Annotated in this window: 50 protein-coding genes and 2 pseudogenes (1 of these 52 running past the window's edge); 37 read left to right on the forward strand and 15 right to left on the reverse strand. The window is 67.7% G+C overall.

What is annotated here, in order from left to right:
• Positions 1-562 precede the first annotated feature (562 nt).
• The 9 genes from BM388_RS11645 to BM388_RS11685 all read left to right on the forward strand — a co-directional run bounded on the left by BM388_RS11645 (position 563) and on the right by BM388_RS11685 (position 10,150).
• Positions 563-1,327 carry a tellurite resistance TerB family protein gene (locus BM388_RS11645; RefSeq protein ID WP_089850335.1) on the forward strand — a complete coding sequence of 255 codons (765 nt, stop codon included), beginning with the start codon at positions 563-565 and terminating at the stop codon, positions 1,325-1,327.
• 96 nt (positions 1,328-1,423) lie between these two features.
• Positions 1,424-2,500, forward strand: a complete 1,077-nt coding sequence (locus BM388_RS11650; RefSeq protein ID WP_089850337.1) for a histone deacetylase family protein — start codon at positions 1,424-1,426, stop codon at positions 2,498-2,500.
• Between the two features lie 141 nt (positions 2,501-2,641).
• Entirely contained in the window at positions 2,642-4,912 is a 2,271-nt protein-coding gene (locus tag BM388_RS11655) for a putative bifunctional diguanylate cyclase/phosphodiesterase (RefSeq protein WP_089850339.1), read from the forward strand.
• 144 nt (positions 4,913-5,056) lie between these two features.
• Positions 5,057-7,084, forward strand: coding sequence for a DNA polymerase III subunit gamma/tau (gene dnaX, locus BM388_RS11660; protein ID WP_089850341.1), 2,028 nt, complete (start codon positions 5,057-5,059; stop codon positions 7,082-7,084).
• Between the two features lie 45 nt (positions 7,085-7,129).
• Complete coding sequence (locus BM388_RS11665) at positions 7,130-7,456, forward strand: YbaB/EbfC family nucleoid-associated protein (RefSeq protein ID WP_089850343.1); 327 nt, start codon at positions 7,130-7,132, stop codon at positions 7,454-7,456.
• Between the two features lie 22 nt (positions 7,457-7,478).
• Positions 7,479-8,084, forward strand: a complete 606-nt coding sequence (recR, locus tag BM388_RS11670; protein WP_089850345.1) for a recombination mediator RecR — start codon at positions 7,479-7,481, stop codon at positions 8,082-8,084.
• 28 nt (positions 8,085-8,112) lie between these two features.
• On the forward strand, positions 8,113-9,240 hold the full coding sequence (rnd, locus tag BM388_RS11675) for a ribonuclease D (protein WP_089850347.1): 1,128 nt from the start codon (positions 8,113-8,115) through the stop codon (positions 9,238-9,240).
• Complete coding sequence (locus BM388_RS11680; protein ID WP_089850349.1) at positions 9,237-9,548, forward strand: YcgL domain-containing protein; 312 nt, start codon at positions 9,237-9,239, stop codon at positions 9,546-9,548. Before rnd ends, BM388_RS11680 begins: the two co-directional genes overlap by 4 nt.
• Positions 9,549-9,700: 152 nt before the next feature.
• On the forward strand, positions 9,701-10,150 hold the full coding sequence (locus tag BM388_RS11685) for a YcgN family cysteine cluster protein (protein ID WP_089850351.1): 450 nt from the start codon (positions 9,701-9,703) through the stop codon (positions 10,148-10,150).
• Positions 10,151-10,565: 415 nt separating this feature from the next.
• Here BM388_RS11685 and BM388_RS18260 read toward each other — a convergent pair whose 3' ends face one another.
• Both BM388_RS18260 and BM388_RS11695 read right to left on the reverse strand, forming a co-directional pair.
• Complete coding sequence (locus BM388_RS18260; RefSeq protein ID WP_139233932.1) at positions 10,566-11,150, reverse strand: glycine zipper 2TM domain-containing protein; 585 nt, start codon at positions 11,148-11,150, stop codon at positions 10,566-10,568.
• Positions 11,151-11,252: 102 nt separating this feature from the next.
• On the reverse strand, positions 11,253-13,358 hold the full coding sequence (locus BM388_RS11695; RefSeq protein ID WP_089850352.1) for a S9 family peptidase: 2,106 nt from the start codon (positions 13,356-13,358) through the stop codon (positions 11,253-11,255).
• An 89-nt stretch (positions 13,359-13,447) separates the two neighbouring features.
• Here BM388_RS11695 and BM388_RS11700 point away from each other — a divergent pair, with 89 nt between their 5' ends.
• From BM388_RS11700 to BM388_RS11740, 9 genes are all read left to right on the forward strand, one after another.
• Positions 13,448-13,873 (forward strand): hypothetical protein, encoded by a 426-nt coding sequence (locus tag BM388_RS11700; RefSeq protein ID WP_245781534.1) that lies wholly within the window; start codon positions 13,448-13,450, stop codon positions 13,871-13,873.
• Between the two features lie 56 nt (positions 13,874-13,929).
• Entirely contained in the window at positions 13,930-15,774 is a 1,845-nt protein-coding gene (locus tag BM388_RS11705) for a vWA domain-containing protein (protein WP_089850357.1), read from the forward strand.
• Positions 15,767-16,555 (forward strand): class II glutamine amidotransferase, encoded by a 789-nt coding sequence (locus tag BM388_RS11710; RefSeq protein WP_089850359.1) that lies wholly within the window; start codon positions 15,767-15,769, stop codon positions 16,553-16,555. The genes BM388_RS11705 and BM388_RS11710 overlap by 8 nt, the downstream gene beginning before the upstream one ends.
• Before the next feature lie 133 nt (positions 16,556-16,688).
• On the forward strand, positions 16,689-18,365 hold the full coding sequence (locus tag BM388_RS11715; protein WP_089850361.1) for an AMP-binding protein: 1,677 nt from the start codon (positions 16,689-16,691) through the stop codon (positions 18,363-18,365).
• 139 nt (positions 18,366-18,504) lie between these two features.
• On the forward strand, positions 18,505-22,542 hold the full coding sequence (gene hrpA, locus BM388_RS11720; protein ID WP_089850363.1) for an ATP-dependent RNA helicase HrpA: 4,038 nt from the start codon (positions 18,505-18,507) through the stop codon (positions 22,540-22,542).
• Positions 22,539-23,651 (forward strand): beta-ketoacyl-ACP synthase III, encoded by a 1,113-nt coding sequence (locus BM388_RS11725; RefSeq protein ID WP_089850365.1) that lies wholly within the window; start codon positions 22,539-22,541, stop codon positions 23,649-23,651. The genes hrpA and BM388_RS11725 overlap by 4 nt, the downstream gene beginning before the upstream one ends.
• 77 nt (positions 23,652-23,728) lie before the next feature.
• Complete coding sequence (locus BM388_RS11730) at positions 23,729-24,496, forward strand: MlaA family lipoprotein (RefSeq protein WP_425431927.1); 768 nt, start codon at positions 23,729-23,731, stop codon at positions 24,494-24,496.
• A 12-nt stretch (positions 24,497-24,508) separates the two neighbouring features.
• The gene (locus BM388_RS11735; RefSeq protein WP_089850368.1) at positions 24,509-25,723 is read left to right on the forward strand and encodes a PP2C family protein-serine/threonine phosphatase; all 1,215 of its coding nucleotides are present in this window, start codon (positions 24,509-24,511) and stop codon (positions 25,721-25,723) included.
• Entirely contained in the window at positions 25,710-26,219 is a 510-nt protein-coding gene (locus BM388_RS11740) for an STAS domain-containing protein (RefSeq protein ID WP_089850370.1), read from the forward strand. The genes BM388_RS11735 and BM388_RS11740 overlap by 14 nt, the downstream gene beginning before the upstream one ends.
• 30 nt (positions 26,220-26,249) lie before the next feature.
• On the opposite strand, the gene tal is transcribed toward BM388_RS11740, so the two are convergent.
• Positions 26,250-27,188 carry a transaldolase gene (gene tal, locus BM388_RS11745; RefSeq protein ID WP_089850372.1) on the reverse strand — a complete coding sequence of 313 codons (939 nt, stop codon included), beginning with the start codon at positions 27,186-27,188 and terminating at the stop codon, positions 26,250-26,252.
• 149 nt (positions 27,189-27,337) lie between these two features.
• On the opposite strand from tal, the gene BM388_RS11750 reads away from it, so the two are divergent.
• From BM388_RS11750 to BM388_RS11795, 10 genes are all read left to right on the forward strand, one after another.
• Positions 27,338-28,540 (forward strand): Bcr/CflA family multidrug efflux MFS transporter, encoded by a 1,203-nt coding sequence (locus BM388_RS11750; RefSeq protein ID WP_089850374.1) that lies wholly within the window; start codon positions 27,338-27,340, stop codon positions 28,538-28,540.
• Positions 28,541-28,665: 125 nt separating this feature from the next.
• Positions 28,666-29,679 carry a substrate-binding domain-containing protein gene (locus tag BM388_RS11755; RefSeq protein ID WP_089850376.1) on the forward strand — a complete coding sequence of 338 codons (1,014 nt, stop codon included), beginning with the start codon at positions 28,666-28,668 and terminating at the stop codon, positions 29,677-29,679.
• A 104-nt stretch (positions 29,680-29,783) separates the two neighbouring features.
• On the forward strand, positions 29,784-31,040 hold the full coding sequence (gene pstC / locus BM388_RS11760) for a phosphate ABC transporter permease subunit PstC (protein ID WP_089850378.1): 1,257 nt from the start codon (positions 29,784-29,786) through the stop codon (positions 31,038-31,040).
• An 18-nt stretch (positions 31,041-31,058) separates the two neighbouring features.
• Positions 31,059-32,225, forward strand: a complete 1,167-nt coding sequence (pstA, locus tag BM388_RS11765; protein WP_089850380.1) for a phosphate ABC transporter permease PstA — start codon at positions 31,059-31,061, stop codon at positions 32,223-32,225.
• Between the two features lie 64 nt (positions 32,226-32,289).
• Positions 32,290-33,114: a phosphate ABC transporter ATP-binding protein PstB gene (gene pstB, locus BM388_RS11770; protein ID WP_089850382.1), complete on the forward strand. Its 825-nt coding sequence runs from the start codon at positions 32,290-32,292 to the stop codon at positions 33,112-33,114.
• A gap of 20 nt (positions 33,115-33,134) precedes the next feature.
• Positions 33,135-34,352, forward strand: a complete 1,218-nt coding sequence (chrA, locus tag BM388_RS11775) for a chromate efflux transporter (RefSeq protein WP_089850434.1) — start codon at positions 33,135-33,137, stop codon at positions 34,350-34,352.
• Between the two features lie 66 nt (positions 34,353-34,418).
• Complete coding sequence (locus BM388_RS11780; protein ID WP_089850384.1) at positions 34,419-34,841, forward strand: arsenate reductase ArsC; 423 nt, start codon at positions 34,419-34,421, stop codon at positions 34,839-34,841.
• A gap of 39 nt (positions 34,842-34,880) precedes the next feature.
• Complete coding sequence (locus BM388_RS11785; protein WP_089850385.1) at positions 34,881-35,897, forward strand: ArsJ-associated glyceraldehyde-3-phosphate dehydrogenase; 1,017 nt, start codon at positions 34,881-34,883, stop codon at positions 35,895-35,897.
• Positions 35,890-37,119, forward strand: a complete 1,230-nt coding sequence (arsJ, locus tag BM388_RS11790) for an organoarsenical effux MFS transporter ArsJ (RefSeq protein ID WP_089850387.1) — start codon at positions 35,890-35,892, stop codon at positions 37,117-37,119. Before BM388_RS11785 ends, arsJ begins: the two co-directional genes overlap by 8 nt.
• 167 nt (positions 37,120-37,286) lie before the next feature.
• Positions 37,287-37,631 carry a metalloregulator ArsR/SmtB family transcription factor gene (locus tag BM388_RS11795; RefSeq protein WP_245781535.1) on the forward strand — a complete coding sequence of 115 codons (345 nt, stop codon included), beginning with the start codon at positions 37,287-37,289 and terminating at the stop codon, positions 37,629-37,631.
• Between the two features lie 68 nt (positions 37,632-37,699).
• Here the strand turns inward: BM388_RS11795 and BM388_RS11800 are convergent, their stop codons facing one another.
• The 11 genes and pseudogenes from BM388_RS11800 to phnD all read right to left on the reverse strand — a co-directional run bounded on the left by BM388_RS11800 (position 37,700) and on the right by phnD (position 46,394).
• Positions 37,700-37,936 carry a thioredoxin family protein gene (locus BM388_RS11800; RefSeq protein ID WP_089850389.1) on the reverse strand — a complete coding sequence of 79 codons (237 nt, stop codon included), beginning with the start codon at positions 37,934-37,936 and terminating at the stop codon, positions 37,700-37,702.
• Between the two features lie 12 nt (positions 37,937-37,948).
• Positions 37,949-38,962 carry a permease gene (locus tag BM388_RS11805; RefSeq protein ID WP_089850438.1) on the reverse strand — a complete coding sequence of 338 codons (1,014 nt, stop codon included), beginning with the start codon at positions 38,960-38,962 and terminating at the stop codon, positions 37,949-37,951.
• A 90-nt stretch (positions 38,963-39,052) separates the two neighbouring features.
• Positions 39,053-39,595 (reverse strand): sigma-70 family RNA polymerase sigma factor, encoded by a 543-nt coding sequence (locus BM388_RS11810; protein WP_175535088.1) that lies wholly within the window; start codon positions 39,593-39,595, stop codon positions 39,053-39,055.
• Between the two features lie 2 nt (positions 39,596-39,597).
• Positions 39,598-40,797: an MFS transporter gene (locus tag BM388_RS11815; protein ID WP_089850393.1), complete on the reverse strand. Its 1,200-nt coding sequence runs from the start codon at positions 40,795-40,797 to the stop codon at positions 39,598-39,600.
• A gap of 49 nt (positions 40,798-40,846) precedes the next feature.
• The gene (locus tag BM388_RS11820; protein ID WP_089850395.1) at positions 40,847-41,131 is read right to left on the reverse strand and encodes a CC/Se motif family (seleno)protein; all 285 of its coding nucleotides are present in this window, start codon (positions 41,129-41,131) and stop codon (positions 40,847-40,849) included.
• Between the two features lie 3 nt (positions 41,132-41,134).
• Positions 41,135-42,235 (reverse strand): ACR3 family arsenite efflux transporter, encoded by a 1,101-nt coding sequence (gene arsB, locus BM388_RS11825; protein WP_089850397.1) that lies wholly within the window; start codon positions 42,233-42,235, stop codon positions 41,135-41,137.
• Positions 42,236-42,248: 13 nt separating this feature from the next.
• A pseudogene (locus tag BM388_RS18265) lies at positions 42,249-42,341 on the reverse strand (arsenical resistance protein ArsH); the annotation flags it as partial.
• Positions 42,342-42,887: 546 nt separating this feature from the next.
• Positions 42,888-43,721 (reverse strand): phosphonate ABC transporter, permease protein PhnE, encoded by an 834-nt coding sequence (phnE, locus tag BM388_RS11835; RefSeq protein ID WP_089850401.1) that lies wholly within the window; start codon positions 43,719-43,721, stop codon positions 42,888-42,890.
• The gene (gene phnE / locus BM388_RS11840) at positions 43,718-44,527 is read right to left on the reverse strand and encodes a phosphonate ABC transporter, permease protein PhnE (RefSeq protein ID WP_089850403.1); all 810 of its coding nucleotides are present in this window, start codon (positions 44,525-44,527) and stop codon (positions 43,718-43,720) included. Before phnE (BM388_RS11840) ends, phnE (BM388_RS11835) begins: the two co-directional genes overlap by 4 nt.
• Positions 44,524-45,348: a phosphonate ABC transporter ATP-binding protein gene (gene phnC, locus BM388_RS11845; RefSeq protein ID WP_089850405.1), complete on the reverse strand. Its 825-nt coding sequence runs from the start codon at positions 45,346-45,348 to the stop codon at positions 44,524-44,526. The genes phnE (BM388_RS11840) and phnC overlap by 4 nt, the downstream gene beginning before the upstream one ends.
• Before the next feature lie 77 nt (positions 45,349-45,425).
• The gene (gene phnD, locus BM388_RS11850; protein WP_089850407.1) at positions 45,426-46,394 is read right to left on the reverse strand and encodes a phosphate/phosphite/phosphonate ABC transporter substrate-binding protein; all 969 of its coding nucleotides are present in this window, start codon (positions 46,392-46,394) and stop codon (positions 45,426-45,428) included.
• 331 nt (positions 46,395-46,725) lie between these two features.
• Here phnD and BM388_RS18270 point away from each other — a divergent pair, with 331 nt between their 5' ends.
• Entirely contained in the window at positions 46,726-47,112 is a 387-nt protein-coding gene (locus tag BM388_RS18270; protein ID WP_139233933.1) for an ABC transporter ATP-binding protein, read from the forward strand.
• On the forward strand, positions 47,103-47,906 hold the full coding sequence (locus tag BM388_RS11860; protein WP_089850409.1) for an ABC transporter permease: 804 nt from the start codon (positions 47,103-47,105) through the stop codon (positions 47,904-47,906). Before BM388_RS18270 ends, BM388_RS11860 begins: the two co-directional genes overlap by 10 nt.
• 193 nt (positions 47,907-48,099) lie before the next feature.
• Here BM388_RS11860 and BM388_RS11865 read toward each other — a convergent pair whose 3' ends face one another.
• Complete coding sequence (locus BM388_RS11865; protein WP_089850411.1) at positions 48,100-49,287, reverse strand: acetyl-CoA C-acyltransferase; 1,188 nt, start codon at positions 49,285-49,287, stop codon at positions 48,100-48,102.
• 255 nt (positions 49,288-49,542) lie between these two features.
• On the opposite strand from BM388_RS11865, the gene BM388_RS11870 reads away from it, so the two are divergent.
• The 7 genes and pseudogenes from BM388_RS11870 to BM388_RS11900 all read left to right on the forward strand — a co-directional run.
• Positions 49,543-50,112, forward strand: a complete 570-nt coding sequence (locus tag BM388_RS11870) for a TetR/AcrR family transcriptional regulator (protein WP_089850414.1) — start codon at positions 49,543-49,545, stop codon at positions 50,110-50,112.
• 242 nt (positions 50,113-50,354) lie between these two features.
• Positions 50,355-52,033: pseudogene (locus tag BM388_RS11875) on the forward strand (AMP-binding protein).
• A gap of 16 nt (positions 52,034-52,049) precedes the next feature.
• On the forward strand, positions 52,050-52,817 hold the full coding sequence (locus BM388_RS11880) for an SDR family NAD(P)-dependent oxidoreductase (protein WP_089850416.1): 768 nt from the start codon (positions 52,050-52,052) through the stop codon (positions 52,815-52,817).
• Between the two features lie 263 nt (positions 52,818-53,080).
• Entirely contained in the window at positions 53,081-54,892 is a 1,812-nt protein-coding gene (locus BM388_RS11885) for an acyl-CoA dehydrogenase C-terminal domain-containing protein (protein ID WP_089850418.1), read from the forward strand.
• 213 nt (positions 54,893-55,105) lie between these two features.
• Positions 55,106-56,071 (forward strand): zinc-binding metallopeptidase family protein, encoded by a 966-nt coding sequence (locus BM388_RS11890; protein ID WP_089850419.1) that lies wholly within the window; start codon positions 55,106-55,108, stop codon positions 56,069-56,071.
• 197 nt (positions 56,072-56,268) lie between these two features.
• The gene (locus tag BM388_RS11895; protein WP_089850421.1) at positions 56,269-57,123 is read left to right on the forward strand and encodes an HTH domain-containing protein; all 855 of its coding nucleotides are present in this window, start codon (positions 56,269-56,271) and stop codon (positions 57,121-57,123) included.
• 11 nt (positions 57,124-57,134) lie between these two features.
• Positions 57,135-57,671, forward strand: partial view of a hypothetical protein gene (locus BM388_RS11900; RefSeq protein ID WP_139233935.1) — the 5' portion only. It continues 300 nt past the right edge of the window; 537 of the gene's 837 nt are visible here — the first part of the coding sequence; its start codon is at positions 57,135-57,137; its stop codon lies beyond the right edge, outside the window.

Raw genomic sequence — 57,671 nt, forward strand, 5'->3', positions numbered from 1 at the left:
GCCCGGCGCATCACCGTGCACCTCGGCGATGCCGCCGACAAATGGTGGCCCACCTTGCTGAAGGGGCTGCCTCGGCTGACGGCCTTGGCCTGACACCCAGCGTCACCAAGATTGACTCGCCAAGTAAGGCGGCCACAACGGAGGTCGACGGCCACGGCTGCGCCGGCGCCAGACATCAATTCCTGATCGTTATGAAAAGATCGGCCAAAAGCCGAATCGGGTATATGCCAACCGTCTACCAAGCGACCGCATGAGGTTGAAGCAGGTCGGTACCGGCAATCGATGGACTCAACACGCTCGTTCTGTGCCCTGATGAATGAGGCGGGCTGATGCCTTCCCCCGGCGGTCGCCCTCTGCTTTATCTTCTCCCGCTGCTCGCTCGCTTCCTTGGCGTTCACTACCACCCGCCGGTGGGTCTGCGCGTGTCCGCTATTCCGGGGTTGCAGCGCGTCTTGCCGGCGTGATGTCGCGCATGATGCCGCCGGTAAAAGAGCCGGCCGGACGCGAAACCTAATGCGAGTCTGTTTATCGAAGCAACTGATGTCTTCATAAGGAGCGCGACATGAACGCCAAGAGCATTCTCGAGCAGGTCATGAAACAGGCCGGCAGCGGCCAGAGCGGTACAGGTGGCCTGGACGTTCAGGGCCTGGTGAACCGAGTGTCTTCCTCCCTCGGCGGGAGCAGCGCTCGTGGCTGTTCACAGAGCGCCGGTGGCGGTGCACAGAGCGCCGGTGGCGGGTCTCAGGGCAGCGGCGTCGACATCAAGAGCCTGCTCGGCGGCGGAGCCCTGGGACTGTTGGTGGGCTCCAAGCGCGGGCGCAAGATGGGCGGCAAGGCGCTGAAGTATGGCGCCATCGCCGGCGTCGGCGCGCTGGCCTGGAAGGCGTGGCAGAACTCGCGTGGCGATCGTGGTGGAGAGGGTGGCGGCGACGAGGCCAGGGAGGGTCGCCCCATGGAGCGCCTCGAGGGCGCTTCTCAGGAGCAACGCAGCCTGGAGCTGCTGCAGGCCGTGATCATGGCGGCGCGTGCCGATGGCCACATCGACGACCGCGAGCGCGCCCTGCTGACCGAACAGATCGATGCCATGGGCGCCGACGCCGAACTGCACGACTGGGTGGAGCAACAGCTCGCCGCGCCGCTGGATGCCGAGGCCCTGGCCCGCCAGGCGGATTCGCCTCAGGCGGCGCGGGAGATGTACCTGGTCAGCGTGGCGGTAATCGATGAGCAGAACCCCATGGAGCGCGCCTGGCTCGATCAGCTGAGTGGCGCCCTGGGGCTGGACGACGGCATGAGGCAGGAGCTCGAGCGCCAGGCGCTGGGGGCCTGAGCCAGGCACCGCCACATTGTCCGTCGCCCCCCGGCCTGTCATCTTACCGTTCATCACCTTGATGTTAACCCTGGCCGACGAGGATGCCCGATCGCGATGCTGACCTTTCACAGTGAACGCACCAAATGGCGTCGCGCCCGCACCGAGCTTGACGGCGGACAGCTCGTGACGCCCTACGAATGCCCCGAGCGGGTCGATCTGGTGCTCAAGTACGTGCTCGAAAGCGGCCTTGGCGAGGTGCGCGCGCCGGCCGAGCACGGCCTCGATCCGGTACTGGCAATTCACGATGCCGGCTATGTCGACTTCCTTGAACGCTGTTGGGCGGACTGGGTTGCCGCCGGTCGACGGGGCGAGGCGATCGCCTGGGTCTGGCCGACTCGCACCATGCCGGGACGCGTCATCCCCGATCACATCGACGGCCGGCTCGGCCACTACGCCCTGGGGGCGGACACTTCGATCTGCGAGGGCACCTTCGAGGCGGCCATGGCCAGCAAGGACGTGGCGCTCTCGGCGGTGGATCACGTGCTGGCCAGCGGCGAGCCGGCCTTCGGGCTGTGCCGCCCGCCCGGACACCATGCCGCCACCGATCAGTTCGGCGGCTACTGCTTCTTCAACAACGCCGCCATTGCCGCCCAGCGGGCCCTGGACGCCGGCCGCTCGCGGGTCGCGGTGCTGGACATCGACTTCCACCACGGCAACGGCACCCAGCAAATCTTCTACGCCCGCGACGACGTGCTCTTCCTCTCCCTGCACGGCGATCCCCGCCACTGCTTCCCGCACTTCCTCGGCCACGCCGACGAGACCGGCGAGGGCCCCGGCGAAGGCTTCACCGTCAACCATCCCCTGGCGCCGGGCACCGGCTATGCCGCCTGGGCCGAGGCGCTGGAGGAGGCCAAGGCGCGCATCGTCGATGCGGGCTGTGAGCTGCTGGTGGTTTCGCTGGGCGTCGATGCCTTCGAGCACGATCCCATCAGCGCCTTCACGCTCTCAAGCGACGACTTCACCGACGTGGGTCGGCGATTGGGGAGGCTTGGGCTGCCCACGGTCTTCCTGCTCGAGGGCGGCTATGCCGTGGAGGAGATCGGCATCAATGTGGTCAACGTGCTGAGCGGCTTCGAGCAGCTGCGAGTCGATCCTTGCGCCGAGGCGTCTCCAGCGACTTGGCGTTTATGAGGCCTGGGGCCACACTGAAGGGCGAGAGCGCCGCCACCGAGGACGAACCATGAAGGATGCTCCGGCAGGGCCCGACGGCGTCGGGGTCTGGCGCGCTGCGCTGATCGGGTTCGCCGCAGCATCCGCGGGGAGTCATCTAGGATGATGAAGCGCGCCCGGCGACGCATCGTCGCGCTGGCGACGCTCGGCATCCTCGTCACCGGGGCGCTGGTCGGGCTTTCCACGGCCTGGCCGCTCTACCAGGCCCATCGCCAGGGGCTCGAGACGATTACCCTGGTGAGCGCCTCGGCCCAGGCGGAGACCCTCGACCACCTGCTGGCGCGCTATCGGGACGTGGCCCGCCAGATCGCCAGTCGCACCGAGCTGCGTCGCCGCCTGGAGGACCTCGTGGAGGGGGCTGCCGCAAGCCGCGATGAGCGGGGCGCCCTGTCGGCCTTCATGGCGCCGCGCCTCGTGGACGCCATGCTGCCGTCCCCGGATCTCGTGGGCCTGGTCCGGCTGGGCCCGGCGGGCGAGCCGCTGGTGACCATCGGCCGGGTGCCCGAATCGCTTCCGGCGACCGACGCGACCGCCGTGGATGGTCAGGCACGCCTGGTGCCCGCCGAGGAGGGTGTGCTCGTCGAGGTGACGACGCCGGTGCTCTCCCTGGAAGGCCGTCCCCTCGGCACCGACCTGCTCTATTTCGGCCCGCAGGGCATCGCCGGGATGCTCGACGATGCCGGTCGCTTCGGTAAGGGCGCCCGACAGTGGCTGCTGGCGCCACCCGGCCAGGCCCTGCTGGCCGCGGATCCCCAGGGCGCGCTGGTCATGGCCGAGCCCGATGGGCGGCTCGCCGGACGCCTTCGCGAGGCGCTGGCGAGCGATCGGGCGGGGCTTTTTCGCGACGATGATGGGGCGGAGGCGGCGGTGCTGGTGCAGGTGCCGCTGGTCACGCCTGGCTGGACGCTGTTGGTGCAGATTCCCGCCCGCGGCTTCTATGGCGTGGTCTACAAAGAGCTGCTTTGGCCGGCCACCATGGTGCTGGTGCTGATGGGGCTTGGGGCCCTGGCCACGGCACGAGTGATCAGCCCGCTGCTGTCGCGCATCACCGATCAGGCCGGCCGGCTCAAGCGGTCGGCCAACTTCGATTCGCTGACCGGCCTGCCCAATCGCGCCTATCTCAACCATCGACTCGCCATGGCGCTGGAACGCGCCGAGGAAGACCAGGGCGCCCTGGCGGTGTTGTTCCTCGATCTGGACCACTTCAAGGACATCAACGACAGCCTCGGGCACCCGCTGGGTGACCGGTTGCTGCAGGCAGTCGGTCGGCGCCTTGGGCGGGCCGTGCGCGACGATGACTCCCTGGGGCGCCTGGGCGGAGACGAATTCGTGCTGGTGCTGGAGCGCCTGCACGAGCACGCCGATGCCGGACGGGTGGCGCAGAAGCTGATCGATGCCCTGCTGCAGCCATTCACCGTCGACCAGCATGAGATCTTCATCGGCGCCTCCATCGGCATCAGCGTCTATCCCCGCGATGGTCGCAGCGCCGGCGAGCTGATCCAGCGCGCCGATACCGCCATGTACGGTGCCAAGGCGCTCAAGCGCAATACCTGGATGTTCTTCGCGCCGGAGCTGGCCGCGGCCAGCCGCGAACGCTTCACCATGGATACCGGCCTGCGTCGGGCCCTGGATCGCCAGGAACTGGTGCTGCACTACCAGCCCCAGGCGCGGGTCGACGGCAGCCGGGTGTTCGGGGCCGAGGCGCTGGTGCGCTGGACGACCCCGGAGGGCGAGGTGATCGGGCCGGGACGCTTCATCGCCCTGGCGGAGGAGGCCGGGTTGATCCATACCATCGGTCGCTGGGTGTTGGGCGAGGCCTGTCGCCAGGCGCGTGAATGGGAGCTTGCCGGGCTGCCCCTGCGCGTCGCGGTCAACCTGTCGGGGCTGCAGGTGGTGCAGGGGGACATCGTCGGCGACGTGCGTGAGGCGCTCGAGCAGAGCGGGCTCTCGCCCTCGCGGCTGGAACTGGAGATCACCGAGGGGTTTGTTATCGGCCATGCCGACGAAGGGCTGGAGCGGCTGAACGGGCTGCGTCGCCTGGGCATCGAGCTGGCCGTGGACGATTTCGGTACCGGCTACTCCTCGCTCTCCTATCTCAAGCGCCTTCCGGTGCAGTGCCTGAAGATCGACCGCTCCTTCATCACCGACGTGCCCGGCGACCCCGACGACGAGACGATCGTCGCTGCCATCCTTTCGATCGCCGACCGTCTGGGGCTCGACGTGATCGCCGAAGGCGTGGAGAACGCGACTCAGCTCGATTTCCTTCGCTCGCTGGGCTGTCCCGCCTATCAGGGCGATTACCTGAGCCCGCCGCTGACGGCCGCGGAGTTCACCGAGCGCTGGGGCACAGGAGGACTGGCGCGGGAGGCCTGAACCGGGCGCCGCTTTCCGCCAGGCGCCCCGGTCGATAGAATGAACGTTTTCCGCCGAGCATCGGGCTCGATCCATCGAGGCACCCAACCGCTCGGCGCCCATCACCCAGCTGCTGTTCGCTTTACCGCAAGGATCCCGCGCTGCATGAGCTATCAGGTTCTGGCCCGCAAGTGGCGACCGCGTACCTTCCATGAACTGGTCGGCCAGGAGCATGTCCAGCGCGCGCTGGTCAATGCCCTGGACCAGGGCCGGCTGCACCACGCCTATCTGTTCACCGGCACCCGTGGCGTGGGCAAGACCACCCTGGCGCGCATTCTGGCCAAGTGCCTGAACTGCACGGCGAACGGCCGCGGTGACGACGGCGTGACCTCCACCCCCTGTGGCGAGTGCGACAGCTGCCGGTCCATCGACGAGGGACGCTTCGTCGACCTGATCGAGGTCGATGCCGCCTCGCGCACCAAGGTCGAGGACACTCGCGAGCTGCTCGATAACGTGCAGTACGCGCCGACCCAGGGACGCTACAAGGTGTACCTCATCGATGAGGTGCACATGCTCTCCACCAGCAGCTTCAACGCGCTGCTCAAGACCCTGGAAGAGCCGCCCCCCCACGTGAAGTTCCTGCTGGCGACCACCGACCCGCAGAAGCTGCCGCCCACGGTGCTGTCGCGCTGCCTGCAGTTCACCCTCAAGCACATGGCGCCGGAGCGCATCGTCGGGCACCTGGCCTCGGTGCTCGAGGCCGAGCAGGTGAGCTTCGAGGAGAGCGCCCTGTGGCTGCTCGGCAAGGCCGCCGAGGGCTCCATGCGCGATGCCATGAGCCTCACCGACCAGGCCATCGCCTTCGGCCAGGGCGAGGTGCGCCACGCCGACGTGGCGGCCATGCTCGGCACCCTCGATCATCGCCACGTGCTGGCGCTGGTCGAGGCGCTGGCCGAGGTGGATGCCGCCCGGCTGCTCGGCGAGGTGGCCGCCCTGGCCGAGCAGGGCCCCGACTTCGCCGCGGTGCTCGATGACATCACCGGCGTGCTGCACCGGCTGGCCATCGCCCAGATGGTGCCCGACGCCGTGGACAACGGCCACGGTGACCGCGACGCCCTGCTTCAGCTGGCCGCGCGCTTCACCGCCGAGGATATCCAGCTCTTCTATCAGATCGGCATCCAGGGCCGCGGCGACATGGAGCATGCCCCGGACCTGCGCACCGCCCTGGAGATGACCCTGTTGCGCATGCTGGCGTTCCGGCCCCAGGGCGTGCCGCGGCCGGCGCAGACGCCGCTGCCGCTGCGCGGGCAGTCGAGTGGCGGTGAGGCGGGACCTGCGGGTGATCCGACGAGCGCCGCGGCGCCTGGGCCCGAGGCGTCGCGCGCCTCCTCACCCCAGGCAACCCCATCCCAAGCGACCACCCCCCAGGCGGCCGAGCCGACCCAGGCGCCGTCGTCCGAGGCGGCTCATCCTGCGCCCGCCGCTCAAGCGCCCGAGCCGCCCCCCGCGCCGGCAGCGGTTGAAAAGGCCGCGCCGCCGGTCGAGGCAGCGCCTTCCAAGGGTGCGAAAGCGAGCCATCCGGCAGTCGACGCGCCACACGCCAGCGCGTCCGTTGCGTCGCCAGCGGAGAGTGCGTCTCAGGACGCGGCCGCGACGCTGCCGCCGGAGATCGCGTCGCCCGAGAATGAGTCGCCCGATAGGCCTGAACCGGTCCCGTCGAACGAGGCGACCGGTGAGCTCGAGCCGGCCGATCCTGCCGATGCGGCGGCCCCGGCCGCCCCGACCGGCCGCTTCGACCATGCCGACTGGCTGGCCCGCTTCGAGTCGCTGGGGCTCGGCGGGCTGACCCGCAACCTGGCGGCCCACTGCGTGGTCGAGGCCGACGACGGCGCCCAGCTCACGATGCGCCTCGACCCCTCCCAGGAGGCGATGAACGCCGAGATCCACGTGACCCGCATCCGCCAGGCGCTGGCGGCCATCGGCGTCGAGCGTCGTCTGGTGCTCGAGCCCGGAGAATTGCCCCCCGAGGTCGAGACGCCCAGGCAGCAGGCCGAGCGCCTCGCCGCCCAGCGACACGCCGAGGCGATTGAAGCCTTGAACCGTGACCCCCATGTACAGAAATTGCAGCAGGCCTTCGGCGCGCGCCTGATCGAATCCACGGTCAAGCCCGCCGGCGCCGAGGCGCGCGGCTGAGCCGCGGCCCCAGAACGATCACATCAACCACGAGAGGATTTCGCCATGATGAAGGGTGGAATGGGCAACATCATGAAGCAGGCCCAGGAGATGCAGGAGAAGATGCAGAAGGCCCAGGAGGAGGTCGCCAAGGCCGAGGTCCAGGGCGAGGCGGGCGCCGGCATGGTCAAGGTGACCATGAACGGCCGCCACGACGTGAGCAAGGTCGACCTCGACCCGAGCCTGATGGAAGAGGACAAGGAGCTCCTCGAGGATCTGCTGGCGGCCGCCGTGAACGACGCGGTGCGCAAGGTCGAGGCGGACTCCAAGACGCGTATGGAGGAGGCCACCGCCGGTCTCAACCTGCCGCCCGGCTTCAAGATGCCCTTCTGATCCAGGCCGAGACGGACCGACCATGAGCTTTTCCCCGCTGATCGAGAGACTGATGGAGTCGCTGCGGGTGCTGCCCGGTGTCGGCCCCAAGACCGCCCAGCGCATGGCCATGCATCTGCTGGAGCGCGACCGCGACGGCGGCCGGCGCCTGGTGGCGGCGCTGGACGTGGCGCTCGAGCGGGTCGGCTACTGCCGGCGCTGCCGCACCCTGACCGAGGAAGAGGTCTGCGGCATCTGCCAGAGCGCGCGGCGCGACGACGCCGTGCTCTGCGTGGTGGAGTCTCCCGCCGACCAGCTGGCCATCGAGGAGGCCGGCGGCTTTCGCGGTCGCTACTTCGTGCTGCACGGCCACCTCTCGCCGCTGGACGGCATCGGGCCCGAGGACATCGGACTCGACCAGCTCGAGGCGCGAATCGCCGAGGGGGGCGTGGAGGAGATCGTGCTGGCCACCAATCCCACGGTGGAAGGGGAGGCCACCGCCCACTACATCGCCGCCCAGCTCGCGCCACAGGGCGTCTCGCTCTCGCGGCTGGCCTACGGTGTGCCCATGGGCGGCGAGCTCGAGTACGTCGACGGTGGTACCCTGAGCCGCGCCTTTAACGGTCGCCTGCCCTTCCGGGGCGAGTGAGCCTTTTCCCCTGTTGTCGGAACCCTGCATGACCCTGAACCCCGAGATTCGATGGATCGATACCCCCGCCGCCCTGGACGCCGCCTGTGCCGAGGTGGCCGCGGCCGACGTCATCGCCCTGGACACCGAGTTCTTTCGCGAGAACACCTTTCACCCGGTGCCGGCGCTGATCCAGTTCGCCGCCGGCGGCCCGGCCTTCCTGGTCGATCCTCAGGAGGTGGCGTGCACCGAGGCCTTCCGTCGTCTGCTGGCCGAGGGGCCGTTGAAGCTGCTGCATGCCTCGAGCGAGGACCTCGAGGTCTTCGCCCACTGGGCCGAGGTGCCCGTGGCGCCGTTGGTGGACACCCAGGTCGCCCAGTCGCTGCTCGGTGAGGTGCCCTCGATGGGCTACCAGAAGCTGGTGGCGCACTGGACCGGCGAGACCCTGCCCAAGGACGAGACCCGCTCCAACTGGCTGCTGCGCCCGCTCTCCGAGTCCCAGCTGCGCTATGCGGCCCTGGACGTGGTCTTCCTGCTCGGGGTGTGGGAACAGCAGCGCGCCTCCCTCGAGCGCCTGGGCCGCATGGCCTGGGTCGAGGCCGACTGCGCCGCGCTGGTCGCCCAGACGACGCGCAGCGAGACCGCCGACGGCCAGTGGTACCTGCGTCATCGCCAGCTCTGGCGTCTCACGCCGCGTCAGGTGGAGGCCTATCGTCGCCTGACCATCTGGCGCGAGGGCGAGGCCCGGCGTCGTGACGTGCCGCGGGGCTGGCTGGTTCCTGACCGGCTGCTCTACGCCATCGCCGAGCAGCTGCCGGAAAATCGCTTCGAGCTGGCCCGCGTCGAGGACCTCAAGCCCGCGCTGATCAAGCGCGAGGGCGACGACCTGCTGAGGCTGGTGCGTGAGGCGCTGCAGGTCGACGAGGAGGCGCTGCCGCCGGCACCGCTCTCGCCGATGACGCCCGCGTTCAAGAAGCGTCTCAAGGCCCTGAAGGCGGTGGTCAATGCCGAGGCCGAGGCGTTGGGCGTGGCGCCTGAGGTGCTGCTCAAGCGACGCGAACTCGAAGCCCTGGTGAGCGCCGACCTTCTCGGAGAGTCGCTGCCCCTGCCCGGCGGCTGGCGCGGGGATCGTTTGGCGACGGGCCTGGCCGCGGCCCTCGAGGAGGCATCGCGATGAGCGACGACCGGATGCGCGGCGACAAGCTGCTGTGCGAGATCTTCAAGAGCGCGCGCAAGGAGGGAATGTACCTCTACGTGGACAAGCGCCAGGGGCTTGATGAGGTGCCCGAGGCGCTGCTGGAGCACTTCGGCAAGCCGATCTCCGCCATGACCCTGATCCTCACCCCGGAGAAGTCGCTGGGGCGGGCGCAGGCCGGTGATGTCATGGCCGCCATCCGCGAGAAGGGCTACTACCTGCAGATGCCGCCCGCCAAGGAGGACTATCTGCTCGACCTCTATCGCACCCCGACGGCGGCACTTTACTAGCCTCGCGCGGCATCGGGCGCGATAAACGAGTATCGCGCCCGATGCCGCGCGAAACCCGCAGGAGCGCGCCCTGGGCCGCGCGGCCCCGCTGGATCGTGCAAGACGTCGCACGAACCTCGCTGGATATCGCCCCAGGTGACGCAGGAGAGATCATGAGAGAACGATTCTGGGAGCGCTTCGATCTGGAGGAGCTCACCGACGAGGAGTGGGAGGCGCTCTGCGACGGCTGCGGCCAGTGCTGCTTACTCAAGTTCCAGGATGAGGAGAGCGGCGATCTGGCGGTGCTCAACGTCGCCTGCGAACTGCTGGATATACAAAGCTGTCGTTGCAGCGACTATGACCATCGGTTCGAGAAGGTACCGGACTGCACGCAGTTGACGCCCGAGCGCATCGACGACTTCCGCTGGCTGCCCAAGTCCTGTGCCTACCGCCGGGTGGCCGAGGGTCGCAAGCTGGCCGCCTGGCATCCGCTGATCGCCGGTGGATCCGAGCGGATGCACCGCAAGGGCGTCAGCGTGCGCAGCTTCGCCGTCTCCCAGCGTGAGGTTCCCGAGGAGGAGCTCGAAGAGCACATCATCGCTATCCTGCCCATCGACGGTTGACTCGTTCCCTCTCGTCGGGGCGCCCTCCGCTCCATGCCTGATACGCCCCATACTCAGTGGGCGTTCAGGGTCATCCCCTTGCAGCCGTTGTTTCATGGCATCGTCCTATGGCGCCGATCACCGGCGGGGACGATGCTTTGCTATGTGTAACAGTTTGTTGTATGGCACGGGCATACGCTTGGCGCCTCGACGGCGGCTAAGGCTTGGGATCAAGGGGGGATCGATCATGAATGGCTTCAGTAAGCTTGCGCTCGCGGCGCTCGTGGGGGCCCTGGCCTCATCCGGCGTGGCGGCGCAGTCGTCCTCATGGGGCGGAGAGTCGCTCAGCGACGACGAGATGGCGGCGATGTTCAACGACCTCATGTATGAGGGGAGGGTGCTCGACGATCAGGAGATGGGGCGACTGCAGTCGTGGCTATCGACGCGACAAAGTCCCGAGGGGCTCCTGCTGCTCTTTCCGCCGGGCGCCGGTGACCAGGAAACGGGGCTGTCCAGTGCGCGCGACGGCAGTGATGTCGCCCTGGCCGCCAGCGATGGTGGCGGCGTTGCCGGTGATGGTACCGATGACGGCACCGACGACGGTACCGATGACGGCACCGACGACGGTACCGATGACGGCACCGATGACGGTACCGATGACGGCACCGATGACGGCACCGACGACGGCACCGACGACGGCACCGATGACGGTACCGATGACGGTACCGATGACGGCACCGATGACGGTACCGGTGGCGGTAGTCCTGGCGGTGGCTCGGGTGGCGGTTCCGACGGCGGCTCGGGTGGCGGTCCTGGCGGTGGTTCCGGCGGTGGCTCGGGTGGTGGTTCCGGCAGTGGCTCGGGTGGTGGTTCCGGCGGCGGCTCCGGCGGTGGTTCCGGCGGCGGCTCTGGCGGTGGTTCCGGCGGCGGCTCGGGAGGTGGTTCCGGTGGTGGAGCCGGCGGCGGTGCGGGCGGTGGAGCCGGCGGCGCCAGCTGAGCCGGTCCGCTCCGACTCATCCAAGCGTCACAGGGACCCGGCCTCGGCCGGGTCCCTGCCGTCAGGGCGTTCTATTATCAGGGCTGTGTCGGCAGGGCTCTAACGACAGGGCTCTGTCGCCAGGCATCAGGCCTCCCGACCTTCCAGCCCCAGCGCCCAGAGGATGAAGGCATCCTGTCGGGCGTTGTCGTGCCAGGCCTTGAAGCGGCCCGAGGCGCCGCCATGGCCGGCGCCCATGTCCGTCCTCAGCAGGATGGGGTGATCGCCAGGGCGTTGTCCTTGGCCCAGCTCCTTAAGGCGCGCGTAGAGCTTGGCCGGTTCCCAGTAGGGCACCCGGGTATCGTGCCAGCTGCCCTGCAGGAAGACCGCCGGCCAGGGCTGGGCCGACAGGTTGTCCAGTGGAGAGTAGTCGCCGATGCGGCGTCGTGCCTCGGGTTCGCGAGGGTCGCCCCATTCGCTGTACTCCGCGGTGGTCAGGGGCAGGTCGGGGTTCTCCATGGTGCGCAGCACGTCGACGAAGGGCACGTCGAGCACCGCGGCGCAGAAGGCCTCGGGGGCCAGGTTGAGGCTGGCGCCGACCAGCAGGCCGCCGGCACTGGCGCCGTAGGCGGCAATGCGCTCACCGTCGCTGAGCCCCTTCTCGACCAGGGCATCGCGGGCGGCGAGGAAGTCGTGAAAGCTGTTGGCCTTGTGCTCGAGCTTGCCGGCTAGGTACCAGGGCTCGCCGCGGTCGCCGCCGCCGCGCACGTGGGCCACGGCGAAGGCCGCCCCGCGCGCCAGCAGCTCCAGCCGGGCGACCGAGAACCAGGGATCGAGCACCTCGCCGTAGGCGCCGTAGCCGTAGAGCAGGGTAGGCAGGGGATGGCCGGAGAGATCGGCCCGCCTGACCACCGAGACCGGCACGCGCTCGCCGTCGTGGGAGGTCGCCCAGATCCGCTCGCAGGCCAGTTCTTCGGGCTTCAGGTCGCCATGGATAGGCTGCTGCTTGAGGAGGTGGCGCTCGCCGCTATCGAGGTCGAGCTCGTGCCAGGTCACCGGCAGGGTGAAGGACTCCTCGCGCAGCCGCAGGCGCCGGTCCGCGAAGTGCGGCGTGTCACCCAGTGCCAGGCTGCAGGGCAGTTCCGGCAGTGGCAGGCGCTCGTCGCGGGTCTGGGCGTGGTCAGCATCCAGCTCGAGTACTCGCACATGTACCTGAGCCTCGTGGTGGTCGCGCTCGGTGATGACCAGCCCCCAGTCGAAGGCGTCGACCCCCTCCAGGGTCGCCTCGTCGCGATGGTCGATGAGTGGCTGCCAGTGGTGCATCGGATCGGGCTCGCCGAGGTCTTGTTCGATCATCCGATCCAGGCGGAAGTGGGTCGCCTGGCGGTTATGCAGGATGTAGAAGTGGCCGGGCCGATGGTCTATCGCATACTCCACGCCGCGCTCCCGGACGCGGAAGCAGCGGGGTGGTGTGGCCGGGGCGTGGGCGGGAATCAGATGGCTCTCGCTGGTGTCCTTGGAGGCGCTCTCAAGGATCAGCCACTCCCGCGAGCGGGTCTTGCCCAGCCCCAGCCAGAACTCCGGATCCTGCTCGCGCAGGATCAAGATTGGCTCACCGGCCCGGCCGTCGGCGACCGGAAGGCGCCAGATGCTCTCCGGGCGCTGGGTGGCATCGAAGCGGGTGAACAGCAGGGTGGCGTTGTCCTCGGCCCAGCCGATCTCGGGGCCGATCTCATCGAGCAGCACGGCGGGGCCGCCGTCCGGTAGCCGCTTGAGGTAGAGCGTGTAGGTCTCGTCGCCGCGAGTGTCCTCGGTCCAGGCCAGCCAGGCCTCGTCCGGGGAGAGGGCCATGTCGCCAAGCTCGAGGAAGTCGTGCTCGCCGGCTCTGGCCTCCAGGTCGAGGAAGGCCTCCGCGGCCTCGGGGCGTCCATTGGGATGGCGCCACCAGACCGGATAGTCGGCGTTCGCCGCTGTCTCGCTCCACACCGTGAAGTGATCGAGCGGCGTCTTGAGTCCGCTGACGGCGAGCTCCCGGCGCGCCAGGTGGCCGTGGTAGAGACGTTCCACGAGATCGTCCAGCGGCGCGAACCAGTGATCGGACTCCTGGTTGGCGGCCTCCAGGAAGGCGGTGACCTGCGGGGCGTCGCGATGTTCCAGCCAGTGCCAGGCCGGATCGTCGGCGTGGCGAAAGCGGGAGACGGGGTCATCGGCGGCGAGGGGCGTGGCCTTGTCACGTGGCGGCTGTGCTTTCATGGCGCGGGATGTACCATACTCAGTGTGTTTTCAAGAACGTGCGTCGTCGACGCACAACTCGCGAGGTCGTGATGCTGATGTCGGATTCGATGCCCCTACTATGGCTGGTCTATGTCGTGTTGTCGCTGGTGGTGCTGCTGACCGGTTACCTGGGGCTGGGGTTCCTGCCGCGGTTGCCGCGGCTGGTGATTACCTGGGCGGTAGCCGGCGTGATGTGGACCCCGTCCCATTTCCGGCTGCCGCTGCTGGAAGAAGGGGAGTTCTACAGCGGGTTCGCCCCGGCGGTGATGGTCGCGGCCGTGGCCTTCCTCGAGAATAACCGCGAGACCTTCCTGCCGGTCGCCCTGCTGGTCGTCGTGGGGGCCGGCGTTGGCGCCCTGTTGGGGCTGCTGCTGTGGTGGCGCGGTCGCCACCGCCGCACCCATGAGCACGACGACGTCGTGGACAACGACGAAACGCCCGCTGCCGCCGATCGCCGCGGCAGTGGCGAACGCCATGAGCCGGTGATCGGCTAACACGCGCCGCGAACGACTGCCTGGATCGGCTGACGTGATCGGCTTAAGGAGTTCCGATGAGTGGGTATGGCAAGGAACGCATCGGCTGGCTGCCCCGGGTGCTGGCCGCGGGCATGGCCCTGTGGCTGTGGGCCGGTCCGCTCTGGGCCCAGCCACATGCGGAGCGCCCCGACGTCCGGGTGGTGGTCGATGTCTCCGGTAGCATGCGGGACAACGACCCCGAGCGGCTCGCCGTCAGCGCACTAGACCTGCTGGTGGCCCTGCTGCCAAGCGGTGCCCGGGCGGGCGTATGGACCTTCGGCGAGACGGTCGACAATCCCCTGCCGCTGGGCGAGGTAGATGCGGCCTGGCGCGAACAGGCCCTGGCCCTGCCCCCGGCGCTGCAGGCCTATCAGCAGCACACCGATATAGAAGCCGCACTAAACGCGGCGGCAAGCACCGAGGCCAACGGCTGGCGCCACCTGGTACTGCTCACCGACGGCATGATCGACCTGGCGCCCGGCCGGGGTCCCAAGCCTGAGATCGATCGTGCCTCGCGGCGCCGGCTGGTCGAGGAACGGGCTGCGGAACTCGCCGCTCAGGGCGTGGCGGTCCACGCCATCGCCTTCTCCGGCGAGGCCGACCTGGCCCTGGTGGAGCGCCTGGCGCAGTCCACCGGCGGGCTGGCGGCGCTGGCAGAGAGCCCCGAGGGCCTGCTGGGTGCTTTTTTGGACATCATCGAGCGTATCTTCCCCGCCGACCAGGTCCCCCTGGACGAGGGGCGCTTCGTCATCGACGATGGCGTGGAGACCTTCTCGGCGCTGATCTTCCATGAGCCCGACGACGGCCCCCTGGCCCTGGTCGCCCCGGATGGCACGCGCTACCGGGCCGAGGACGCGCCCGATGACATCCGCTGGCAGGTAGAGCCGCGCTTCGACCTGATCCGGGTGCCGGACCCCCAGGTCGGCGAGTGGGGCCTGGACGGCGCCGTGGGTGAGGAGAGTCGCGTCAACGTCGCTTCCCCGCTGCACCTGCGCACCGCTGAGCTGCCGACCACCCTCTATCGCGGCTTCGATGTCCCCGTGGAGGCGTGGATCACCCACGACGTCGGTCCCTTCGAGGGCGGCGAGGACCTGACGCTCTCCGTGTCGCTGCAGGATGCCCAGGGCAAGGTGCAGTCCCGGGTCATGCTCGAGCCCGAGGCGGGTCGCTATCGCGGGCGCCTGCCCGCGCCGGCGCTGACCGGCAACGCCCGCCTAGTGATCCGTGCCGAGAGCGAGACGTTTAAGCGACAACGCTCGCAGGCAGTGAACGTGCTGCCGGCCATCGGGGCTGTCCATCGTCTTCGGGCCGGTCGGGTGGTGCTGGCCGCGGAGCATCCGGCCCTCAATCGCGACAATACCGAGATCCACGGCGAGCTGCAGGGCGTGCGCCTCGAGGCCGAGGCGGTGGAGGAGACGCGCTGGCACCTCTCGCTGCCCGAGCTTGACCCATCGCTTTCCCTGCCGCTGCTGCTGGAGGCCACCGTCGAACTCGAGGGCGAGCGCCAGACGCTGTCCCTGCCACGTCTGGTGCTTTATCCCGATGGCCGCCTCGGCATTGGGCTTGCCGACGTGGCCGGTCCGACGCTTGCCACCGAGACCTTCGACGACCCGCGCGGGGACGACACTACGCCGCCGCCCGAGGCCGACACCCCGCCCGTCGCCGACCGCTTCGTCGAGTGGGTCAATCGTCTTCCGGAGACGGCCCGGTCGCTGTGGCAGGCGGGGTGGCCGGGCCTCGAACGCCTCTGGCACGAGCACCATCGCGATCCGCGCCTTTGGGGCGCGCTGGTGGCGCTCGTCCTGCTGCTGGTGGTTATACCCCTGATTCGGCGCCGCCAGACGCGGCGTCCCCCACGCCGGGAGGAACCCCATGTGTGAGCTTCTGGGCATGAGTGCCAATGTGCCCACGGATATCTGCTTCAGCTTCACCGGCTTCCTGCACCGGGGCGGCGGGACCGGACCACATCGCGACGGCTGGGGCATCGCCTTCTACGAAGAGGGCGGCTACCGCGATTTTCGCGACCCGCATCCCTCGGTGCACTCGCCCATCGCGCGGCTGATCTGCGACTACCCGATCAAGTCGAACATCGTCATCAGCCATATCCGCCAGGCCAACGTCGGCCAGGTGCGCCTGGCCAACACGCACCCCTTCGTGCGCGAGATGTGGGGGCGTCCCTGGTGCTACGCCCACAACGGCCAGCTGGCCGACTGGCAGGCCCTGCCGCACACCTTCTACCGTCCGGTAGGCGGTACCGATAGCGAGCACGCCTTCTGCTGGCTGCTCGGCGAGCTGCGCGGCGCCTTCCCCGAGCCGCCCGCCGACGATCGGCAGCGCGAGGCCTTCTGGAGAGCGCTGCACGGACTCTGCGAGCGGCTGCGTGGCTTGGGGGTGTTCAATCTGCTGCTGGCCGATGGCGACTATCTCTACACCTTCTGCTCCACCAAGCTGGCGCATATCACCCGCCGGGCGCCCTTCGGGCGGGCGAGCCTCTCGGATGCCGAGTTGACGGTCAACTTCGCCGAGCACACCACCGCCAACGACGTGGTCTCGGTGATCGCCACAGAACCGCTAACCGACAACGAGGAGTGGGTGCGCATGATGCCGGGCGAGTTGCTGGTGTGGCAGGGTGGGGTGATTCAAGCACGCTATAAAACGTAAGTTTCAATCGCTCGTTTTACAGCCGTCGAGCCGCTGTTATAAAGTGCCTGCTAACATCACCGCGTGTGGATAACCCCTCGCGTGGATAACAATAAGGCCGATACCGACATTGGCCGCAGTATGGAGACAGCCCATGAGCGAGAACGCCACGCCCGCTATCCTGACCGGCCAGCCCCTCGAGAAACTCGACGACTACGCCTCGGTGATGGAGGTCTTCCACGCCTCGGTGGCGCGCTTCGGCGACAAGCCGGCCTTCAGCTGCATGGGCCGGGTGCTGAGCTATGCCGAGCTCGACCGTCTCTCCGGCCACTTCGCAGCCTGGTTGCAGCAGGAGACGCCCCTTGAGCCCGGGGATCGCATCGCCATCCAGTTGCCCAACGTGCTGCAGTTTCCGGTGGCGGTGTTTGGCGCCCTGCGGGCCGGCCTGGTGGTGGTCAACACCAATCCGCTCTACACCGAGCGCGAGATGGCCCATCAGTTCAAGGATTCCGGGGTCCGCGCCATCGTCATCCTGGCTAACATGGCCGCCAAGCTCGAGAGCATCCTCGAGCGCACCGACATCGAGCAGGTGGTGGTGACCGAGCTTGGCGACCTGCACCCCTTCCCCAAGCGCCCGCTGATCAACAGCGTGGTCAAGTACGTCAAGAAGCTGGTGCCGGCCTTCTCGCTGCCCGGTGCCACGCCGTTTCGCCGGGCTCTCGCGACCGGGTCCCGGCATCCGCACCGTGAGGTGAGCCGCGAGCCCGACGATATCGCCGCCCTGCAGTACACCGGCGGCACCACGGGACTCGCCAAGGGCGCCATGCTGACCCATCGCAACCTGGTGGCCAACATGCTGCAGGCGCGCCAGGCGATCGGGCCGGCCCTTGGCGAGGGCGTCGAGACCATCATCGCGCCGCTGCCCGTCTACCACATCTACACCTTCACGGTGAATTGCTTGTTCATGATGGAGACCGGCAACCACTCGGTGCTGATCCCCAACCCCCGCGATCTGGACGGCTTCGTCAAGACCCTCAAGAAGGTGAGCTTCACCGGTTTCATCGGGCTCAACACCCTGTTCAATGCCCTGTGCAACCGCGAGGACTTTCGCCAGCTCGACTTCTCGCGGCTGCACCTGACCATCTCCGGCGGCATGGCCCTCACGCGCGCCTCGGCGAATCGCTGGGAGGAGGTGACCGGCTGTCAGGTGGCCGAGGGCTACGGCCTGACCGAGACCTCACCCATCGTCAGCTTCAATCCCGTGGATGCCATCCAGCTAGGCACCATCGGCAAGCCGGTGGCGGGCACCGAGGTGAAGGTGCTGGACGCCGATGGCCGAGACGCGCCCCATGACACCGCGGGGGAGCTCTGCGTGAGGGGCCCACAGGTGATGAAGGGCTACTGGCGCCGCGACGACGAGACCGCGCAGTCGATCGACGATCAGGGATGGTTTCACACCGGCGACATCGCCGTGCTCCAGTCGGATGGCTATATCCGCATCGTCGATCGCAAGAAGGACATGATCCTGGTGTCGGGCTTCAACGTGTATCCCAACGAGATCGAGGACGTCGTGGCGGCCCATCCGGGGGTGGTGGAGTCGGCGGCCGTGGGCGTGCCGGACGAGGCCAGCGGCGAGGCCATCAAGCTGTTCGTGGTGTCCCGCGACGAGGGGCTGGATGCCGAGACCCTGCGGGCCTGGTGCAAGAAGGAGCTCGCCGGCTACAAGGTGCCGAGATTCGTGGAGTTTCGTGACGAGCTGCCCAAGACGAACGTGGGAAAAGTGCTGCGCCGCCAGCTGCGCGACGAGGAGCAGGAGGGCGCCGGGGCGTGAGGCTGCTGGCGTTGCGACCTGAGGTCGAGGGTCCCGATTAGGCGCGGTCGAGGCCGCGACGTTATAATGCAGGCCCGCACCGGGAGTCCCGGGCGGGCCACTTTTCGCTGACCGTGACCCGGAGCCGACCGTCGATACCGTGACCACCGAGACCCGCCAGCCCCCCGCCGCGAAGGCCGAGGATGCCGCCGAGCTTGACGCCCTGACCCGTGACCTCGACGACGTCATGCGCCGTGACGTCGTCGGCTTCGAGAAACGCCTGCGCGGCCTGCGCCGCCGCCTGAAGGAAGGCAAGCCCGTGGACCGCGGGCTCGCCGAGGTCCGCCGCGGCGTGGAGCGCTCGCGCGGCCTCGTCGAGCGGCGTCGGGCGCGCCCGGTCACCCTCGACTATCCGGCGTCGCTGCCGGTGGCGGAGCGCCGCGAGGACATCCTCGCCGCCCTCGAGGAGCACCAGGTGGTGGTGGTGGCCGGCGAGACCGGTTCGGGCAAGACCACCCAGCTGCCCAAGCTCTGCCTGGAGCTGGGCCTGGGGCGGCGCGGGCTGATCGGCCACACCCAGCCGCGGCGCCTGGCGGCGCGCTCGGTGGCCACGCGCCTGGCCGAGGAGCTCGCGGTGCCGCTGGGCGAGCAGGTCGGCTACCAGGTGCGCTTCACCGACCAGAGCAGCGACGCGACCCTGGTCAAGCTGATGACCGACGGCATCCTGCTGGCCGAGACCCGCCACGACCCCGACCTCAGCCGCTACGAGGCGATCATCATCGACGAGGCGCACGAACGCAGCCTCAACATCGACTTCCTGCTCGGCTACCTCAAGCGCCTCACGGCGCGGCGTCCCGATCTCAAGGTGATCATCACCTCGGCGACCATCGACGTCGAGCGCTTCGCCGCGCACTTCGGCCGTCGCGACGCAGAAGGCCACGACGTGCCGGCACCGGTGGTCGAGGTCTCCGGGCGCACCTACCCGGTGGAGGTGCGCTATCGGCCCCTGGTGCGCGATGACGACGACGAGGAGGACCGCACCCTGCAGGAGGGCATCCTGCACGCCGTGGAGGAGATCGAGCGGGTCGAGCGCGAGAAGGCCTGGTTCCACGGGCCGCGCGACATCCTGGTGTTCCTGCCCGGCGAGCGCGAGATCCGCGAGACCGCCGACACCCTGCGCCGGGCCGATCTGCGCGGCACCGAGATCCTGCCGCTCTATGCTCGGCTCTCCAACGCCGAGCAGAATCGCGTCTTCGCCTCCCACGCCGGGCGGCGCATCGTGCTCTCCACCAACGTCGCCGAGACCTCGTTGACGGTGCCGGGCATCCGCTACGTCATCGACCCCGGCCTGGTGCGCATCAGCCGCTACAGCTACAAGGCCAAGATCCAGCGCCTGCCGGTGGAGCCGGTCAGCCAGGCCAGCGCCAACCAGCGCAAGGGACGCTGTGGCCGCGTGGCCGAGGGCGTCTGCATCCGCCTCTTTGATGAGGAGGACTTCCTCGCCCGACCCGAGTTCACCGACCCCGAGATTCGCCGCACCAACCTGGCCTCGGTGATTCTCTCGATGCTCTCGCTCAAGCTCGGCGACATCGCGGCCTTCCCCTTCGTCGACCCGCCGGACTCGCGCTTCATCACCGACGGCTTCCGGCTGCTCTTCGAGCTGGGCGCGGTGGATGCGGGCAACCGCCTGACCCCGCTGGGGCGCAAGCTGGCCCGGCTGCCCATCGATCCGCGCCTGGCCCGCATGGTGCTGGCCGGCGCCGAGCAGGGGGGGCTGCGCGAGGTGCTGGTCGTGGTCGCCGGCCTGGCGGTCCAGGATCCCCGCGACCGCCCGGCCGACAAGCGCCAGGCCGCCGACCAGGCCCATCGCCGCTGGCACGATCCGGACTCCGATTTCGTCGCGCTGCTCAACCTCTGGCACGGCTTCGAGGCCGCCCGGGAGGAGCTCTCCGGCAACCGGCTGCGCCGCTGGTGCAAGGATCACTACCTCAACTACCTGCGCCTGCGCGAATGGCACGACACCTTCCGTCAACTGCGTCAGCTGCTGCGCGACATGGAGATCGAGGTGCCGCCGCCTCCGGCGCCGGTCGAGGAGGCTGACGAAAAGCCGGGCGAGGATGACAAGACGCGCCGCGAGGCCCGCCGGGAGCGCGCGGTGTCCCTGCACAAGGCGCTGCTCACCGGGCTGCTCTCGAATATCGGCCTGCTCACCGAGAACCGCGAGTACCTGGGGGCGCGCAACCGCAAGTTCGTCGTCCATCCGGGCTCGGGGCTCGCCAAGAAGTCGCCCAAGTGGCTGATGGCGTTCGAACTGGTGGAGACGACCAAGCTCTTCGCCCGCACCGCGGCGAAGATCGAGCCCCAGTGGATCGAGCCGCTGGCCGGCCACCTGGTGAAGCGCTCCTACGCCGAGCCCCACTGGGAGATGAAGCGCGCCCAGGTGGTGGCCACCGAGCAGGTCACGCTGTTCGGGCTGCCCATCGTTACCGGGCGCAAGGTCAACTTCGGCCCGATCGACCCGGCGGCGTCCCGGGAGCTGTTCATCCGCCGCGCCCTGGTCGAGGGGGAGTTCAAGACCCGCGGCGATTTCTTCGCCCACAACCGGGCGCTGGTGGAGGAGGTCGAGGATCTGGAGGATCGCGCCCGCAAGCGCGACATCCTGGTCGACGAGGAGACCCTGTTCGCCTTCTACGACGAGCGGATTCCCACCGATATCGTCAACGGCAAGGGCTTCGAGGCCTGGCGCAAGAAGGCCGAGGCCGAGGACCCCGGCATCCTCAAGTTCGACCGGGCGGCCCTGCTGGCCCGCGAGGCCGGGGAGGTCACCCAGGCCGAGTATCCCGACGCGCTCACGCTCAACGGGGTGCGCTATCCGCTCACCTACCATTTCGAGCCCGGCGCCGCCGACGACGGCGTGACGCTGACCGTGCCGGCCGCCATGCTGCCCCAGCTGCCCCTGGCGCGGCTGGAGTGGCTGGTGCCGGGGCTGTTGCGCGAGAAGTGCATCGCCCTGATGAAGTCGCTGCCCAAGGCGATCCGTCGACAGGTGGTGCCGATTCCCGACTGGGTGGATGCCGCCCTGGAGGCGATGACGCCGGACGACGTCCCGCTCACCGAGGCGCTGGGCGAGTTCCTGCGCCGCAAGACCGGCGTGCGCCTGCACCCCGACGACTGGACCCTCGAGGCTCTCGAGCCCCACCTGGTGATGAACCTGCGGGTGGTCGATCATCGCGGCGAGCCCCTGGGCCAGGGCCGCGATGCGCGCGAGCTGGAGCGCCGCTTCGAGGCGGCCGCGGGGGAGGGCGCCCGGGCCCTGGCCGAGCAGGCCAGCGACGAGGGCGAGCTTGCCGCCCTGCCCGAGACGCCGCTGCCCGAGTCCCGAGTCACCACCCAGGCCGGCATCCGGGTGGAGGCCTATCCCGCCCTGGTGCCGAGCAAGGAGGCCTTCCGGGTCGAGCTGTTCGATCATCCCGACAAGGCGCGTGAGGCCCATCGCGCCGGTGTGGTGCAGGCCGCCATGGCGCGGCTGCCCGATCAGGCACGCGCCATCGAGCGGCTCAAGGGACTGTCGACCTGCGCGCTGCTGTTTGCCAAGGTGGGCGGCAAACGCGTGCTCATCGAGGACGTGGTGGCGGCGGTCTTCCGCCAGGGGGTGGCCACCGATCCGCTGCCGCGCTCTCAAGGCGAGCTGTCGGCGCGGCTCGAGGCCACCGGCGATGCCCTGCTGCCCCGGGCCGAAGCGCTGGTGGCGACCCTGGAGCGGGCACTCCAGGGCCACCTGGCGGTGACCAAGGCGCTGAAGGGCAACCTCAACCTCGCCCTGGCGCTGGTGTACAGTGACCTCAAGGCCCAGATGCAGCGCCTGGTTCACCCCGGTTTCGTCAGCGAGGCCGGCGCGTGGCTCGAGGAGTATCCTCGCTACATGGAGGCGGCGCTGATCCGCCTGGAAAAGGCGCCGCGGGAGCGCATGCGCGACCAGATGCACATGCAGGAGATCCAGGACTTCGAGGCCCGCCTGGCGGCTCGCCGCGAGAGCGAGCGGCGCGGTGGGGTGGAGGACCCGGCGCTGGTGGAGTTCGGCTGGTGGATCGAGGAGCTGCGTGTCTCGCTCTTCGCCCAGCAGCTGGGCACCCGCTTCCCGGTATCGACCAAACGCCTCGAGAAACGCTGGGCCGAACTCACAGGGAGAAGCGCATGACCCATGCAGTGATCACCGGCACGGGGCTCTTCACGCCGCCCCATGCCATCGATAATGCGGACCTGGTGGCCTCGTTCAATGCCTGGGTGGACGCGGAGAACGCGCGTCGCGCCGAGGCGGGCGTCGAGGAACCCCTGGCCCACTCGAGCAGCGATTTCATCGTCAAGGCCTCGGGCATCCACAGCCGCTACGTGATGGACGCCGAGGGGATCCTCGATCCCGAGCGCATGCGCCCGCGACTCTCCCCGCGCGGCAATGACGAGCCTTCCATCCAGTGCGAGATGGGCCTGACCGCGGCCCACCAGGCGCTGGACGCGGCGGGGGTGGCGGCCGGGGATATCGACCTGGTGATCGTGGCCTGTTCCAACCTGGAACGCCCCTACCCGGCGGTGGCGGTGGAGTTGCAGGCGGCGCTGGGCGCCGGCGGTTACGCCTTCGACATGAACGTGGCCTGCAGCTCGGCGACCTTCGCCATCGAGACCGCCGCCAACGCCATCCGCGCCGGCAGTATTCGGCGCGCCCTGGTGGTCAATCCCGAGATCTGTTCGGCCCACCTCAACTTCCGCGACCGCGATAGCCACTTCATCTTCGGCGATGCCTGTACCGCCCTGGTGCTGGAGAGCGATGAGGTGGCCAGCGCCGAGTCGCGTTTCGAGATCCTCGGCACCCGGCTCACCACGCGCTTCTCCAACGCTATTCGCAATAACGCCGGCTTCCTCGATCGCGTCACCGACAGCGACCCGCTGGCCACCGATCGGCTCTTCGTGCAGGAGGGGCGGCGGGTGTTCAAGGAGGTCTGCCCGCTGGTGGCGGCGTTGATCACCGATCACCTGGCGAGCCTGGAGCTCGCCGGCGATGACCTGGCCCGCCTGTGGCTGCATCAGGCCAACCGCCACATGAACGACCTCATCGCCCGGCGCGTGCTGGGTCACGCGCCGGACGCCGAACAGGCGCCGATCATCCTCGATCGCTACGCCAATACCAGCTCGGCCGGCTCGATCATTGCCTTCCATCTGCATCGTCATGACCTCTCGCCCGGCGCGCTCGGGGTGGTCTGTTCCTTCGGCGCGGGCTACAGTGCCGGCAGCGTGGTGGTGCGTCGCCAATGAGCGTCAAGACAGTAACCGCAGGGAGGCGATAGCGCCCGATGAATGGATGTGAGAGGAAAGGGATGATGTCAGGGGTGATGACCGGGGCGATGACTCAGTGGGCGGGGCGTGGCGCCCTGGTGATGTCCCTGGCACTGCTCGCGGGCTGCGCCAGCAGCGGCGAGATGCGTGAGCGCCATCCCGACGACCCCTGGGAGGGTTTCAACCGCAAGGTGTTCGCCTTCAACGACGTGGTCGACCGCTACGCGCTCAAGCCGGCGGCCCAGGGCTATCGCTTCATCACCCCGGACCCGGTGGAGACGAGCGTGGGCAACTTCTTCTCCAACCTGGGCGAGATCCGCACCACCCTGAATAGCCTGCTGCAGGGCAAGGGCGCCAACGCAGGCGTGGCCACCGGCCGTTTCCTGATCAACACCACCGTCGGCATCGGCGGGCTCTTCGACGTTGCCACGCGGATGGAGATCACCGGCCGCGAGGAGGACTTCGGTCAGACCCTGGGCGCCTGGGGGTGGGAAGAGTCCCGCTATCTGGTGCTGCCGCTGCTGGGGCCGAGCACCCTGCGCGACACCGGCGGCCTGCCCGTGGACATGGCCACCTATCCGACCACCTACGTGGAAGAGGATAAGGTGCGTCTAAGCCTGACCGCGCTTAGGGTGATAGATACCCGGGCCGGGCTGCTCGATCAGGAGGCGCTGATCAGCGGCGATCGCTACAGCTTCATCCGCGATGCCTACCTTCAGCAGCGTCGCTTCGAGGTCAACGACGGGCAGCTGGGCGAGGATCCCTTCGCCAGCGACGAGTTCGACTTCGATGATGCGGACTTCGACGACGCCTTCGCCGAATGAGGCCATGACCGCATGCCACCAGCCAAGCAACTGATCGGCGTGATCGACGTTCCTGGGTCGGAGCGTGACGCCCTGGCCCAGACCATCGCCCGTGATGACCTGGCGGTGTATGCCGCCTCCGGCATCGAGGAGCTGCCGCCCGAGACGGCGCTGATCGTCGCCCATGCGCGGGCGGTGTCGCGCGCCGATTGGGAGCGCCTGGCCGAGCGGCTGCCGACCCTGGTGGTCAGCGACGATCGTCAGGATGCCGACCTGCTGAAGGCGGTGGAGGCGGGCCTGGTGGATTACATCGTCGATCCGCTGCGCCACGGCTCGCTGCTGCGGCGCATGATCGTCAAGGCCATCGAGGTGCATCGGCTGGCCGCCGATCGTGAACGCGACCGGGCCCGGCTGGCCCATCTCAACGCGAATCTCGAGGAGCTCAACGAGAGCCTGGAGACCCACCTGGCGATGCTGCGTCTCGACCAGCAGGCGGGCGGGCAGATACAGCGCAAGCTGCTGCCGCCCAGGCCCCAGACCCTGCAGGACGTGAGCTTTGACTACTGGCTGGCGCCCTCGCTCTATCTCTCCGGCGACTTTCTCGACTTCCAGGCCTTCGACGAGCGCTACAGCCTGTTCTACTTCGCCGACGTCTCCGGCCACGGCGCGTCCTCGGCTTTCGTCACCGTGCTGCTGAAATACCTCTCCAATCGCTGGCAGCAGGAGTGGGACGGAGAGCACCCCGAGCGGCTGGCGCCGCGCTGGCTGGCGGCGCTCAACCGCGAGCTGCTGGATGCCGGCATCGGCAAGCACGCGACCCTGTTCGTCGGGGTGATTGACCACCGGCACCGTTATCTCCACTATTCGCTCGGCGCGCAGCTGCCCATGCCGTTGCTGGTGGCCGACGGCGAGGTGCAGGCGCTGCCCGGCGAGGGCATGCCGGTCGGCCTCTTCCCCGGGGTCGACTATCCGAGCCTGGGCTGTCCGCTGCCGGAGAACTTTCGGCTGTGGCTCTGTTCGGATGGCATACTGGAGTGTCTACCGGGGGACACCCTGGAGGGGCGGCTCAGGGAACTCGAGCGACGGGTACTGGCCAGCACGACGCTGGAGGACCTACGTGGCAGCCTTGCGCTGGGGCATCTGGCCGACGATGATGAAGTCGTCGCCCAGAGCGCGCCGGGTCATGAGGAGCTGCCAGACGACCTGACGATCATGGTGTTGAGCGGATTTGGCAATGATAAATCATGAGGGCCGCATCAAGGCAGCGTTTGCATCGGGGGTCTTCGTCCTCAAGCTGTGCGGGGACGTGCGCCTGACCCTGTGCGCGACCCTGGACCGCCAGGCCCGGCAGCTCGCCGAGACGCCCGGACTCGAGACGCTGATCATCGACCTGAGAGACACCACCAACGTGGATTCCACCGCCCTGGGCTTTCTCGCCAAGGTGGCCATGGCGGTGCAGGGGCGCGTCAGCGAGCCGCCGACCATCATCGCCGACAATCCCGATGTCCAGCGGATGCTCGATGTCATGGGATTCTCGCGCATCTTCACCCTGGTGGAATCGCCGATCACCGAGACGCGTGACCTTCACGACCTGCCCGAGATTCCCACTGACGTGGAGGAGACTCGCCAGCGGGTGCTCGAGGCGCATCGCATCCTGATGCGCCTCAACGAGCATAACCGCGAGGAGTTCCAGCCGCTGGTGGAGATGCTCGAGGCCCAGCAGGCCGCCTCCCACGGCCCCTAGGCGGGCTCCCGTCGGGGCCGTCTGTCTGCCTCACCCCTTCCTGAGCTCTCCCAGCAGCGTCTCCAGCTTGCGCTGGTCGGCCATGAACTTGCGGATGCCCTCGGCGAGCTTCTCGGTGGCCATGGCGTCCTCATTCATCTCCCAGCGGAACTCGGCCTCGTCCTGAGGCTCCGGCGCGCGAGTCTCGGCGTCCAGCGGCGTGAGTCGACGCGTCAGCGGCGCCTCGGTACCGGCCAGCTCCTCCAGTAGCTGGGGAGAGATGGTCAGCCGGTCGCAGCCCGACAGGGCGAGGATCTCGCCGCTATTGCGGAAGCTGGCGCCCATGACGATGGTCTCATAGCCGTGGCCCTTGAAGTGCTCGTAGATGCGCTTGACCGACTGGACGCCCGGATCGCGGTCGCCCGTGAAGTCGGCCTCGGGTTCCTGTGCCTTGTGCCAGTCGAGGATCCGGCCGACGAAGGGCGAGACCAGGGTCGCGCCGGCGTCCGCGCAGGCGCGGGCCTGGGCGAAGCTGAAGAGCAGGGTCAGGTTGGTGTGGATGCCCTCGCGCTCGAGGATCCGCGCGGCGCGAACCCCCTCCCAGGTCGCCGCGACCTTGATCAGGATCCGCTCGGGGCCGACCCCGTGGCGGCCGTAGCGCTCGATCAGCGCCCGGGCCCGGGCCAGGGTGGCGTCGGTGTCGAAGGAGAGCCGCGCGCTGACCTCGGTGGAGACGTAGCCGGGCACCAGGGCGCTGATCTCGCTGCCGATCTCGACGGCCACGGTGTCCAGGGCATCGTCGATATCGGTGGCATGGCGGGCGATCTCGGCCAGCCGAGTCCGGCGCGTTTCGTGCTGGGCCGCCTGGAGGATCAGCGAGGGATTGGTGGTGGCGTCGGTGGGTTCGAAGCGACGAATCGCCTCGAGATCGCCGGTGTCGGCCACCACGGTGGTCATGGTCTTGAGTTGTGAAAGCAGGTCGTCTGCCATGGTGGGATCCCTCCGGTTGTCATGGCATCCACTCTAGCAAGGCAGCCTGGAGGAAAATAGGCGGCCGGGCCAGCGAGTGAATTTTGGGGTATCATTAGCCCACTATCTTTTGCCGCGATTCTGCCAAGAGCCCTGTGGGAGGCGCCTTGTTGACCCTGAATTCCCGGCGTGTGGCCCTGCTGGTCGCCGCCAACACCGCCCTGGCTCCCTTCGCCATCGATGCCTATCTGCCCGCCATGCCGGCGCTGGCCGAGGCCGTGGGCGCGAGCATCCACCATACCGAGCTGTCGATCAGCACCTTCCTGGCCGGCTTCGCCCTCGGCCAGCTCACGGGTGGCCCGCTCTCCGACCGGCTGGGCCGCAAGCCTGTGCTGCTCTCGGGCCTGGTGATCTTCCTGCTGGCGAGCCTGATGCTGACCACGGTGGGCAGCCTCGGCGAGCTGCTCGCCTGGCGCCTGGTGCAGGCGCTGGGCGGTGGGGCCTGCGTGGTCAACTCCGCGGCCATCGTGCGCGACTGCTTCCAGGGCCGTGAGGCCGCCAAGGTGATGTCGACCATGGCGATGATCATGATGCTGGCGCCGCTGGCGGCCCCGGCCGTGGGCAGCGGGCTGCTCTATCTTGCCGACTGGTGGCTGATCTTCGTCTTCCTGGCGGTCTATGCGGCCTTCCTGCTCTGGCTGATGGGCACCAAGCTGCCCGAGACCCGCGCGCCGGACGCCCCCACCGCCTCGCCGCGACAGGTGCTGCGCAACTACGGAAGCGTGCTGCGCCACCGCGAAGGTATGGGCTATGTGCTCGCCGTGGCCGCGACCTTCGCCGGCATGTTCGCCTTCATCACCGCATCGCCGTTTCTCTATATCACCCACTACGGCGTGTCGCCGGCGATCTATCCGGTGGTCTTCGGCGCCAACGTGGTGGTCATGGCGGCCTCGAATCGCGTGAACATCCGCCTGCTGCGGCGCCGCACCCCACAGCAGAACATGCGTCTCGGCCTCGGCGTGCAGCTCGGCGTGGCGCTCTGCCTGACCCTGCTGGTGGCTTCCGGGCAGGACTCGCTTTACACCGTGGTGCCTTTGATCATGCTGTTCATGGGCATGGTCGGCCTGATCACGCCCAACGCCATCGCCTCGCTGCTCGAGCACTTCAGCCACATGAGCGCGACCGCCACGGCGCTGCTCGGCAGCATTCAGTTCACCTGCGGGGCGCTCGCCGGGGTGGTGGTGAGCGGTTTCGAGATCGACAGCGCCTGGCCCATGGTGCTGACCATGCTGGCGGTATCTCTGGCCGGCAACCTGGCCCTGCGGGGACTGGTGGGGCGCGCCGCCGGCCGGGAGGTCACCTCCGCCTCCTGACGGCGACCGGCGGGAGGCGAGGCGGCGATGATGTCGTCGCCACGGGTTGTCATGAAGCTGTCACGTTCCTGAGGCAACGTGGGTGTCGCGAAGGATGAATCCCTTTCTCGACAGGAGATCGCTCCATGAACCGCATCCTCAAGACCACCGCCATCGCCGCCGCCGTCATGGGTGTAGCTACTGTGGCCCACGCCCGTGACCAGATCCGCATCGTCGGCTCCAGTACCGTCTACCCGTTCGCCAGCTACGTGACCGAGGAGTTCGGCGCGGTGACCCAGAATCCTACTCCGGTCATCGAGTCCACCGGCTCCGGTGGCGGCCTGCGCCTGTTCTGCAATGGCGTGGGCGAGGACACCCCGGACATCACCAACGCCTCTCGTCGTATCAAGGTCTCCGAGCTGGAGCGCTGCATCGAGAACGGCGTCACCGATGTCACCGAGGTCAAGATCGGTTCCGACGGCATCGTCTTCGCCCAGTCCAGCACCAACGAGGCCATCGAACTGACCCTCGAGCAGCTGTTCCTGGCCGTGGCGGCCAAGGTGCCGGTCGACGGCGAGCTGGTTGACAATCCTTACACCAACTGGAGCGAGATCGACGCCTCCCTGCCGGATCGCGAGATCTCCATCTACGGCCCGCCCAGCACCTCGGGGACCCGCGATGCTTTCGAAGAGCTCGCCATGGAAGTGCCTTCTGAAGAAATGGAGGCCTACGGCGGTGAAGCCTATACCGAAGTTCGCTCCGACGGCGCCTATATCGACGCTGGCGAGAACGACAACCTGATCGTCCAGCGCCTGAGCGAGGACACCGATGCCTTCGGCATCTTCGGCTACTCCTTCCTGGTCGAGAACCCCAATACGCTGGTCGGTACGGCCATCGATGGCGTGGCACCGGAGGCCGAGGCGATCAGCGCCGGCGACTACCCGATCGCCCGTTCGCTTTGGTTCTATGTCAAGAACCAGCACGCCGAGGCCGTGCCGCCGCTGTACGACTACGTCGACATGTTCGTCTCCGAGACCATGATCGGCGAGGGTGGCTACCTCGGTGACCTGGGCCTGATTCCGCTGCCGGAAGCCGAGCGCGAGCAGACCCGTGAAAAGGTCGAGAACCGCGCGCAGCTCGCGGTCAGCGACCTCAAGTAACATCCGAGTAGGCAAGGACGCCTGATCCGGCCGGCAGCCCACGGCTGCCGGCCGTCGCACGTTCCGGCAGGCACGCTGCCGTCGTTATCCACCGAGAGAGACCTATGCAGACCAACCAACTCCTCGCCATGTTCAGCGGCGTCCTGCTGCTGCTGGGTCTGATAGCCTTCTTCCTGGGCCGGGCCAAGGCCGCGCGGGTGCGCGCCACCGGCACGGCCATGTACGCCCAGCCCGACCAGTACGCCTGGTTTGCCGTCCTCGCCACTGCCGGTCCGGCGATCACCGTGGGCGCCATCGGGGCCTTCCTGATGCTGCTGCTGGGCGCCGATATTCCCACGCTCTACCTGCTGGCAGGCAGCCTGGTGATCGCGGCCATTGGCCTGATGGTGGGGATGAGCCAGGTGAAGCCTGACTTCCACGCTCGCCAGGCCATCGAACGGGTGATTCGCTGGGTCCTGGTCACCGCGGCACTGATCTCGATCTTCACCACCTTCGGCATCCTCTTCTCCATCGTCTTCGAGGCGCTGCGGTTCTTCCAGATGCACAGCTTCTGGGACTTCATCACCGGCACCGTCTGGAACCCCGGCGCCAGCTTCCTGGCCGCCGCCGGGCGGGCCGACGAGGGCGCCAGTGCCGCCCAGTTCGGCTCGGTGCCGCTGTTCGCCGGCACCTTCATGATCACCGCCGTGGCGATGCTGGTGGCGATACCCATCGGCCTGCTCGCCGCCATCTACATGGCCGAGTTCGCCCCCGCTCGCGTGCGCACCCTGGCCAAGCCCACTCTCGAGGTGTTGGCCGGTGTTCCCACCGTAGTCTATGGCTTCTTCGCCGCCATCACGGTGGCGCCGATCATCGTCGATGTGGCCGGCTTCTTTGGTCTGGACGCCTCCTTCAACAATGCCGTGGCACCGGGGATCGTGATGGGCATCATGATCATCCCCTTCATCTCGTCGCTCTCCGACGACGTGATCAATGCGGTACCGGACAGCATGCGCCAGGGCTCGCTGGCGCTGGGCATGACCAAAGGCGAGACCATCCGCGACGTGGTGATCCCGGCGGCCCTGCCGGGGATCATCTCCGCCTCGCTGCTGGCGGTCTCCCGGGCGCTAGGCGAGACCATGATCGTGGTGATGGCGGCGGGCATGCGGCCCAACCTCACCGCCAACCCGCTGGAGGACATGACTACGGTGACGGTGCGTATCGTCGCAGCGCTGACAGGGGACCTGGAGTTCGAGAGTGCCGAGACGCTCTCCGCCTTCGCCCTGGGCCTGGTGCTGTTCGCCGTCACCTTGAGCCTGAACCTGGTGTCGGTGCTCATGATCCGCCGCTTCCGCGAGAAGTATCGCGTCAACAACCTGTAACGCCGAGGAATCGCCGACATGAGTCAATCCTTCGACGACATCAGCGCCCAGCTCAAGCGCCGTCACCGCAACTCCGCGCGCCTGAAGTGGATCTCCATGGGCGCGCTGGGTCTCGCCGGCCTGTTCCTGGTGCTGTTCTTCGCCGACATGCTCTCCAAGGGCCTGCCGGCCTTTCAGCAGGCGCAGGTCCAGGTGGAGATCGACTACAACGAAGACGCCCAGCGCATGGGGCGTGCCGCCCTGGACCCCGAGGTGTCGCGCCTGGTCAGCCGAACCTTCGAGCGCTTGATCCCGGTACGGATGCGCGACAATCCGGAGCTGCTGGGCACCAGCGAGACCCGCTGGGTGCTTGCCGATAGTGAGGTGGATCAGTACCTCAAGGGGCATCGTCACAAGCTGAGTGAATCCCAGCAGGCCACCGTCGATGCCCTGGTGGAGCAGGGTAGGGCGGCCCTCAAGTTCAACACCACCTTCTTTACCAGCGGTGACTCCAAGATGCCGGAAGCCTCGGGCATCCTCTCCGCTGCGGTGGGTACGGTGATGACCATGCTGGTGACGCTGGCCATCGCTTTTCCCATCGGCGTGATGACGGCGGTCTACCTGGAGGAGTTTGCTCCGGACAACCGCCTGACCCAGATCATCGAGATCAACATCAATAACCTGGCCGCGATCCCCTCGATCCTGTTCGGCCTGCTGGGTCTGGCGATCTTCATCAACTTCTTCGGCGTGCCGCGCTCCTCGCCGCTGGTCGGCGGCATGACGCTGGCCCTGATGACCCTGCCGGTGATCATCATCGCCACCCGCACGGCGTTGCGCAGCGTGCCGGACTCGATCCGCCACGCCGCCTTCGGGGTCGGCTGCTCGCGCTGGCAGGTGGTGCGTGATCACGTGCTGCCGCTGGCCATGCCCGGCATCATGACCGGCTCGATCATCGGCCTGGCTCAGGCCATGGGCGAGACCGCGCCGCTGATCATCGTCGGCATGGTGGCCTTCATCCCCGACGTGGGCGCCTCCTTCACCCAGGCCGCCACCGTGCTGCCGGCACAGGTCTTCACCTGGGCAGGGGAGCCGGAGCAAGCCTTCGTCGAGAAGACCGCCGGGGGGATCCTGGTGCTGCTGACGATCCTGATCTTCCTCAACGCCACTGCCGTCATCCTGCGCAAGAAGTTCGAGCGCCGCTGGTAGGCCACGCTACGTTACAGGGTATCCACAGATGAACATTCACGTTGCCGAGCGGAGTACCGCGCCGATGTCACGTCACGACAGCTCTCGTCCCGAACCCGGCCAGCCGGTGACCCGCAATATCGACGCCCATCACGAGCTGAGCATTCGCGTTCGCGACCTCAATCTCTGGTACGGCCAGAGCCAGGCGTTGAAGAACATCAATATCGATGTCTATCAGAAGAACATCACGGCCCTGATCGGGCCGTCGGGCTGTGGCAAGTCCACCTTCCTGCGCTGCCTGAACCGCATGAACGACCTGATCCCCAGCGTGCGCCTCGAGGGGCTGGTGGAGATGGATGGTCGCGACGTCAACGCCGCCAAGATGGATGAGGTCGCGCTGCGCCGCCGGGTGGGCATGGTCTTCCAGAAGCCCAACCCCTTTCCCAAGTCGATCTACGACAATGTCGTCTACGCGCCTCGCATGCACGACCTGGTGAGTCGCAAGTCGGACCAGGATGAGCTGGTAGAAAAGGCCCTGCGCGACGCCGGCCTCTGGGAGGAGGTCAAGGACAAGCTGCACCAGCCGGGCACCTCGCTCTCCGGTGGCCAGCAGCAGCGCCTGTGCATCGCCCGGGCGATCGCCGTGCAGCCCGACGTGATCCTGATGGACGAGCCGACCTCGGCCCTGGATCCGATCTCCACGGCGACCATCGAGGACCTGATGGACAAGCTCAAGCAGCAGTTCACCATCATCACCGTGACCCACAACATGCAGCAGGCCGCGCGGGTGGCCGACTACACGGCCTTCTTCCACCTCGGTGAGATCATCGAGTACAACGACACCAAGACGATGTTCTCCAACCCGGCCACCAAGAAGGCCGAAGACTACATCACCGGCCGCTACGGCTAGGCGTGGGCGAGCGGCTCGACATGCCGGCGGCGCGTCGTGACGGCGGGACCCGCCGGCCGGGGCGCCCGGGGGAGGTCTTCCGGGCCTTCCTGCTGCTGGGCCTGACCTCCTTCGGCGGCCCCGTCGCGCACCTGGGTTATTTTCGGCACGAGTTCGTTACGCGCCGTCGCTGGCTCACCGAGGCGGACTACGCCGACTTGGTGGCGCTCTGCCAGTTCCTGCCCGGGCCCGCCAGCAGCCAGGTGGGCTTTGCCCTGGGGCTGTTGCGCGCCGGGGCCTGGGGCGCGGCCCTGGCCTGGATCGCCTTCACCCTCCCGTCGGCGCTGGCGCTGGTGGTCTTCGCCTGGGGCGCGAGCCTCTCCACGGGGCCCGTGGTCGCGGGGCTGGTGTACGGCCTCAAGGTGGCGGCGGTGGCCATTGTCGCCCAGGCCGTCTGGGGCATGGCGAAGAGCCTATGTCCGGACCGGCGTCGCGCCGGCATCGCTCTGGGGGCGGTCGTCACCGTGGTGCTGGTGGGCGGGCACCTCGGGCAGCTGACGGCGATCCTGCTGGGCATCCTGGCCGGCCTGACCCTCTGCCAGGCCGACGAGGCGGCGGCCCCTCGCGAGGTGTTGTCGCTGCCCGTCTCGCCCCGGGTGGGCGGTATCGCCCTGGCGGCTTTCCTTGCGCTGCTCGGTGGCTTGCCGTTGCTGGCCCTCGCTGCTGCCTCGTCGACCCTCGACCTGCTGGACGCCTTCTATCGCGCCGGGGCGCTGGTGTTCGGCGGCGGGCACGTGGTGCTGCCGCTGCTCGAGGCCGAGCTGGTACCGCCGGGTTGGGTCTCGCCCGAGACCTTCCTGGCCGGCTATGGCGCCGCCCAGGCGGTGCCCGGCCCGCTCTTCACGTTCGCGGCCTACCTCGGCAGCCTGCTCGCCATCGGGCCGGGCGGGCTCATTGGCGCCGCCCTGGCGCTGGTGGCCATCTTCGTGCCGGGGCTCTTGCTGGTGGTGGCGGCGATGCCGTGCTGGAACCGGCTGCGCCACTGGGCCGCGGCCCGATCGGCGATGCGCGGTGCCAACGCCGCCGTGGTGGGCATCCTGGGCATGGCGCTCTACGATCCGGTCTGGACCAGCGTCATCCTTGGGCCCGAATCCTTTGCCCTGGCGCTCGCCGGCTTCCTGCTGCTGGTGCGCTGGCGGCTGCCCGCCTGGGCGGTGGTGGGCCTGCTGGCCGTGTTGGGGATGCTCATCGCGCCCTGATGGATGTCACCGAATTGACATCTGGCGCTGTTATATATGATATTCCATATATCTTGGAAGTCTCCAATGGCGAAACAGCGCGTTCTTTTCCTATGCAATGCCAATTCCGCCCGCTCGCTGATGGGGGAGGCGCTGTTGCGCCACCTGGCAGGCGATAGGTTCGAGGCCTTCAGTGCCGGCAGCGAGCCGGATGAACCCGCTGCGATGACCCTGGGGGCATTGAAGAAGCAGGGCATTTCCACCGAAGGACTGGCCAGCAAGTCGCTGGATGCCTTTGCCGGTGAACATTTTCATGCCGTCATCGTGCTGTGCGACAAGGCCCAGCAAGCATGTCGAGACTGGCAGGGCGGAAGCGACGAACATCTCTACTGGGATATTCGCGACCCCCGCCTGATCGAGCGTGCCGACGCCTACGAACAGGCCCTCAACGAGATACGCCACCGCCTCTCGCTGTGGCTTCAGATCAAGGCCCGGGATGCCGATGCCTGAGGGTGTCTCCCGGCGTTTCGTCTTTAACAGGAGAGCAACATGACCCTTCGTGTCGGCATCAATGGCTTCGGGCGCATCGGCCGCCTGGTGCTGCGAAGCCTCTGGCCCCGCGTCGCGGCGGGCGAGGTCGAACTGGTGCGCATCAACGACCCGGGTGGCGACGCCGCCACCTTCGCCCACCTGCTGGAGTTCGACTCGGTGCACGGCCACTGGTCGCCGGGGCAGGGCATCCGGGCCGAGCAGGAGGCCATCCTGGTGGACGGTCATCGAATTGCCTTCAGCTCGCACAGGGCGCTGGACGACGGCGACTGGTCCGGCTGTCAGGTCACCATCGAGTGCTCCGGCAAGATGAAGACCACGCAGGCGCTCCAGGCATATCTCGACCAGGGCGTCGAGCGTGTGGTGGTCAGCGCGCCGGTGAAGGAGGAGGGCGTGCTCAACGTGGTGGTGGGCGTCAACGACGGCAGCTACGCCTCTGACATCCATCCTATCGTCACCGCGGCGAGCTGTACCACCAACTGCCTGGCGCCGGTGGTCAAGGTCATCCACGAGACCTTCGGCATCCGCCATGGCTCGATGACCACGGTGCACGACATCACCAATACCCAGACCATCCTCGACGCCCCGCACAAGGATTTGCGCCGGGCTCGGGCCTGCGGCATGAGCCTGATCCCCACCACCACCGGCTCGGCCAAGGCGATCACCGCCATCTTCCCGGATCTCGAGGGCAAGCTGAACGGTCACGCCATCCGCGTGCCACTGGCCAACGCCTCGCTCACCGACATGGTCTTCGAGCTCGAACGCGAGGTCACGGTGGAGGAGGTCAATGCGGCCCTGGAGGCCGCCGCCGAGGGCCCGCTTGCCGGCATCCTGGGCTATGAGGAGCGGCCGCTGGTCTCCATCGACTACCGCACCGATCCGCGCAGTTCGATCATCGATGCCCTCTCGACGATGGTGGTCAACGGCACCCAGGTGAAGCTCTACGCCTGGTACGACAACGAGTGGGGCTACGCCAACCGCACCGCCGAGCTGGCCCTGAAGGTGGGTCGTGGTTGAGGGACACTCTCTCGCCGGCCGTCTGAGGGCATTGCCCTTCGAGATTCGCCAGTACCTGCTGATCACCGGCAACTACTGGGCCTTCACGCTCACCGACGGCGCCCTGCGCATGCTGGTGGTGCTGCACTTCCACCAGCTCGGCTACTCGCCGCTTGAGGTGGCGCTGCTGTTCCTCTTCTACGAGGCCTTCGGCGTGGTCACCAACCTAGTGGGGGGATGGCTGGGTGCCCGTCTGGGGCTCAACCGCACCATGAACGTCGGCCTCGCCTTGCAGATCGTGGCGCTTTCCATGCTGATGGTGCCCGCCACGGCGCTGACGGTGCCCTGGGTGATGGCCGCCCAGGCGCTCTCGGGCATTGCCAAGGACCTCAACAAGATGAGCGCCAAGAGTGCGGTCAAGGTGCTAGTGCCCAGGGACAGCCCCGGCGCCGGCAGCGCCCTCTACCGTTGGGTCGCGATCCTCACCGGTTCCAAGAACGCCCTCAAGGGAGCCGGCTTCTTCCTGGGGGGGGTGCTGCTGACCCTGATCGGCTTCCGTGGCGCCGTGATCGCCATGGCGCTGATGCTGGTGGGAGTGCTCGCCCTGTCGTTGGTCCGGCTCAAGGCCGACCTGGGCCGTCAGAAGCGCAAGCCGAAGTTCACTGAGGTATTCTCCAAGTCGCGGGCCGTCAACGTGCTCTCGGCGGCGCGGTGCTGTCTCTTTGCCTCACGAGACGTCTGGTTCGTGGTCGCATTGCCGGTGTTTCTCTATGATCAGCACGGCTGGAGCCACTGGACGGTAGGAGGGCTGCTGGCCATCTGGGTGATCGGCTACGGCGGGGTGCAGACCCAGGCGCCGCGCCTTACCGGCCTGGTCAAGGGTGGGGCGCGCGGCGTCACGGCCTTCTGGGCGCTGGCGCTGGCCGGCTTGCCGGCCCTGCTGGCGCTGCTGCCCCTGGCCGAGGTGGGTTGGCTGGTGGCGGGGCTGCTGGCTTTCGGCGTGCTGTTCGCCGTCAACTCCAGCTGGCACAGCTACCTGATCGTCCACTACGCCCGCGCCGACGGCGTCTCCATGGACGTGGGCTTCTACTACATGGCCAACGCCATGGGCCGCCTCGCCGGGACCCTGCTGTCCGGCTGGGTCTACCAGGTTCACGGCCTGTCCGCCTGCCTGTGGATCTCGTCCGCCCTGGTAGCGGCCAGTGCGCTGATGGCCCTAGCCCTGCCGCGGGATGCGGCATGATGCGCCCTCCCCGGCGGGGGGGTGATGGCAGCCCCGGTCCTGACTGCCGTCGGCGCTGGCGCCGCCAGTGTCGGTGGTGCTCTTTGCCATCCCTCGCCCGGGAAGCGCACGGGAGGCCCGATTGGTTACACTGGCCAATCGTTGATCCCCACGATGAGGTAAGCCCCTTGCAACCCCTCGATCTCTTCAAATGCCTGTCCGACGAGACTCGACTGACACTGGTCGCGTTGATTTACCGGGAGGGAGAGCTCTGCGTCTGTGAGTTGACCCATGCCCTGGCCCTGTCGCAGCCCAAGGTGTCCCGCCACCTGGCGCAGCTTCGCCACTGCGGCCTGCTCGGCGATCGCCGCGAGGGCCAGTGGGTCTATTACGGGCTGGAGGCGAGCCTGCCCGGCTGGGTGAAGACCATCCTGGAAGCGACCGCTGGGGAACAAGACACCCGCCTGGCGGCCCCTCTCGCACGTCTCGCGGCCATGGGCAATCGGCCGGAGCGACATTTGGCGATGTGTTGAGCTGCCAACCGATCCGTGTCCGAGGGTGGCCGGATATGCCGTCGCTTCAGGAGGCCTGGCACCCGGGGTCACGCCCTCAACAGGCTCTCGATCTTTTCTCGGCCCGGCACGCTGCCGCTGTGAACGAGCGTACCGTCGATGGCCACAGCGGGTGTCGACATGACCTGGTAGCCCATAATGACAGCTGGATCCGTGACCTTTTCCACCTCGACCTCTATGCCCAGTTCGCCGGCCACTGCCTGAATCCGTTCGGCGGTGCTGACGCATTTCTTGCAGCCGGTACCCAGCACTTCGATCTTCTTCATGATGTGTCTCCTTTAAGATGGGAATCCGCTGAAAAGCCAGGGGCTCAGCAGGTTGATGAGCCAGCCAACGATCATGAAGTTGGCTAGCAGGATGACGAAGATGGTGGCCAGTAGGCGCCACTGCATGACCTGCTTGAGCATGATGAACTCGGGGAAGCTCGCTGCCACGGTGCTCATGCAGAAGGCCAGGGTGGTGCCCACCGGCAAACCCTTGAGGATCAGGCTCTCCATCACCGGGATGACACCGGTGGCGTTGGAGTAGAGCGGAAGCCCCGCCAGTACGGCGGCGGGTACGTTCCACCACTGACCACTACCCAGGTTGTTGGCGAACCAGCCGTCCGGCACGAAGCCATGCAGTCCGGCCCCCAGGGCGACGCCGATGATCACCCACTTCCAGATCCGCCCGACGATCTCCTTGAGTTCGTCCCGAGCAAAGGCATGGCGCTCCTTCAGGGTGAGGGAGGGCGTCTCGGGTGCGGGCTCATCGTCTTGGGGCGTCGCGGCGGCCTGCTGGTAGGCCTTGGCCGCGAAATCCTCCAACCAGCGCTCGCCCCTCAGGGCATCGAGGAGCATGCCACCGCCGATGCCCACGGCCATGCCGATGACGATGTACACCAGAGTAAATTCCCAGCCCAGCAGGCTCCACAGCATGATCACCGCTACCTCGTTGATGATCGGCGAGGTGAACAGGAAGGCCATGGTGATGCCCAGGGGGATACCGGCGCTGGTGAAGCCCAGGAATAGCGGGATGCTCGAGCAGGAGCAGAAGGGCGTGATGGCGCCGAAGCTGGCACCCAGGCCGTAACCTGCCAGACGATGCTTCTGCTGGATGTAGTGACGCACCCGCTCCAGGTTCAGTGAGGCACGCATCAGGGCGATGACGTAGATCATCACCACCAGTAGCGCGAAGATCTTGGTCGTGTCCTCGACGAAGAAGTGCAGCGATGCGCCGAGCTTGCTCTCTGGGTCAAGGCCTGCAAGGCCATAGATCAGCCAGTCGGCCAGCCAGGTAAAGACCTCCAGCATGTTCATCTTCTCCCTGTGAGTTAGGTCGGTGTCACACAGGAAGACGTAGCAGGAGGCAAAAGGATACAGGCACGATGCGAAAAATCTCGTTTATCCTCGGTCCGCGCGATGACAGCAGATATCCCCCTTCTCGTCGAAGACGATGCCGCATTGATCGATAAGACGCTGGCGCAACCGCTGTCGGGCCCGACGCAGACGCGCCTTGGTGGCCGGGAGGCGCAGGCCATGGTCGTCGGCGTAGTCGGCCTGGCGGAGGCCCTCCAGGTCGCAGCGCCTCAGGATATCGCGATCCTTCGCCTCGAGATGGGGCATGGCGTGTTCGATGCAGTTGATCAGGCTCACCAGGGGAGACGTCGGTGGCGACTCCTCGGCGATCTCGGGGGGCGGCTGGTCCGTCCAGCGTCTGTCTCGACGCTGTTGGTCGATCCACTGATGGCGGGCCACGCGAAACAGCCAGGCCCGGGGGGAGTCCAGTTTGCAGAACTGCTGGCGGTGAGTCAGCGCCTGGGTATAGACACTCTGGAGGAGGTCATCGGCAGTGTCTTGGTTGCCGCTGTGTCGGATCAGGAAGCCCCTGAGTTCATCTCGATGGGCTTGCCAGGCGGACTCGATGCAGGGAAAGGCACGGCGCACGGTCAGACATCTCCTGAGGCGAGGGGGTCCTGGCGGTGCAGTGGCTGGAGCGCCATCAGCCCGAGAATCTGCCCCGGCAGCAGCCACCACAGTACCCAGCTGCCCTGGAGTTCCCACAGGATGGTGGTGAGCGAGATGGCCGGGATGGTCAGGGCGAAGCCCACGGCGTTCATCACCGCCAGGGTCGAGCCCACTCGCTCGCGTGGTGCGCTGGCCGCGGCCAGCGCCGAGAACTGGGGCGAGTCGGCGATCACGGTGAGTCCCCACAGCGCCAGGAGGGTGAGCAGCAGCCCTGGCGGCAGCCAGGTCATCAGCGGGTAGGCCAGGCAGATCAGCCCGGAAGCGGCCAGCGCTCGACGCGCCACCCAAAGGCTGCCGAGACGGCGGCTGAGCTGCCCGCCACCGACACAGCCCAACAATCCCAGCGCAATGACGGTAAACGACAGCCAGGGAACCCAAGCCTCGGCTGCGCCGAGCCGCGCCACCTCGTGGGCGACCAGGAAGGGTGTAAGCGTCCACAGGGCATAGAGTTCCCAGCAGTGGCCGAAGTAACCGCCGGCCACGGCGCGGAAGCGGGGCTCTCGCAAGGCGGCCAGTCCATCGAGTAGTCGTGTCTTGCCGCTCGACGGTGGCAGATGCGTGCCATCTCCCAGGACGAAGATGCCTATCCCGCCGAGTACAGCAAGGACGGAAGCACCCAGCAACGCCCACTCCCAGGCCAGGCCCAGGCTGGCGCCGCGCAGCAGGTGGGGCAGGGCGGTGCCTAGGGTCAGCATGCCGACGAGCCAGGCCAGCGCTGCCCCGGTATACCGGGGCGTCCAGCCTATCACCAGCTTCATGCCCAGCGGGTAGATGCCGGCCAGGCAGAGACCGGTCAGCAGGCGCAGGGTGATCGCCAGGGGCCACTGGTCGGCTACCAGCACGAAGCCGGCGTTGGCCAGGGCGCCGGCCAGGCAGGCGGTGGCGAAGATGCGGCTGGCACGAAAGCGGTCGGCCAGGCCGGAGATGGCCATGAACAGGGTGCCGGCGATAAAGCCTGCCTGCACGGTGAGGGTCAGTCGGCCCAGGTCCGCCTCGGAAACGCCCAGTTCGCGGGAGAGCGACAGTCCCACGCCGTTGACGGAGAACCACAGCGAGGTGCCGAACAGCTGGGCCAGCACGATGGTGAGCAGCGGGTAGCGCCGCAGGAGAGTCGCAGTCATCGCCTGATCCTCACTGGGAAGACGCCTCGGTGCAAGCCGCGAGGGCTTGCTATCTGGACAACGGCGCACCGTCCACGAAGAGATGTCGAAGGCCCCGGAAGCCCTCGACGTCGAGTGTCAGGCTCTGATCGACCAGCATCGGATCGATATAGAGCACCACATCCTCGCGCTCGAGGCGCGTGAAGTGCTCCGGTGCATCCGGTGTCCTGGCCTCGGCCACCGCAATGTCCGCTCTGCCGCCACAGCAGCCATGACGGGGCGAGAGGCGCACCGTGCCCACGCCTCCCTTGCGCTTGAGCCACTCGCGGGCCCGGTCGCTGACCTCGATGGCCATGGGTCAGCTCCTGGCTTCGGCGGTAGCCTGGGCCGGGGCCTCGGGGAAGTGGTGACGGGTTCTGTTGGCGATACGCACCAGGGCGAGCATCAGCGGCACCTCCACCAGCACGCCCACCACAGTGGCCAGGGCCGCGCCGGACTGCAGGCCGAAGAGCGCGATGGCGGCGGCCACGGCCAGCTCGAAGAAATTGCTGGCACCGATCATCGCCCCGGGGGCGGCCACGCTGTAGGGTACCTTCCACGCCTTGGCCCAGCCATAGGCGATGAAGAAGATCAGGAAGGTCTGGAGGATCAGCGGGATGGCGATCAGCACGATATGCAGCGGCGCCTCGAGGATCACCTCACCCTGGAAGGCGAACAGCAGCACCAGGGTGATGATCAGCCCGATGGGGGTGATCGGCCCCACCTTCTTCATGAAGACGTTGTCGTACCATTCGCTGTCGCGGCGGGCGATCAGGGTGCGCCGGGTCACGACGCCGGCGGCCAGCGGGATGACGATATAGAGCACCACCGACAGGGCGACCGTATCCCAAGGCACCTGGATGTTGGAGACGCCGAGCAGGATGACCACGATGGGCGCGAAGGCGAACAGCATGATCAGGTCGTTGAGGGCAACCTGCACCAGGGTGTAGGCGGCATCACCTCGGGTCAGGTAGCTCCACACGAAGACCATGGCGGTGCAGGGGGCGGCCCCCAGCAGGATGGCACCCGCCAGGTACTGGCTGGCGAGGGGCTCCGGGATCAACGGGGCGAACACCACCGTCAGGAAGAACCAGGCGATGGCGAACATGGTGAAGGGCTTGATCAGCCAGTTCACCGTGGTGGTGATCAAGAGCCCCTTGGGCTGGCGGCGCACCCCGAGCACGGCGGAGAAGTCGATCTGCGCCATCATGGGAAAGATCATCGCCCAGATCAGGATCGCCACCGGGATCGAGACCTGGGCATATTCGAAGCGCGACAGCGTTTCGGGCACTGCCGGGGCAAACTGCCCGAGAAGTACCCCGGCGACGATGGCCAGCGCCACCCATAGCGAGAGGAAGCGCTCGAAGAGTCCCATGCCCTCTGAGGTGCTGGGAAACTGTGATTCCTGTCGTGTGCTCATGGTGTGACTCCCGTCAGATGGCGCGCTGGTTGACCCGTGCAGAGAGCTGCTCGGCCGACTCCTTGCGCTCGGAGTAGCGGTCGGTGAGCGCCTCGCTGCAGTCGCGCGGCTTCCTCCACCGCCAGACGGCTGAAGTAGCGGCTTCGCAGCGAGCCCTAGAGCAGCAGGATGCGCGGGCATGCTCACTGTCCATCTGGATGCCCAGGCTGGCGGCATCGGGCACCCGGAAGCGCTCGCGGTCGATGTTGGGCAGGTCGTCCAGGGGGTGGGTTGTCACGCGGTGTCTCCTTTCCTCCAGCGCACTAGGTTCATGGTGTCTCCATCGAGACAGGCTTGGTCGTCGGGCGCATGCCACAGCGATGCTACAATATATGGGAGATCATATATATTCAATGCTGTCAACCGAACGACGACGCTTGCGCTGATCGGGAGAGCACGCTGGAAGGCTGGCGAGAGCTCGCTGTGAGTTCAGATTTGGAGATGCCTGGCGGCGGCCATGGGCAGTTGCATCCAGACCAGGGTAATGCGCGGACCTAGCCGAGAAAGGTCAGGAAGCGGGCTTGGAGATCGCCGGCAGGGTGGGGGGTGCTGCCACGGTAGCAGACCGCAGGAGTGATATCGTGGCGGCACCCTGGTCACCGTGCTTGCCGGCTCAGATCAACGCACGGCGTACCTTTGCCGAGAGCGTCTCGCTGACTACCACCGTGCCGAGGATCACGATCAGGATGGTGGCCACCTGGGACCAGGCCAGGGTATCAATGGAGGACTGCAGCTTCATGCCGATGCCGCCGGCACCCACCAGCCCGAGGATGGTGCTCTCGCGGATATTGATGTCCCAGCGGAACATCGAGATGCCCCAGAAGGCGGGCAGTACCTGCGGCACGATGCCGTAGTGGATCACCTGGGCCCGACCGGCGCCCGTGGCCGTCACCGCCTCGACCTGGCGGGCATCGGTCTCCTCGATGGCTTCATACAGCAGCTTGCCGACGAAGCCGATGGAGCGCAGGGCGATGGCGACGATGCCGGCGAGCAGGCCCGGGCCGATGATCGCCACCAGCAGCAGGGCCCAGATCAGCGAGTTGATCGAGCGCGAGCTGACGATGATGAAGAGTGCCACGGGCCGAATCAGCAGCGCCGAGGGTGTGGTGTTGCGCGCCGCCAGGAAGGCCACCGGTACGGCCAGGATGACGCCGCCCACGGTGCCCAGGGTGGCAATGTTGAGGGTATCCCAGAGCGGCATCAGCAGTTCGGGCAGGTAGGCCAGCTCGGGCGGGAACATACGACTGCCGATGTCGGCAGCCTGGCTGGGCGCGTCGGTGACGAAGATCCACAGCGTGTTCTCGTTCATTATCTGCCAGCACCAGACGAATAGTGCCGCCAGCGCCACCCAGCCGACCCATAGCGCGAGGCGGGCACGCGGCGTGCGAAAGGTCCAGACCTGAGAATAGTGGGGGGGCTCCCCGGGGCCTGTGTCGAGAGCGCTCATTGCAGGTACTTCCTGAGGTAGCTGGAGCCATACTCCGAGAGCATGACGATGGCGATGATGAGCAGCAGGATGGCGCCGGCACTGTCGTACTCGTAACGGTCGATGGCGGTATTGAGGGTGGCGCCGATGCCCCCGGCGCCGACGATGCCGATCACCGCGCTCTCGCGGAAGTTGATGTCCAGGCGATAGAGCGACAGGCCGATCAGTCGCGGCATGACCTGTGGCTGAACGGCGTAATGGATCAGCTGCAGGCCGCTGGCACCTGTGGCGCGGATGGCCTCGATCTGGCTGGCGCTGGCTTCTTCGATGTCGTCGGCGAGGAGCTTGGCGACGAAGCCGATGGAGGCGAAGGCCAGCGTGAGGAAGCCGGCGAAGGGACCGAAACCGAACATGGCGACCAGGAAGATGGCGATGATGATCTCCTGCAGCGAACGGCTGACGGAGACGATCGAACGACACACCAGATAGACCGGGCGCGGTGACAGGTTATGGGCCGCGCCGATGCCGATGGGCACCGAGATCAGCACGCCCACCACCGTGGCGGTGAGTGTCATGGTCAGGCTCTCGATCAGCCCCTGACGAATATCCTGCCAGCGGCTCACGAAGTCCGGCTGCAAGAAGCCCTGAATGAAGCGTGCGCCGCGCGACAAGCCTTCGACGACGCGGCCGGCGTCGATCTCCAATGAGCCCAGCGCCAGCACCAGGTAGGCCACGACCAGCAACGGCAGGGTCAGCCGCCAGCGTCGGGTCGTGATCAGCTGCGGTGGGCGCTTCCAGCGGCGCGGATAGGCGCTGTTCGCGGTCATGTCGATGCCCCCGGCAGCCGCAGGGAGATCTGTGCATCGCTGCTGGACTCGGGCTCGTCGTCCTCCTGGTCCGTGGCCGTCCAGTCCTCGGCACCGTAGATCTCGGTGAGCATGGCCTCGTCGAGGCGGTCTGGCGTGTCATCGAACACCATTCGCCCGGCGCGAAGTCCCACCAGTCGGTCGACGAACTGCTGGGCCAGCGGCACATCGTGGATGTTGACGATGGCCGGCAGCTCGCGCTCGGTGCAGATCTCGGTGATCAGCCGCATGATCTGGCGGCTGGTCTTGGGGTCGAGGCTCGCGGTGGGCTCATCCACCAGCAGCAGCTCTGGCTCCTGGGCCAGGGCACGGGCGATGCCCACCCGCTGGCGCTGCCCCCCCGAGAGGGCGTCGGCGCGCTTGTCGGCATGTGCCAGCAGGCCCACCCGATCGAGCAGGCGGTAGGCATTCTCGATGTCCTGGCCCGGGAAGCGACGCGTGAAGCTGCGCCAGAAGGGCACGTATCCCAGGCGGCCGGACAGCACGTTCTCCATGACGGTCAGTCGCTCCACCAGGGCGTATTCCTGGAAGATCATGCCGACGCGCCGCCGCGCTCGTCGCAGCTCGCGACTGCCCAGGCAGGTCAGGTCGGTCTCGTCCAGGTAAATCGCGCCGCTGGAAGGCTCTACCAGGCGGTTGATGCAGCGGATCAGGGTCGACTTGCCGGCCCCCGAAGGGCCGATCAGGCCGACGACCTGGCCTCGCGGGACGCGAAAGGTCACGTCGCGCAGTGCCGGGTCGCCGACGCTATAGGCCTTGGTCAGCTGGTTGAGGGTCAGCACGTGGCAGGTTCTCCCCTGTGACTCATCGACGCGAAGGCGCGGGCGGCATGCTGCCCGCGCCTTCCCTGGCTTGAGGCTCAGTTGCAGTCGTATTCGACGCCGTTGGCCTCGTCGATCTGGCGGATCACCGCCCAGTGCTCCTTGAAGGTGATGGGAATGAACTGCTCCTCCCCGTTGCGACCGAACTCCTCGGCCAGTGCGCTGCCTTCCCACTCGAAGCTGAAGAAGGCCTCCTGGATCGCCTCCTGCAGCTCGGGCGCCAGATTGTAGACGGTGCCGTAGCTGGTGGTGGGGAAGGTGTCGGACTGGTAAATCACCTCGAGCTTGTCGGCGTCGATCACGCCACGGTCTAGCATGCGGTTCTTGACCGAGTTGGCGACGGTGGCCACCGCGTAGTCCTGGTTGGCCACGCCCAGCACGGAGTTGTCGTGCTTGCCGGAGAAGTCGACCTCATAGTCCTCGCCGGAGACCATATCGAACTCGGAGGCCATCAGCGCGGTGGGCGCCTTGAAGCCGGAGTTGGAGGTCTCGGAGGTGTGGGTCAGGGTACGGCCGCGGATGTCCTCGACCTCGTCAATGCCGGAACCCGGATGGGTGATGATCTCCATCTCGTAGCCGAAACTGCCGTCCTCGGCGGCCATCATGGTGAAGGGCCGATAGCCGGCACAGGCCACGGCCAAGGGATTGGAGCCGGTGTTGAAGCCGGCCACATGCAGTCGCCCGGCGCGCATCGCCTCGATTTGGGCGGAGTTGGACTGCACCGGGAAGAACTGCACCGTCTTGCCGGTGACCCCCTCCATATGCGCGAGGAAGCCATCCCACACCTCGGCGTAGACGGCGGGGTCCTCGACTGGGGTATAGGCGAACACCAGGGTGTCGGGGTCGAGCCACTGGCTCTCGTCCGCGGGGATATCGGCCACCAGGTCGCCATCGTTATCGGTGTAGCGCTCGCTCAGGGAGAACTCGGCCTGGGCCTGAGAGATGCCGACGGTGAGAGCGGCGACGGCGACACCGCCGGCGAGCAGGGAGCGTGTCAGGGTTTGCATGGGAGTCGACCTGTGTCAGGGAAATGAGGTTCATGATTTATCTTGGAAGCCTTTCATGACTGCGATGAGTCGCCGAGATGACGCGAAAATGACCGTGGCAGGTCTCACTCTCACGTACGCGACTAGCTGCTACCATCGCAGCCAGTTCCCCTGCAGCGGAGGCCACCGTGATTGCACCCTCGTCGCTGCACCTGGTGCGGCTCGCCGTCGCTGAGTTGTCCCCGGTGACCCTGACCCTTGCCCCCGGCGAGATTCTCTGCCTCTCCGGCACCAGCGGCTCGGCGAGACGGCCCAGGCGTCGATTCCTGGGCACGCCTGGCGCGCCCGGGTAATGCTGGTGCCGGCGGAGAGCCACTGGTGGGCCGAGTCGCTGGGCGAGCACCTGCCCGACGCGCGTCTCGATGACCTCGAGGCCCTGGGCTTCGCCCCCGAGGTGCTCGATTGGCAGGTCGCGCGACTCTCCTCGGGCGAGAAGCAGCGCCTGGCGCTGGCGCGGGCGCTGAGCCGCGAACCCTCGGCGCTGCTGCTCGACGAGCCCACCGCCAACCTGGATGACGCTACCACTCGCCGCGTGGAGGCGTGGCTACGCGCGCGAATCCGCGCGCGCGGCTGGCCAGTGATCTGGGTCGCCCACGATCCGGCGCAGATCGCCCGGGTGGCCGATCACCATCGGCGCATCGTCGGGCATCGACTCGAGGAGGCGGACGCATGGGCGTGATCGCGCTGGCCTGGTGGCAACTGGCTCTGGCGGCGCTGATGGTGGTGGCGCTGGCCGGCTGCACGGTCGCCGCTCGGCTGGGGATGGGGCGCAGCCTGCTCGTCGCCGCGGCGCGCACGGTGATCCAGCTCGGCCTGGTCGGCCTGGTGCTCGAGGCGCTCTTCTCGGCGGCCCGCTTTCATTGGGTGGCGCTGATGGCGCTCGGCATGCTGCTGATCGCCGGGCGCGAGGTGATGGCCCGCCAGAGGCGCCGGCTGCGCGGCGGCTGGGCCTTCGGCATCGGCACCGTGGCGATGTTTCTCTCCTCGTTCATCGTCACCGTGCTAACGCTCACCGTGATCATCGGCCCCGAGCCCTGGTACCGGCCCCAGTACGCCATCCCGCTGCTCGGCATGATGCTCGGCAACACCATGACCGGGGTCGCCCTGGCACTGGACCGCCTCACCGACACGGCCTGGCAGCAGCGCGCGGTGATCGAGAACCGGCTGATGCTCGGCCAGCGCTGGCAGGAGGCGATCGGCGATATCCGCCGGGAGGCGATGAGAAGCGGCATGATGCCGATGATCAACGCCATGGCCGCCGCCGGGGTGGTCAGCCTGCCGGGCATGATGACCGGCCAGATACTCGCCGGCAGCCCGCCGGCGCTGGCGGTGAAGTACCAGATACTGGTGATGTTCACCATCACTCTGGGCACCGGCTTTGGCACCCTGGCGGCAGTGGCGGCGGGCAGCCGCCGGCTGTTCGACGTCCGCGAGCGGCTGCGCGTGGAGAGGCTGTCGGCGCCTCGCGACTGAAGGTACCTGCCACGTGAACGATCCCGCCGTTTCTTCGAGCGTGTTTCACTCCACGGCAGATCATCATTGGGGGCAGCGCTTCGTGAGGGCGCTGTGGACCCATCCCTGGGCGCTACATTCGCCATCCTTGGCAAATGACCCTCACTTTGCGCTGCCCCCGATTCGCCGAGTCAGGCGGCTGAGGAAAGGCGCTTTAGTCGATCAGCTCCACGGCCACGGCGGTCGCCTCGCCGCCGCCGATGCACAGGCTCGCGATGCCCCGCTTGCCGCCCTTGGTGCGCAGGGCGTGAATCAGGGTGGCGATGATCCGCGAGCCGGTGGAGCCGATGGGATGGCCCTGAGCGCAGGCGCCGCCGAACACGTTGACCTTCTCGTGGGGCAGGCCTAGGTCATCCATGGCCATCAGGGTGACCACCGCGAAGGCCTCGTTGATCTCGAACAGGTCGACGTCGTCCACGCCCCAGTCGAGCTTCTTCATCAGCTTGTCGATGGCGCCCACCGGGGCGATGGTAAACTCGCTCGGGTGACGCGAGTGGGTGCTGTGGCCGAGCATCCGCGCGATGGGCGTGGCGCCGAGCCGGTCGGCCGCCGCCTGGCTGGCCATGATCAGCGCCGAGGCACCGTCGGAGATGGAGCTTGCGTTGGCCGCGGTGATGGTGCCGTCCTTGGCGAAAGCCGGACGCAGGGCGCGAATCTTGTCGAGCTTGGCCTGGAAGGGCTGCTCGTCGTGGTCCACCACGCTCTCGCCCTGCCGGCTCTTGACGGTGACTGGGGCCATCTCGGCGTCCAGGTGACCGGCCTTGGTCGCCTCCATGGCGCGCTCCAGCGAGGCGATGGCGAAGTCGTCCAGGCGCTCGCGGCCGTAGTCCCGCTCGCTGGCGACGTCCTGGGCGAAGACGCCCATCAGCTTGCCGGTCTCGGCATCCTCGAGGCCGTCCAGAAACATGTGGTCCTTCAGCTCCCCGTGGCCCAGGCGGTAGCCGGCGCGGGCCTTGGTGAGCACGTGGGGCGCGTTGGACATGGACTCCATGCCACCGGCCAGCATCACCTCGGCGCTGCCGGCGCGGATCAGGTCGTGGGCCAGCATGGTGGCCTTCATGCCCGAGCCGCACAGCTTGTTGATGGTGGTGGCGCCGCTGGCGTCGGGGATGCCGGCCTGGCGCATGGCTTGGCGGGCCGGGCCCTGCTTGACGCCAGCGGGCAGCACGCAGCCCATGATGCCCTCGTCGATGGCGGAGGCCTCGATGCCGGCGCGCTCGATGGCGGCGCGGATGGCCGTGGCCCCGAGCTCGGGGGCGGTGAGGCTTGAGAGGCTGCCGAGCATGCCGCCCATGGGCGTGCGGGTGGCAGACAGGAAGACGATATCGTTGGACTGGCTCATGGCATGGCTCCCGAGGTGTTCCGGCGCTGGCCGGACAGGATGAGGGTTGTCGTTGTTGGATGCTTGTTGCTTGTCGCGTCGCGTTGACGGCCTAGTTTCACGAATCTGGTCTCAAGGGTTTGTCCTAAAAGCTTGTCTCAGAGACGTGTCTCAAGGACTGTCGTCCAGGCGGTTGCCGCGCGTTGACCCGGCGTCGGGCCTGTGGTCTTCTCAGGGTCAACCAAGCAAGCGCTAGTGTAAATCCCAATGAATGTAATGAATGACTCTCCGCGCCGCAAGGAATTGACCCGCCAGGCCGCCCAGTTGTTCGTCCAGGAGGGCTTCGATCGAACGACGGTGCGCATGCTCGCCCAGGAGATGGGGATCAAGTCCGGCAGCCTCTTCCACCATTTTCGCGACAAGCAGGAGATTCTCGCGGCGGTGATCGAGGCGGGCACCCAGAATGCCCTGGTCATCGCCAGGGCGGCCCTCGAGTCATGTGACCACACGCCCGAGGCACGGTTGCAGGCGATGGCCCGGGCGCACCTGGAGACGCTGCTCACCGACCGCAACGCCCACGTGGTCGCCCTCTACGAGTGGCGCCGCCTCGAGCCCGAGGCCCGCGATCACCTGAGCCATCTGCGCGATGCCTATGAGGCGCTCTGGGAAGCGGTGATCGACGAGGCGCTGGAGGCCGGCCTGATCCATGGCGACCGCTTCCTGGTCTCGCGCTTCGTGATGGGCGCGCTGAACTGGACGGTGCGCTGGTACGACCCCGCCGGGCCGCGCTCGCCGGACGACCTGGCCCATGAGCTGGTCGCCATGATCACCCAGCGTCCCGCGTGATCCCTCGGGCGGTGCGCCGCTTCATCGCTCCGCCCCGCTCGACCATCGTCTAGTCCCTTCTTGTCGCTCAGGGGTTGCCCCCTTCCCCGGTTGCCACTAGCGTGTACCGAGCGCTTGCTAGGTTTACGCTTACGTTAACTGCTTGGCAATCGGAAGAGGGCGTATCCACGCCAGCGACCGGCCAGTCTCATGGTCGTCACCGTTTGCCACTACAACAATCACAATCCGCAAGAGGGCAGACCATGAGCACCCAATCCGCGCCATCCCCGACCGACTACGCGACCTATCTCGAGTCCTTCTCCGTCGATGAGGTCATCGCGCGTCTCGACGATCATCGCGACGGCCGTGCCAACGCCTTCGAGTCCTGCTGCGCTCGCCATGTGCGCGCCGGCCGGGGGAGGTGCCGGCACTGATCCAGGAGGATGCCCAGGGAAAGGTCACCACCCTGAGCTATGCCGAGCTGGAGGCCCAGAGCGCCCGTCTCGCCGGCTGGTTTGTCGAGCAGGGGCTGGGCGCGGGGGATCGCATCGCCTGCATGCTGCCGCGCACGCCGCAGCTGCTGGTGGCGGTGGTGGCCACCTGGCGCATCGGCGCGGTCTACCAGCCGCTGTTCACCGCCTTCGGCCCGGATGCCGTGGACTACCGCCTGGGCCGAGCCGATACCAAGCTGGTGATCACCGATCACGCCAACCGCTTCAAGTTCGACGGCCTGACCCAGTGCCCGCCGGTGCTCGCCGTGGGCGGCCCCGACGCCAAGCACGCCAACGACCGGGACTGGGTCCAGGCGATGGCCCACGCCCCGCTCGAGGCCGCGCCGCCGCGGCTGCCCCGCGAGGCGCCCTTCCTGCAGATGTTCACCTCCGGCACCGTGGGCAAGCCCAAGGGCGTGGCGGTACCGCTGTCCGCCATGCCGGCCTTCGCGCTCTACATGGAGCTCGCCGTCGACCTGCGCGACAGCGACCGCTTCTGGAACATGGCCGATCCGGGCTGGGCCTACGGCCTCTACTACGCCATCGCCGGCCCGCTGCTGCTGGGCGTGACCACCCACTTCTGCGAGGCGGGCTTCAGCGCCGAAGGGGCGCTAGCCTTCATGAAGCGCCACCGCATCACCAACTTCGCCGCCGCGCCGACTGCTTATCGCCTGATGAAGGCCTCTGGGCTGTTCGACGATGCCCACCAGACCCTCGAGCTGCGCGCGGCGAGCTCCGCCGGCGAGCCGCTCAACACCGAGGTGGTGACCTGGGTGGAGCGCTCGCTGGGCTGCCCGGTGATGGACCATTACGGTCAGACCGAGACCGGCATGACCTGCAACAACCACCACGCGTTGGGCCACCCCAAGCACGTCGGCGCGATGGGGGTGCCGATGCCCGGCTACCGCCTGGCGATCCTCGATGCCGAATACAACGAGCTGCCGCCGGGGGAGCCGGGCGTGCTGGCCGTGGACATCGAGAACTCCCCGGCACACTTCTTCGCCGGCTACACCTGGCAGGAGAAGCACCCCTTCGCCGAGGGCTACTATCTGACCGGCGACGTGGTGATCAGAAACGAGGACGGCACCTTCCAGTTCGCCGGTCGCGACGATGACATCATCACCACATCCGGCTACCGGGTGGGCCCGACCGACGTGGAGAACAGCGTGATGACCCACCCGGCGGTCGCCGAGTCCGCCGCCGTGGGCCAGCCCGACGAGATCCGCGGCGAGGTCATCAAGTCCTACGTGGTGCTGCGCGAAGGCTTCGAGGCGAGCGACGAGCTGGCTGACGAGATTCGCCAGCAGGTGCGCGAGCGGCTCTCGACCCACGCCTTCCCGCGGGTGATCGAGTTCGTCGACGTGCTGCCCAAGACCCCCAGCGGCAAGATCCAACGCTTCAAACTGCGCGCCGACGCCTCAGACAAGGCGGACGCCGCATCGGCCACCTGATATCGAGGAAACCTGCATGAACGTGAAGGACAATACCTTCCTGATCACCGGCGCCGCCTCCGGGCTGGGCGCGGCCACCGCCGAACGCCTGGTCGCCGGGGGCGGCCGGGTGGTGCTCTGCGACCTGAGCGACGCGGTCGAGGCCCACGCCGAGACGCTGGGGGAGGCGGCCCGCGCGGTGCGCGGCGACGTCACCTCCGGCGACGACATCCAGGCGGCCGTCGACGCCGCCGTGGCCCTCTCCGAGGGGCGCGGCCTCGCCGGGGTGGTGCACTGCGCCGGCGTGGTGAGCGTGGGCAAGCTTGTTGATCGTGAGGGTAACCCCGCCGATCTGGACGCCTACAACCGCACCGTCCAGATCAACCTGGTGGGCACCTTCAACGTGATGCGCCTGGCCGCGGCCGCCATGGCCAAGAACGCCCCCGGCGAGGATGGCGAGCGCGGGGTGATCATCAACACCGCCTCCGTCGCCGCCTTCGACGGCCAGGTGGGGCAGTGCGCCTACAGCGCTTCCAAGGCCGGGGTGGTGGGCATGAGTCTGCCCGCGGCGCGTGAGCTTTCGCGCCACGGCGTGCGGGTGATGGCCATCGCCCCCGGCGTCTTCGAGACGCCGATGATGAGCGAGATCCCCGACGAGGCCGCCCAGGCCCTGGCCGCCGCCGTGCCCTTCCCCAAGCGCCTGGGCAAGCCCGCGGAGTTTGCCCGCCTGGCCGAGCAGATCGTCACCAACCCCATGCTCAACGGCGAGGTGATCCGCCTGGACGGTGGTATCCGCATGCAGTAACGCCCTTCGGGCAGCGCCTAGCTGAAAGCGCCGAGCCGCCAAGCTGACACGTGTGTCAGCCGCTGAGGTCGAAAGCCCCTGCTGGATCAAACGTCCAGTGGGGGCTTTGTCGTATTATCAGGCGTGGCAGAAACGCCCTACTGTTTGTTTGGTGCCGATATTAAAACGAACGCTTGACTCATGAGTGTCGGGTGGATACTTTCAAACATATGTTTGAAAGCGGCCGCCGCCGCTTCCTGCGCCCGACTTTCAGGAGAGACGAGATGCCCGACTATCAGGCCCCCCTGCGTGACCTTCGCTTCGTGATGGACGAGATGCTCGACTATCCGGCTCACTACGCGCGCCTGCCGGGCGGCGAGGAGGCCACGCCCGACGTGGTGAGCGCCATCCTGGAGGAGGGCGCGCGCTTCGCCCGCGAGGTGCTGCTGCCGCTGAACCAGAGCGGCGATCGCGAGGGCTGCCTGCTGGAGGGTGGTGAGGTGAAGGCGCCGAAGGGCTTCAAGCAGGCCTACGCCCAGTACGTGGAGGGCGGCTGGCCGGGGCTCGCCGCCGAGGCGGAGCACGGCGGCCAGGGCCTGCCGGCCTCGCTCGGCATGGCGCTCAACGAGATGATCTGCGCCACCAACCTGGCCTGGGGCATGTACCCGGGGCTCTCTCACGGCGCCGCCGACGCCCTGCGCCACCACGGCACCGAGGCGCAGAAGGCCACCTACCTGACCAAGCTGGTCGAGGGCACCTGGACCGGCACCATGTGCCTGACCGAGCCCCACTGCGGCACCGACCTGGGGCTGATCAAGACCCGCGCCGTGCCCACCGATGATGGCGCCTTCGATATCACCGGCACCAAGATCTTCATTTCCGCGGGCGAGCACGACCTGGCCGAGAACATCGTGCACCTGGTGCTGGCCAAGCTGCCGGACGCCCCGGCGGGCTCCAAGGGCATCTCGCTGTTCGTGGTGCCGAAGTTCCTGCCCGACGGTGACGGCAATCCTGGGGAGCGCAACGGCGTCACCTGCGGCTCGCTCGAGCACAAGATGGGCATCCACGGCAACGCTACCTGCGTGATGAACTTCGATGCCGCCCGGGGCTTCCTGGTGGGCGCGCCGCACAAGGGGCTGGCCTGCATGTTCACCATGATGAATGCCGCGCGCATCGGCGTGGGTATCCAGGGCCTGGGCCTCACCGAGGCGAGCTTCCAGAACGCCCTGAGCTACGCCCGCGACCGCCTGCAGATGCGCGCGCTCGCCGGTGCGAAGGCCCCGGAGAAGCCCGCCGACCCGATCATCGTCCATCCGGACGTGCGCCGCATGCTGCTGACCCAGAAGGCGTTCGCCGAGGGGGGCCGGATGCTGGTGCTCTATACCGCGCAGATGATCGACCTGGTCGAGCACGGCACCGATGCCGCCGAGAAGGAACGCGCCGAGACCCTGCTCGGCCTGCTGACCCCGGTCGTCAAGGCCTTCCTCACCGAGGTCGGCTTCGAGGCCACCAACGAGGGGGTGCAGGTGTTTGGCGGGCATGGCTTCATCCAGGAGTGGGGCATGGAGCAGCTGGTGCGCGACGCGCGCATCACCCGTCTCTACGAGGGCACCACCGGCATCCAGGCCCTCGACCTGCTCGGCCGCAAGGTGCTGATGAGCCAGGGCGAGACCCTCAAGGTGTTCACCAAGGAGATCCACCAGTTCTGTCGGGCCGAGGAGGGCAACGCCGAGCTCGCCGAGTTCGTGCGTCCCCTGGCCAAGCTGAACCAGGAGTGGGGCGAGCTGACCATGGGCGTGGGCATGAAGGCCATGGCCGACCGCGAGGAGGTGGGGGCGGCCAGCGTCGACTATCTGATGTATTCGGGCTACGTGACCCTGGCCTATCTCTTCGCCCGGGCCGCCAAACAGGCCCGCGCCGCACTGGCCGAAGGGGGTGACGAGACCGCCTTCTACCGCGCCAAGCTCGACACCGCGCGCTTCTACTACCAGCGCCTGCTGCCGCGCACCCGGGCGCACAAGCAATCCATCGAGGCGGGCGCCGAATCGCTGATGGCGATCAGCGCCGAGGACTTCGGCCTGGGCTTCGAGGCCTGATGACGTAACGACACACCAGCAAGCACTCTCTCGATCGGGAGCGATCGGTATCTGGCGGCGAGGAACTCCCTCGCCGCTTTCTTTACGTGGGATCTCGTTGGATACCGCCTGGGCTTGCAGCGGTGGCGGTTTGATTGGTAGGCATGAAAAGCGCAGGATGCATCGTAAGGCGTCGGGCCATATGCCTTGCGGAAATTGCGGAGTGAGTGCCTCATGCGTGTCTTTGCCAACCCGGTCGGTGCCGGATCCCTCTGGTTCGACAACCTTGCTACTGCCGACGGAACGCCCGTCGCCTACGATCCGCAGGCCAGGGCCTTCATCACCATGCCGCCCTTCTGCGCCAACCGGGAGGTCATCGGCTGCAACTGGATCGCGCCCGAGCAGGGGGCCTTCTGTCGCGCCTGCGCCATGACCGAGCTGGCGCCGGATCCCTCCATTCCCGATGCCATGCCCAACTGGGCGCAGACCGAGGCCGCCAAGCGCTGGGTCCTCGACAATCTGGGACGCTGGAACTGGTTTCGGCCCGAGGACCCCGGCGCTCGTCCGGTGTTTCACATGCTGGCCGAGGGCCCGACCCCGGTGCCCATGGGGCATGTCGGAGGCGTGGTGACGATCAGCGTGGCGGAGGCAGACCCGGTCCTGCGCACGACCCGTCGAGAAGCCCTGGAAGAGCCCTATCGCACCATGATCGGCCATATGCGCCACGAGATCTCGCACATGCTCTGGTGGCGTCTCAGCCTTCGGGAAGATTTTCTCGCGGCCTTCCGGGCCATGTTCGGCGACGAGCGGAAGGACTATCCCGAGGCACTGCAGCGCTACTACCATAATGGGCCACCGCCCGACTGGCGCTCGAACTTCGTCAGCACCTATGCCGCGGCACACCCCCACGAGGACTGGGCCGAAACCGCGTCCCACCTGCTGCACCTCACGGATATCGCCGATAGCTTTGTGGCTGCTGGCCTGTCCTCCTCTGACCTGCCGCACCTCGGGTGGGATCCTTACATGGAGGCAGATGCCGAGGAGTTGATCCATGTTGCGACGCACCAGGTGATGGCGGTCAACCACATCAATCGCGCGATGGGGTTGTCTGATCTCTACCCCTTCGTACTGTCCGAACAGGTCCGCCGTAAGCTTGTTTTCATGCACGATTGGCTGCGTCGAGGCGCCCAGGGGCTGTGAGCCGGGCAGGAAGCAATGCCGTGGGGGTGCCAGCAACAGGCGGCATGCCTTGTATCGTGCCCCCTTGATGTCGCTTCCGTGTACCGCTTGCAAACGCTTGGCCGTGTGGCTGGTACCGCTACGCGGCCAGAGGCATGATGATCGCCTCGACGCACACTAAGGCGGCGAGAGACTGCCACGCGCACGAGGAACCGCCCATGTCACGAATGACGCGCCTGCAAGACCTGATCCGTGAACTCCGCCATCACACAGACCCGATCGGCGGGCCAGAGCTTGCCGAGCGGCTGGGGATCACCCTTCGTACCCTCTACCAGGATGTCGCTGCGCTGCGAGCGGTGGGGGTCGAGGTGGTCAATGCGCCCGGCCAGGGCTATGTGCTGTCGCCTGACGTCGTGCTGCCGCCCGCGGCACTGGCTGAGCCAGCGCCACGCGAGCCGGCCGAGCTCATCTTTTTCACCAACCCGCTCTCGCGGGGCGGCATCGTCCACTGGATGCTCGAGGAGCTCGGCGTCTCCTACCGCACCGTGGTGCTCGAGTACGGCACCACCATGAAGTCGCCCGACTACCTGGCGCTCAATCCGATGGGCAAGGTGCCGGCGATTCGCCACGGCGACGCGGTGATCACCGAGGCCGCCGCGATCTGCGCCTACCTCGCCGACGTCTTTCCCACCGCCGGGCTGGCGCCGCCGCCCGCCGACCGGGCCGACTACTACCGCTGGCTGTTCTTCGCCGCCGGGCCGCTGGAGGCCGCCCTGGGGCTCGGCCTTCTGGGCGTGCATCCCACGCCCGAGCAGCAGGTGCAGCTTGGCTGCGGCGACGTCTGGGCGGTGCTCGACGCCCTGTCCGGCGCGGTCGCCGGGCGTCGCTATATCGCCGGCGACAGCTTCAGCGCGGCGGACGTCTACGTCGGCTCCCACCTCGGCTGGGGCATGCACTTCGGCACCATCCCGCGGCGGCCCGAGTTCGAGGCCTACTGGGCGGGCCTGAGGGACCGGCCGGCGCGCGCCCGCTGCGAGGCGTTCGTCGAGCAGGCCTTCTCGCCGCTGGCCTGATGGCAAGGCGCGTGCGAGGTCGCAGGCTGCTGCACCGCCACGGCCACCTGTTCCTGGCGGTGCTGGTGCTGCTGGCCTGGTCGCTTGCGAGCAACGACTGGGCTGGCGTGCTGTTCCTGCCGGTCTGGGTGCTGGCCACCCAGCTGATCGTGGCCGGCAGCCTTGAGGCCGCCCGGCTGCGGCGGCGTGCCTGGCTCGGGCAGTACCTGCGCGACGACTCCCCCTGGCGGCGCTGGCTGCAGGGCGGCGCGCTGATGGTGCTGCGCCACCAGCTCGTCGGCGCGCTGCTCGCCCTGGTGCTGCTGGTCGACCTGCGCCTGCTGCCCTTGTCGGAGTGGCCCCTGTTGCTGGCCGCGCTGCCGCTGCTGGTGGTGGCCAGAAACGGCCTGCGGCGGCGACTCTCTCGCCACGTCGTGGCCGAGCATCTGCCGGCGGTCACGCGGCGCCTGGTGACGCTCCCGGCCGCCGTGCTGCTCGCCCTGGCCCTAGTGCTCGCGGCGCTCTGGCTGCCCCAGCCGTGGCTGATCGGGCTTGGCTGGGAGGAGGCG

This window comes from Halomonas saccharevitans (assembly GCF_900116405.1).
Lineage (GTDB): Bacteria > Pseudomonadota > Gammaproteobacteria > Pseudomonadales > Halomonadaceae > Halomonas > Halomonas saccharevitans.

Coding starts and splice junctions, on each gene's coding strand:
- BM388_RS11885 (WP_089850418.1), top strand. CDS start 53,081: ATGCCCGACTATCAGGCCCCCCTGCGTGACCTTCGCTTCGTGATGGAC.
- BM388_RS11705 (WP_089850357.1), top strand. CDS start 13,930: ATGAGTGGGTATGGCAAGGAACGCATCGGCTGGCTGCCCCGGGTGCTG.
- BM388_RS11800 (WP_089850389.1), bottom strand. CDS start 37,936: ATGAAGAAGATCGAAGTGCTGGGTACCGGCTGCAAGAAATGCGTCAGC.
- BM388_RS11685 (WP_089850351.1), top strand. CDS start 9,701: ATGAGAGAACGATTCTGGGAGCGCTTCGATCTGGAGGAGCTCACCGAC.
- BM388_RS11655 (WP_089850339.1), top strand. CDS start 2,642: ATGATGAAGCGCGCCCGGCGACGCATCGTCGCGCTGGCGACGCTCGGC.
- BM388_RS11865 (WP_089850411.1), bottom strand. CDS start 49,287: ATGAGCCAGTCCAACGATATCGTCTTCCTGTCTGCCACCCGCACGCCC.
- BM388_RS18270 (WP_139233933.1), top strand. CDS start 46,726: ATGCTGGTGCCGGCGGAGAGCCACTGGTGGGCCGAGTCGCTGGGCGAG.
- BM388_RS11755 (WP_089850376.1), top strand. CDS start 28,666: ATGAACCGCATCCTCAAGACCACCGCCATCGCCGCCGCCGTCATGGGT.
- BM388_RS11645 (WP_089850335.1), top strand. CDS start 563: ATGAACGCCAAGAGCATTCTCGAGCAGGTCATGAAACAGGCCGGCAGC.
- BM388_RS11785 (WP_089850385.1), top strand. CDS start 34,881: ATGACCCTTCGTGTCGGCATCAATGGCTTCGGGCGCATCGGCCGCCTG.
- BM388_RS11805 (WP_089850438.1), bottom strand. CDS start 38,962: ATGCTGGAGGTCTTTACCTGGCTGGCCGACTGGCTGATCTATGGCCTT.
- phnE (WP_089850401.1), bottom strand. CDS start 43,721: ATGAGCGCTCTCGACACAGGCCCCGGGGAGCCCCCCCACTATTCTCAG.
- BM388_RS11780 (WP_089850384.1), top strand. CDS start 34,419: ATGGCGAAACAGCGCGTTCTTTTCCTATGCAATGCCAATTCCGCCCGC.
- BM388_RS11870 (WP_089850414.1), top strand. CDS start 49,543: ATGAATGACTCTCCGCGCCGCAAGGAATTGACCCGCCAGGCCGCCCAG.
- tal (WP_089850372.1), bottom strand. CDS start 27,188: ATGGCAGACGACCTGCTTTCACAACTCAAGACCATGACCACCGTGGTG.
- pstC (WP_089850378.1), top strand. CDS start 29,784: ATGCAGACCAACCAACTCCTCGCCATGTTCAGCGGCGTCCTGCTGCTG.
- pstA (WP_089850380.1), top strand. CDS start 31,059: ATGAGTCAATCCTTCGACGACATCAGCGCCCAGCTCAAGCGCCGTCAC.
- BM388_RS11695 (WP_089850352.1), bottom strand. CDS start 13,358: ATGAAAGCACAGCCGCCACGTGACAAGGCCACGCCCCTCGCCGCCGAT.
- dnaX (WP_089850341.1), top strand. CDS start 5,057: ATGAGCTATCAGGTTCTGGCCCGCAAGTGGCGACCGCGTACCTTCCAT.
- BM388_RS11715 (WP_089850361.1), top strand. CDS start 16,689: ATGAGCGAGAACGCCACGCCCGCTATCCTGACCGGCCAGCCCCTCGAG.
- BM388_RS11680 (WP_089850349.1), top strand. CDS start 9,237: ATGAGCGACGACCGGATGCGCGGCGACAAGCTGCTGTGCGAGATCTTC.
- phnD (WP_089850407.1), bottom strand. CDS start 46,394: ATGCAAACCCTGACACGCTCCCTGCTCGCCGGCGGTGTCGCCGTCGCC.
- rnd (WP_089850347.1), top strand. CDS start 8,113: ATGACCCTGAACCCCGAGATTCGATGGATCGATACCCCCGCCGCCCTG.
- BM388_RS11890 (WP_089850419.1), top strand. CDS start 55,106: ATGCGTGTCTTTGCCAACCCGGTCGGTGCCGGATCCCTCTGGTTCGAC.
- BM388_RS11820 (WP_089850395.1), bottom strand. CDS start 41,131: ATGGCCATCGAGGTCAGCGACCGGGCCCGCGAGTGGCTCAAGCGCAAG.
- BM388_RS11815 (WP_089850393.1), bottom strand. CDS start 40,797: ATGACTGCGACTCTCCTGCGGCGCTACCCGCTGCTCACCATCGTGCTG.
- BM388_RS11895 (WP_089850421.1), top strand. CDS start 56,269: ATGTCACGAATGACGCGCCTGCAAGACCTGATCCGTGAACTCCGCCAT.
- arsB (WP_089850397.1), bottom strand. CDS start 42,235: ATGAGCACACGACAGGAATCACAGTTTCCCAGCACCTCAGAGGGCATG.
- recR (WP_089850345.1), top strand. CDS start 7,479: ATGAGCTTTTCCCCGCTGATCGAGAGACTGATGGAGTCGCTGCGGGTG.
- BM388_RS11735 (WP_089850368.1), top strand. CDS start 24,509: ATGCCACCAGCCAAGCAACTGATCGGCGTGATCGACGTTCCTGGGTCG.
- BM388_RS11860 (WP_089850409.1), top strand. CDS start 47,103: ATGGGCGTGATCGCGCTGGCCTGGTGGCAACTGGCTCTGGCGGCGCTG.
- BM388_RS11740 (WP_089850370.1), top strand. CDS start 25,710: ATGATAAATCATGAGGGCCGCATCAAGGCAGCGTTTGCATCGGGGGTC.
- BM388_RS11700 (WP_245781534.1), top strand. CDS start 13,448: ATGCCCCTACTATGGCTGGTCTATGTCGTGTTGTCGCTGGTGGTGCTG.
- BM388_RS11725 (WP_089850365.1), top strand. CDS start 22,539: ATGACCCATGCAGTGATCACCGGCACGGGGCTCTTCACGCCGCCCCAT.
- BM388_RS11730 (WP_425431927.1), top strand. CDS start 23,729: ATGACCGGGGCGATGACTCAGTGGGCGGGGCGTGGCGCCCTGGTGATG.
- phnE (WP_089850403.1), bottom strand. CDS start 44,527: ATGACCGCGAACAGCGCCTATCCGCGCCGCTGGAAGCGCCCACCGCAG.
- chrA (WP_089850434.1), top strand. CDS start 33,135: ATGCCGGCGGCGCGTCGTGACGGCGGGACCCGCCGGCCGGGGCGCCCG.
- BM388_RS11665 (WP_089850343.1), top strand. CDS start 7,130: ATGATGAAGGGTGGAATGGGCAACATCATGAAGCAGGCCCAGGAGATG.
- BM388_RS11880 (WP_089850416.1), top strand. CDS start 52,050: ATGAACGTGAAGGACAATACCTTCCTGATCACCGGCGCCGCCTCCGGG.
- BM388_RS11710 (WP_089850359.1), top strand. CDS start 15,767: ATGTGTGAGCTTCTGGGCATGAGTGCCAATGTGCCCACGGATATCTGC.
- BM388_RS11650 (WP_089850337.1), top strand. CDS start 1,424: ATGCTGACCTTTCACAGTGAACGCACCAAATGGCGTCGCGCCCGCACC.
- pstB (WP_089850382.1), top strand. CDS start 32,290: ATGTCACGTCACGACAGCTCTCGTCCCGAACCCGGCCAGCCGGTGACC.